This is a genomic window from Rhodothalassium salexigens DSM 2132 (assembly GCF_004341375.1).
GTDB lineage: Bacteria > Pseudomonadota > Alphaproteobacteria > Sphingomonadales > Rhodothalassiaceae > Rhodothalassium > Rhodothalassium salexigens.
Genome location: NZ_SLXO01000006.1, coordinates 1 through 57,671, shown reverse-complemented (window position 1 = coordinate 57,671; position 57,671 = coordinate 1). Strand labels below are relative to the sequence as shown.

Below are 57,671 nucleotides of genomic sequence, written 5' to 3'. Positions count from 1 at the left end.
CGGCCTGGCGCGCGCGGTCGTCGCGGGTTTCGCGGCCCAGGCGGGCGCGCCAGCGCGCGGCCCAGGCGTCGAAGGCCTCGGGATCGTCGAACAGGGCACGCACCGGCGCGTCGCCGGCGGGGCCGGGGTCGGCGCCGTCCAGGTCCGACAGCCGGCGGAAGGTCAGGGTGAAGTCGGCGCGGTTGTCGGCCATGGTCGCCAACAGGTCGAGCGCCAGGGTGTGGTCGTCGTCTTCGGCGGTCGCCAGGCCGAGCTTGGCGCGCAGGCTGCCTATGTGGGCGGCGTCGAACCGGGCGGCGAAGCGCGACAGCGCCGCCTCGGCGTCGGGGATCGCGTCCTGCGGGTCGTCGGCGATCAACGGCAACAGGCATTCGGCGAAGCGGGCCAGGTTCCACTGGGCGATCTGGGGCTGGCGGTTGAAGGCGTAGCGCCCGCCCAGGTCGATCGAACTGTAGACGGTCTCGGGGTGGTAGCGGTCCATGAACGCGCACGGGCCATAGTCGATGGTCTCGCCGGCGATGCCGCAATTGTCGGTGTTCATCACCCCGTGGATGAAGCCGACCGCGAGCCACGCCGCCACCAGGTCCGCCTGGGCCGCGACCACGGCGTCGAGCAGGGCGAGATAGGGGCGCTCGGCGCTGGTCACGTCGGGATAGTGCCGGTCGATCACATAGTCGGCCAGCCGGCGGAGGGCGTCCAGGTCGCCCTGGTTGCGGAAAAACTCGAACGTGCCGATGCGCACATGGCCGCGCGCCACCCGGGTCATGACGCCGCCCGGTTCGGGGCCGTCCTGGCGCAGCACCCGGTCGCCGGTGGCCACCATGGCGAGCGCGCGGGTGGTGGGCACGCCCAGCGCCGCCATGGCCTCCGAGACGATGTATTCGCGGATCACCGGGCCGAGCGCCGAGCGGCCATCGCCCATGCGCGAGAACGGGGTGCGGCCCGAGCCCTTCAGTTGGATGTCGTAGCGCACGCCGTCGGTGCCGACCACCTCGCCCAGCAGCAGCGCGCGGCCGTCGCCCAGTTGCGGGTTGTACTGGCCGAACTGGTGGCCGGCATAGGCCATGGCCAGCGGCTCGGCGCCCGACGGTACCCGGTTGCCCGCCAGCATCGCCACGCCGGCGGCGGTGGAAAGGGCGGCCGCGTTGGTGCCCAGCCGTTCGGCCAGCCCATGGTTGACCCGCAACAGCCGCGGCTCGCTGACCGGCGTCGGGGCGAGCCGGGCGAAGAACCGGTCGGGCAGGCGCGCATAGCTGTTGTCGAAGGCGAGCGGGCTGGCGCCTGGGCGGTCGGGCGCCGCGGCCCGGGCGGCGGCATGGTCTTCCATCGGGGGCCTCCGTGGCTGGGCTGGACACGGGTTGACCCTAACACGGACCGCCGAGGTCCGCCCAGGACAAAAGAAGACCTTTTTGCTCTCTTTTTTGTGGGCGGCAGCGGGCGGTCGACAGGGGTTGGTCGGCGACGTCTTGTCGGCGACGCGGGGTCGGTGGGGCCGGCCCTGCGGCCCGGTCAGCGGGCCGGCTTGTCGAACACGAACACCTTGGACAGGAAGGCGGGCTCGACGGCCACCGTGTCGAGGCCCGCCGCTTCGAACAGGGCCGGCATGTCGGTGGTCGAGTAGCTGGCGAAATAGGGCTCGTGGAAGCGGATCGGGAACATCTCCAGCATGCCGTCGAAGTCGTCGCGGTCGCCGTGCTGGAGCGCGTCGACCACCACCAGCCGGCCGCCCGGGCGCACCACCCGCGCCATCTCGGCGGCCACCCGGCCGCGCACCTTGGGCGGCAGTTCGTGGAACAGATAGACCGAGGTCACGGCGTCATAGACGCCGTCGGCCAGCGGCATCGCTTCGGCCGGCGCCTGGACGGTGCGCAGCGACGCCACGGTCGCCCGGGCGCGCGCCAGATAGGGCGCCGACAGGTCGAGCGCGGTCAGCCGGGCGCGTGGGATCGCGCGCTTGACCCAATGCAGGAAGCGCCCGGTGCCGCTGGCCACGTCAAGCAGGCGCGGCCGCGGCGCGTGGTGCGACAGGTCGAGCGCGTCTTTCAGATAGGGCAGGGCCATGCGCCGCATGGCGTCGGCGGTGCCGGTGAACAGCACCTCCACCTGATGGTCGTAAAGCACCGCGCTGTCGTCCGACAGCCAGCCGCCCGACTGATAGTGAAAGTTTTGCAGGTAATAGCGCGGATAGTCGCCGTCCTGGGCTTCCGGCTGGTCGCGGACCTCGCTGTGGCCGTGGCGCAGGCGCCGCTCGGTCACCGCGTCCACGTCGGCGAAGTAGCGACGGGCCAGCGCCAGGGCGTCGCGCGGGCCGTGGGTCAGCTCGGGCAGCGGATAGACGCCGGCGGCCACATTGGCCAGGTCGCGTTCGAACAACTCGGTCATGGCGCCGGCAATGCCGGCCACATCGGGAAACCGACCTTGCGGGCGGTAGCTTTTTTCCGCCTCGGTGATGGTCCGGAGCGCCTGGCGCCGGGTGACCACATATTGCCCGCCGTACCACGCCAGCCGCACCGCCTGCCGCGCGGCATACCGGCTCGTTTCGATCATGCTCGCCATGGCATCAAGATGCCCGCGCCGTTGGCGCGATGCAACGGCGCCTGCTTTGCCTGCGGCGATTTTTCAGGTACCGAAGAAAGCCAATCAACAAAACGCCCAGCGATCAACAGGGAGAAACCGATGCGTGCGATCCGTCCCGTGCTTATGGCCCTGGCGGCCTTGGCGGTTGTCTGGACCGGCCCAGCCGGCCGCGCCGTCGACGCCGACTTCTACTTCCCCGGCGCCGACTATGACCCCGCGGTGCCGACGCTCGAACGGGTGATCGGCCACGCGGTCGGAGAAGACATCACCAAGCCCGGCGAGGTGTTGACCTATCTGCGCGCGCTGGCCGAGGCGCGCCCCGATAGCATGCGGATCGTCCGGTACGCCGAAAGCTGGGAGGGCCGGCCGCTGGTCTACGCCATCATCGCCAAGCCCGAGACCATGGCGCGCCTCGACGCCATCCGCGCCGATATCCAAAAAGTCGCCGACCCGCGCAAGACCGACGGGCGGGCGGCCGCCAAACTGATCGAGACGCTGCCGGCAACCACCTGGCTGAGCTACGCGGTGCACGGCAACGAAATCAGTTCGACCGACGCCGCTGTGCTGACCGCCTATCACCTGCTGGCGTCGCGCGGCGACGAGCGGGTGACCCAAATCCTCGACAATTCCATCGTGTTCATCGATCCGATGCAGAACCCGGACGGGCGCGCGCGGTTCATCCACACGTTCGAGCAGGCGCTGGGCCTTGAGCCCATGGCCGACCGGCGCATTGCCGAGCATGACGAACCTTGGCCCGGCGGGCGCGGCAACCACTATCTGTTCGACCTCAACCGCGACTGGATCGCGCTGACCCAGCCCGAGACCCGCGGCAAGGTGGCGGCGTTGCTCGACTGGCTGCCGCTGTCTTATGTGGACGCGCACGAGATGGGCGGCGACAGCACCTATTATTTCGCGCCGTCGGCCGAGCCCATCAACCTGCACCAGCCCCGCAGCCTGCGCGAGAACAAAACGCTCATCTCCAAGAACACGGCGGCGTGGTTCGACCGGTTCGGTATCGACTATTTCACCCGCGAGGTGTTCGACAGTTTCTACCCGGGCTATGGCGACACCTGGCCCAGCTACTACGGCTCGCTGTCGCAAACCTACGAGCAGGCGTCGGCGCGCGGGCTGGTGTTCCGCCAGGACGACGGCGACCTGCTGACCTATGCCGAGGGCGTGCGCAACCATTTCCTGGCCTCCCTGTCGGCGGCCGAGGTCACGTCACGCAACCGCGCACGGTTTTGGGACGCGTTCTACGATTTCCGGCTGAGCGCGGTCGAGGAAGGCCGGTCGGAAGACGTGCGCAGCTTCGTGCTGCCCGCCGGGCCGCAGGCCGACGTGCTGGCCGCGCTGATCGCCGAACAGGGCATTGAGGTGGGGCGCGCGACCGCCGATTTCCGCGCCTGTCGGGTGTCTTACCCGGCCGGCAGCTATGTGGTCGATCTGGCCCAGCCGCAAAAGCGCCTGGCGCGCGTGCTGCTTGATCGCGACATCCCCGTCGACGACGAGTTCATGGTCGAACAGCAGCGCCGGCGCGCCAAGGGGCTGGAGGTGGAGATGTACGACGTCACCGCCTGGTCGCTGCCGCTGTTGCTGGGCGCCGAGGCGGTGGCCTGTGGGCAGTCGGTCGACGCCGACACGGTGGCCGTCGACGGCGCCACGGTGCCGCCCGGCACGGTGGCCAATCTCGACGCCCGGGTTGCTTTTCTGGTGCCGTGGGGCGGCGAGGGTGCGTCGAAACTGCTGGGCCGGGCGCTCGCCGACGGTTTGAGCGTCATGAGCACCGACCTGGCCTTTACCCATGACGAGCGCGGCTATCCGCGCGGCACGCTGATCTTCAAGACCGAGGACAATGCCGCCGATCTGCCCCAGCGGCTGGCGCGGCTGGCGGCCGAGACCGGGGCCAACGTCATCGGCGTCGACAGCAGTTGGGTCACCGAAGGGCCCAATTTCGGCTCGCGCAACGTTCGAACGATGAAGGCGCCGCGCGTGGCGATCGCTTGGGACGACGGCACCTCGTCCTATTCGGCCGGCAATACCCGCTATGTGCTCGAACGGCGTTACGGCTATCCGGTGGCGCCGCTGCGCGTGTCGACGATCGCGCGCGCCGGACTAGAAGGCTATGATGTGCTGATCCTGCCGTCCCAAGGCTGGGTGTCCTACGGTCAGGTCGGCGGCGAGCGGCTGGCCGGGGTGTTGCGCGATTTCGTCGGCCGCGGCGGTGTGGTGATCGGTCTGGGGGCGGCCAACCGCTTTCTCGGTGACCCGGAGATGCAGTTGATGGGCCTGCGCCGGGAGATCGCCGCTAAGGACGAGGAGGCCGCCAAGGCCACGGACAATGCCGACGATGCGGCGCGCGCGCCGGGCACCGAGATCGCCGACGCGGCGGGCTATGATCGGGCGGTGACGCCCGACGAGCCGGCGCCCGAGCGGCTGCCCGGCGCGATCCTGCGTGCCGAGGCCGACCCCGACCATTGGATGGCGGCGGGCCTCGGCGACACCGTGCACGCGCTGGTCGAGGGTCGCGACATCTATGCGCCGCTGACCCGCGACCAGGGCACCAATGTGGTGCGCTTTGTCGGCGCCGACGCGATCGTCGCCAGCGGCGTGGTCTGGGACGAAAGCGCCAAGCAACTGGCCTATAAACCGTTGATGGCGGTCGAGCCCGCGGGCCGCGGCTATATGGTGGCGATCACTCAGGACATCGCGGTGCGCGGCTATCAGCGTGGGCTCGACCTGTTGCTGGTCAACGCGGTGTTCCGCGGTGCGGCCCACGCCCGCCCGCTGCCCTGACCCGGGCGGGCGCCGCCGCGCTGCCGGGCCAGCAAGGCCGGACGGGTCATCTGATCCGTCCGGTGGCTGCGTACTCTGGTCGCGTCCGGCTGGCGCTCAGGGCCAGGCCGGCGCACACGTCACGTCTGAAGGAGCCCTCATGACCAAGGCCGAGACCGGCCCGAAAGACACCGGCACGGCGGCGGACGGCCTGCCCAGCGATCCGCGTCTGGCCGCCCTGCGCGGCTCATGGGCCTTTTATGCCATCATGCTGATCGCCGTGGGGCTCGGGCCCTTGGCCATGTCGTCGTTCATGCCGGCGCTGCCGGCGGTGCAAGACGCCTTCGGCGTGACCGCCGACCGCGCGCAACTGGCGATTTCGCTGTCGATGCTGGCGATCGGGGTGTTCACGCTGATCTACGGGCCGTTGTCGGACCGCTTCGGGCGCCGGCCGATCCTGGTGTTCGCCATCGGGCTTGGCCTGTTCGGCAGCATCGTCGGCGCCCTGGCCGGGTCGATCGAGGTGGTCATCTTTGGCCGCATCCTGCAGGCCGCCGGCACCGCCGCCGGCGTGGTCTTGGCGCGGGCGATCGTCAAGGACGTCTATGGGCCGGAGCGGATGACCGGCGTGATCGGCACGCTGACCGCCGCCTTGATGCTGGCACCCATGGCCGGGCCGTTTCTGGGCGGTTTCGCGGTCGCGCGGTTCGACTGGTGGGGGCCGTTCGCGGTCATCGCGGCGATCACCGCGCTGGTGTGGGCGTTGGTGTTGCTGCGCCTGCCCGAGACCCACCATTTCGCCGACCGGGGCACCTCGACGGCGCAGATGGCGCGCGACTTCGGCGGCCTGTTCGTCAACCGCGCCTATATGGGCTATGCGCTCCACGGCGTGGTGGTGCAGGGGGCGTTCTTCGCCTTTCTGGGCGGCGCGCCCTATCTGGTCTCGGACGTCTACGGCCAGCCGCCGAGCGCCTATGGCGCCTATTTCATCACCCTGCCGCTGGGCTTCATGGCCGGCAATCTGGTCGCCGGGATCTGGGGCAGCCGGATCGGCAATGACCGGTTGATCGCGCTCGGCACCCTGGTGTCCATCGCCGCCACCGCCGCGGCCCTGTGGGTCGCCCAGTCGGACCTGGCCAACCCCTATTGGCTGTTCGCCCCGGTGGGGCTGGCGATGATCGGCAACGGTCTGGCGCTGCCCGGCAGCCAGTCGGGCTCGGTCGCGGCGGCCCCGCTGATCGCCGGCTCGGCGTCGGGGCTGTTCAGCGCCATGCAGGCGCTGTTCGCCGCGGCGGTGCTGCAATGGGTCGGCGCGTGGCAGGGCGCCGACGCCGGGTCCGCCCTGCCGACGCTGATCCCGATGACCGGGCTGATGGTCGCCGCGCCGCTGGTCTATGCCGCCCTGGTGCGCCCCTGGGGGCGGCCGGCGCGCGCCGTCACCGCCCCGGCGGAATAAATAGCCCGCCGGGGCGCCGGTCGGCTGCCGGTCATCCGCCGGTCAACCTTGGCCGCGCGCCTTGGCTTCGGCGGCGCGCACCTGGTCGAGCGACCGGGCCATATTGTCGAAGCCGGTGCGCGCCAGGTCGCTATCGGCGATCAGCGCGCGATAGGCGCCGAGCTTGGGGGCGTCGGCCAGGATGTCCATGCCGCCGCTTTTCTGGATCAGGCCGGCGAAGAACAGGAACGGGATCAGCGCGCAGTCGGCCAGCGTCGGCTCGTCGCCCACCGCCCAGTCTTGGGCGGCGAAGAAATGTTCCAGGTAGCCGATACCGCTTTGGATGCTGCGCAGCTTGTCGCCCAAGGCCGCCCGGTCCGGGTCGGGCTGGCTGGCCAGCCGGGCAACCAGGATCATGTCGGGCAGCACATAGAGGTCGAGCACCCGGCAGATCAGGTCGACGCGGGCGGCGTGCGGCGGGTCGGCCGGGCGCAGTGCCGGCTCGGGGAACAGGCGCTCGAAATGCTCGACGATCACCTGGGCTTCGGGCAGGAACTCGCCCTCGGCCAGCTCCAGATAGGGAATCCGGCCGATCGGGTTGTGGGCCAGATGCTCGGGCGAGCGCAGCGCATTGCCCGGCACACCGGGATAGTCGACCGCATCGGTCTGGCCCTTGAGGTGCAGTTGCAGCCAGACGCGCTCGAAATAGGGCGACAGATGGGCACCGAACAGCTTCATGGCGTCTTCCTCCGGTTTGGCGGCGCGGCGCGTTACGCGGGCGCGCCCATGGCGGCGTTCAGGGCTGCCTGCTGGCGCGCGTGCGACGCGCGGGCGGGCCCGGTGGCGCCGGTGCGCTCATACCAGCCGGCCAGCCGCGGGCGCCCGTCGAGCCCGCCATAGTGATACAGGGCGTCCATGGCGCCGACAAAGAACATCAACGGCACCAGCACGCAATCGGCGACCGTCCAGGCGTCGCCGACCGCGAACTGGTCGTCGGCGAAGAAATGTTCCAGATCGTCGAGCGCCTGGGTCAGGTCGGCCTTGGCCCGGTCCACCTCGTCGCCGGTGAACACCTGGCGTTGGGCCAGCGCGAAGAAGCTGGACAGCTTGGGCATGACGTGGCTGTCGGCCAGTTGCGCCAGCATCTCGGCGCGCCCGGCGGCCAGCGGCTCGGCGGGCACCAGCGCCGGCTCGGGGAAGCGCCGGTCGAGATAGGTCAGGATGGCGCGCGATTCCACCAGCACCGCGTCGTCGACCAGCAGGGCGGGGATCTTGGCCACCGGGGTCAGGGTGCGATACGCCATCGACTGCGGCGAGCCGCCGGGAATGCCGCGCTGTGCCACCTGCTCGGTCGCCCCCTTGACGTCGAGGGCCAGCAACACGCGTTCGTAATAGGGCGACAGCGAACCGCCATAAAGGGTCAGGTCGGTGGTGGTCATGGCAAGCGTCTCCGAAAGGCCAGGCGGGGGTGAGGGCTAGAGGATGAACGAGGCGAACACCGCCAGCACGCCCACCGGCGCCACATAGCGCACGGCAAAGCGCCAGGCCAGATAGACCCGCCGCCGGCCGCCGAACTCGGCGGCGCGCACCGGCTCGGGCAGCAGCCAGCCGGCCGCCAGCGCGAACGCCACGCCGCCAAGCGGCAGCAACAGGTTCAAGATGGTGTCGCGGATCAACTCGAACAGCCGCATGTCGGCGAAGCCGAGGGCTGCCAGCGGGCGGAAGTCGGACAACAGGTTGAACGACAACAGGGTGGCGAAGCCGGCGAGCCAGATGGCCAGGCCCACGACCCCTGTGGCGGCGGAGCGCGACAGACCGCGTTCTTCAAGCCGGGCCACCGTGGGCGACATCAGCGCCAGCGCGCTGGTCAGGGCGGCCAGCGCCATGAACACGAAGAACAACACCCCCACCCAGCGCCCGGCGACCATGTCGGCGAAGGCGTTGGGCAGGGTGACGAACAACAGCCCCGGCCCGGCGGCGGGGTCGAGCCCCTGCTGGAACACCACCGGAAACACCGCGAAGCCGGCGAGCAGGGCGACCGCGGTGTCGGCGCCCACCACCATGGCCGAGGCGCGCGGCAGCGACACCTCGCGGCCCAGATAGGCGCCATAGATCATCACCGCGCCGACGCCGACGCCGAGCGAGAAGAACGCCGTGCCGATCGCCGACAACACGATCCCCGGCGTCAGGGCCGACCAGTCGGGCCGGAACATCCACGCGACGGTGCGGGTGAATTCGCCGAACAGGGCGCCATAGACGACCAGGATCACCAACAGCGCGATCAGCGCCGGCATCATCCAACTGGCCGCCCATTCGATCCCGCCGCGCACGCCCCGGCGCACGATCGCCACGGTCAGGCCCATGAACAAGGTGTGCCACAACGCCATTTCCAGCGGGTCGGCGCGCAGGGCGTCGAACAGCGCGACGATGCCGGCGGTGTCCTGGCCCACGAACGCGCCGCCGGCCGCCTTGAGCGCATAGGCCAGCGTCCAGCCCGCGATCACCGAATAGAAGCTGAGCACCAGGATCGAGGCGATGAGCCCGGCCCAGCCGACGATGCCGGCGCCGCGGGCGCTGACGCCCGCCTCGCGCGCCACCCGGCGCAACGCTTCGGGCGGGCTGGCGGCGCCGTGGCGGCCGAGCATGGTCTCGGCGACGAAGATCGGCGCTGCCACCAGCGCCAGGGCTGCCAGATAGACGAGCACGAAGGCGGCACCGCCGTTTTCGCCGACTATGTAAGGGAACTGCCAGACATTGCCGAGGCCCACGGCGGCGCCCATGGCGGCGAACACGAAGGCGAGCCGGTTGGAGAAGGTTTCCACGGGCTTCGGGGCGGCGGCGCCTTGGGGCATGGGGGATCGGTCCTGGCTGGAAGACGGTCAGGGCGGAAAAAACAAGTGCACGACATGCGCCTGCCTTCTAAACACGACAGGCAGGATTTGGCGAGGGGCTGTGATCGGGGCTGATAAAATTACCCGAAACGGGGTCGGCTCTTGCGTCTTGTCGCGCAGTCCTTAATCTGACCGATCATATTAGAACAGATGGATAGTAGGGATGGCAGGTGCACGCATCGCAACGGCCCTGACGGCGTCGGCGGCGGCTTGGGGATTGACGGCGTTTCCCGCCGCCGCGCAGGACGGGGTCGGCGGCGCGGTCGGGCGCGCCATCGATGCGTTCAACGGTGCGGTCTTCTACCAGGTGCCGTTTCTCGGCAGCCAGATCGAATGGATCATCATCTGGATGTTCCTGCCGATGCTGTTCCTGACCGTCTGGTTCGGGTTCATCAATGTGCGCGCCTTTCCGCTCGCCTTGAACATTCTGCGTGGGCGCTATCGCGACGACACCGCACCGGGCGAGGTGACCCAGTTCCAGGCCCTGTCGACGGCGCTGTCGGGCACCGTGGGGCTTGGCAACATTGCCGGCGTGGCGATCGCCATCGGCCTTGGCGGGCCGGGGGCGGCGTTCTGGATGATCGTCATCGGCTTCCTGGCGATGAGCCTGAAGTTCGCCGAGTGCACGCTGGGCGTGAAGTATCGCAAGGAAAACCCCGACGGCACCGTGTCGGGCGGGCCGATGTATTATCTGACCCGCGGCCTGGCGGCGCGCGGCTGGGTGCGGGCGGGCGCGATCTTGGGCTGGCTCTATGCCCTGCTGGCGCTGCCGTCGCTGTTGCAGATCGCCCAGGTCAACCAGGCCTATAGCCAGATCAGCCTGGTCACCGGCATCGAGGGGCGGGCGTCGCAATGGCTGTTCGGCATCGTCGCCGGCGTGCTGGTGGGCATCGTGATCCTCGGCGGCATCCGCACCATCGCGCGCGTCACCGTGCGGCTGGTGCCGTTGATGGCGGCGATCTATGTGGCCGCCGCCCTGTTCATCATCGGCGCCAATGTGAGTGCCGTGCCCGATGCGGTGGGCCTGATCCTGCGCGAGGCGCTGGCGCCCGAGGCCGGCATTGGCGGGGTGATCGGCGCGCTGGTCTGGGGCATGCGCCGGGCGGTCTATTCCACCGAGGCGGGGCTCGGCTCGGCGACCATCGCGCACGCCGCGGCGCGGACCCGCGAGCCGGTGTCGGAAGGGCTGGTGGCGCTGTTGGAGCCGTTCATCGACACGGTGGTGATCTGCACCATGACCGCGCTGGTGATCATCATCACCGGGGCCTATCAGATGCAGGGCCCGGACGGGCAGATGCTCAACGACATTCAGATGACCTCGGCGGCGTTCAACAGCGTGATCGGCGGCTTCGACGTGGTGCTGGCGGTGGCGGTGCTGTTGTTCGCTTTCTCGACGATCATCTCGTGGGGCTATTATTCGGGCAAGGTCTGGGGGTTCATCTTCGGCGAAAGCCGGCGTTCCATGGCCATCTACAAGCTGGTCTATTGCGTGGCCCTGATGCCCGGGGCGGTGTTGTCGGTGGGCCAGGTGCTGTCGATCATGGACAGCATCTTCTTTTTGATGGCGATCCCCAACGTGATCGCGGTCTATCTGTTCGCCGGCGAACTCAAACGCGACTTGAAGGACTATCGCGCCCGCATCCGCTCGGGCGCCATCCGCCGCGCCGAACAGCCGCTGCCCTCGGCCGCCGAATAGCGCTGCTGCGCCCGTATCCAGGCCATGGCCCACCCCCCCCATGCACCCCCCCATGCCGTCGTGGCGTGCCGCCCTTGGGCGGCGCGGCCATCTCCGGACGCCGGCGGCTGGGGGGGCGCTGGGCTTGGTTCGACGCCCAGGGCCGGCAGCGATTGGAGGGTGCGGCTGCGCTCGCCATGACCGGTGGGCAAGTGTGTTCGCGGCAGGGGCCGTTTAGCGCGGGGTCCAGGCGCCCGGCCGCGGTGCCGGCCTGGGCTCAGAACGGCGCGATCAGGTGGAAGCGGGTCTGGCGACCGTCGATGTAGCGCACCGTCTCGCCGTCGAAGAAGGCGTCTTCCTCCAGCCGGAATTCGACCCGCTGGCCGCCCCATTCGGGCACGGCGAGGGTGGCGTTCAACTCGATCGACCAGGCGGTGTCGGCGCGCAGCCGATACTCGCCTTTGGGCGCCGGGCCTTGATTGTCCCAGAAGCCGATCGACGCGCCGGCGCCATGGCCGTGAAAGCCGATCGGGTGGCTGTAGATGCTCGGTTCCAGGCCGGCGTCGATGGCGCGGGCACGGGCGCGCGCCAGGATCTCGTTGCCGGTGTCGCCAAGCCGGAACGACGCGGTCAGCGCGTCCTGCACCCGGTTGGCGGCGGCGAGCCCGGCGCGCAGCCCGGCCGGCGCCTCGGTTTCGCCGGGGCGCAGCACATAGCCCAGATGCTGGGTGTCGGTGTTGAGCCCCAGATAGACGATGCCGAAATCGGTCCACAGCATGTCGCCGGGCCGGATCACTACGTCGCCGCGCAGCATCTCCGGCTCGCCGCGCCGGATCACCGCCACCGAGGGGTGGAACCAGGCGTCGAGGCCCAGGCGCGCGATGCGCTGGCGGTACCACCACTGCACGTCGGCGGCGCTGGTCTCGTCGGGGGTGATGACGGCGCGGGACAGCCCCTCGCCGATGATCGCATGGGCAGTGCGCACCACATGGGGGTAGTAGGCCATTTCGTCGGTGGTGCGGGTTTCCAGCCAGCCGATGGCGAGCGGAAAGCCGGGGACGATGCGCTTGGCGAGGCGCTCGGGCAGGGCGGCCAGCAGGTCCTGGTGTTGGCTGTGGGTCAGCCCGTCGGCGAACGCGGTCAGCGGCGAGACGTTGAGGGCGATTGTGTCCGGGTCGCGCGCGGCGATCAGGGCGGCCAGGCGCTGCCACTGGTCGGGCTGGCTGTCGGGGTCCCAGGCGGCCTTGAAATAGTCGCCGAGATCGTAGCGGCTGACCGTCAGGCGCTCCACCGGCTGGCCGTCGCCGGGGTCGTGGAACAGCAGGATGGTACGCCGGCGCGCGCGCAGGCTGGTGGCGTTGAGCATGGTCGAGACCACCGGGTCTTCCATATATTCGCGCGCCACCAGCACCCACATGTCGATGCCGTGTTCGCGCATCAGCGCCGGCACCAGGGTATCGAGCCGCCGGGCCAGCCAGCGATCCTCGATCGCCGCCTGCTGGCGCGGGCTGAGCGTCGGCGGCAGCGCCGGCGTCATCGACGCCTCGCCCTGGTCGGGGCGGTAACCGGGCGTCTGCGCCCGGGCGGCGGGACCAGGGGTCGGCGTCAGCGCCGGCGCCAGGGCGAGCAGGGCTGCGGCGGCGGTCAGGGTCTTCCAGGTCAGAACGGGCATGGCGGTCATGGCGGTCATGGGGGGGGCTTTCTGCGGGCTCGGCCGAAGGAGCCGGGGCGTCGGCGGGGTGGGCGCTGCGTGGCCATGATCGGCGCATCGTCCCGCTTGCCCAACCCGATGCCGTTGCTAACGGTAACACGGACCCGAGGCGCCGTGTTACCATCGGTCTGCCGGCGCGTGCGCTACCCGGCCGGTGGCTCAGTAGCGGAACGACACCTCGAAGCCCAGCCGGCGCAGCGCACCGGGGCTGGCGAACGAGCCGCCGAATTCGGGCGCTGGGATGACCTCTTCGAGAATGTCGGTGTTGGTCAGATTGCTGCCGAACACGGTGGCGCTCCAGCCCTCGCCGCGCACGCCCACGCGCGCGTCGAGCGTGGCGAAGGCGTCGCGCCGGGTGCGGCTGTAGTCGGCCGGGCCGAACAGGCTCGGGCGTTCCTGTCCCTGCACGGTGTGGAACCAGGTCGGGCCGGTGATCGTGCCGTCGAGACGGGTGAACAGCTCCAGCCCGCCGCCCACCGGCTGATTGTATTCGGCCGCCAGATTGACCGTGTAGTCGGCGGTGTAGGGCGATTTGTTGCCCACCGTATCGGGGCGCGAGCGGTTGGCCTTGATCTCGCTTTCGATCACCGCGCCGCCGGCGACGAAGGTCAGCGCGTCGATCGGCCGCCAGGTCACCTGGCCCTCGGCGCCCCAGATGCGCACATCGTCGATGTTGGAGACCACCCGCAACAGACCATAGGGGCCGACGAAGAACTCGAAGAACTGCATGTCGTCCACATTGGTGTAGAAGCCGGCGGTCTCGAAGCGCACGCGGCCGCCGAAGGCGTCGCCCTTGAGCCCGGCTTCGAACGCCGACGAGGTTTCTTTCTCGAAGGTGTCGAAGATGGTCACGCCGGCGTTCAGGGGTTGGTTGAAGAACAGGTCCACGGTGGCGCCCGCTCCTTGGTTGTTGAACCCGCCGGACTTGAAGCCGATGCCCCAGCTGGCGAACGCGGTCAGCTCGGGCAGGATGTCGTAACGCAGCGAAATCTTGGGCTGCACTTGCTCGAACGTGCGCTCCTTGTCGGGGATCTCACCGGTGGGGTTGATGATCGGGCTGAGGCCGGGGTTGAGCGGCGCGCCGCCGTCGAACGGCGGGCCGTTGAAGTCGACGAAGCGGGTGCGCGCGCCCGCCGGCACCAGATTGGTCACCTCGCGCTTTTCGCGGTCGTAGCGCAGCGCCACCGAGGCTTCGAAATCGGCCGTCGGCGCATAGGCCACCTGGCCGAACACCGCCAGCACGGTGGTGTTGAAACGGTCATGGACCAACTGTTCGGTGGCGTTCAACTGGTCCTGCGGCACGAACAGGCGCCGGGTGATGCCGACGCCGTCGTCGATGCCCAGATTGACCCCGACCTCGCGTTCGAGATCGAGGAAATAGCCGCCGCCGAGCCAGCGCACCTGGCCGTCGAACAGGTCGCCTTCAAGCCGCGCCTCGACGCTCACATCCTGCTGGTTGCGCACCTGATACTGGGTGCCGTCGCAGGTGGTCGGCGTATAGGGGCCGAAGAAGCTGGTCGGAAACTCGGGCGTCGGGCCGATGAACTGGGGCGCGGGCAGGGCGACGCCGGCCTCGAACAGCGCCTGGGTGGACGCGCGGCAGGTGGCGTCTTGGTTGAAGAAACCGAACGCGCCCGAGGTACCGTCGGCGGTCAGGTCGTTGTCGATGTCGGAATAGAGCGCCCAGACGGTCAGGGTGGCGAAGTCGAACTCGGCGTCGGTCTTGACCGACACCTCAAGCGCCTGCTGCTCGTTCAGCGGGTCGATATTGCCCTGGAACACGAACTCATGGTCGTTGACGTCCTCGAACAACAGCGGGCTCGACAGCGCCTGGGCCAGGCCAGGCAGGGCGAACACGCCGTTGAAGCTGAGCGCGGCGCCGCTCACCTGGCCATAGCGCAGCTTGGTGTCGACGCTGAGCCGGGCGTCGGGTTCCCACACCAGCCGGCCGCGCACATTCCAGTTCTTGAAATCGTCGACGATCGGGCGGTTGTCCTGGAAATCGTTGCGGTAATAGCCGTCGGTGCGCCGGAAGTCGCCCGACAGACGCGCGAAAAGCTGGTCTTCCACCAGCGCGCCCGAGATCGAGCTGGCCAGCGTCACCGTGTTGTCTTCGGCGTAACTCGCTTCGCCGAACACTTCGAACTGGTTACCCGGCATTTCGGTGGTGACGATGATCGCGCCGGCCGCGGCGTTGCGGCCGTAAAGCGCGCCCTGCGGCCCTTTCAGGATTTCGATCTGCTGGAGATTGGTGAATTCGCGGTTGAAAGCGGCGGGATTGGTATACAAGATCCCGTCGATGATGAAGGCGAAGCTGGCCTCGGCGTCGCGCGCGCCGTTGATGCCGCGGATATTGACCTGGGTGTCGCCCACTTCCGAGGCGTCCACCAATGTCACCCCCGGGGTCAGGGCGATGAAATCCTCGATCCGCTCCACGTCGGCGCTTTCCAATGTCGCCGAACTGAGCACCGACACGGTCGCTGGCACGCTCTGCGCGGTTTCGGCGAAACGCCGCGCGGTGACGACGATCTCTTCGAAGGTCTTTGCCTGGTCCGCGACGACTGGTTCGTCCGCCGCTTGCGCTTGGCCTTGGGCCCACCCGGGCGAGCTCAGCGCCAGGACGCTGGCGGTGGCGCAAAGGGCGGATGCGACCTGCCTTTTTTCCATGGTTTTTTCCTCCCAGACTGGGGCCCGTACAAGCCCGCGATGACCGATCGGGTCGTCACCATCGTGCGCGCCCCTCCAGCGGCCCGACAGCGATGCGGTCAATTGTGTGTGAAAAGAGCGTTACGATTTCGCTACCATCGGTCGTGTCGGCCCCGATGCTACCGACCCCGGGCGCCCATGGGCGCGGCGCAGGGTCGGTAGCGGGGGGCCAAGGTGGGATGGCCTTGGCAATCGACACGGCGTCTGCTCCTTCGGTACGGCGGTTGTTTTTGCCGTTTTTGTAATGACAGACTATTGTATACAAGGCCGGTTCGTCAAGCGGACTTTTTGCAGGAATTTGCGCAAAGGATTGGGGATGTCAAAAGCGAGTGAGCGGGCGTATCGGACGATTCGGGAGGGCATTCTGCGCGGCCGGTTCGCGCCCGGCGACCGGCTGGTGGAGGAGGAACTGGCGGAGTATTGCGGGGTCAGCCGCACGCCGATCCGCGACGCCATCCGCCGGCTCGACGGTGACATGTTGGTGCGGTGGGAGCCCAATCGGGGGGCGGTGGTGGCGTCCTTGTCGGACGAGGATGTGGGCGACCTGTTCGAGATCCGCGCGCTGATCGAGGGCCACGCCGCGCGCCGGGCGGCCGAGCGCGCCGACCCCGCCACCCTCGACCGCCTGGACGCCGAGGTGGCGGCGGTGTTCGAGGCGCTCGACAGCGGCTCGCCCTATTACATGGAGACGTTTCTGGACGCCAATGCCCGCTTTCACGACGCGGTCTACGACATGGCGGGCAGTGAGCGCCTGCGCGAGATTCGCCAGCGGCTGGTGGACCAGTCGGTGGTGTTGCGCACCGTGCGCCAGTTCGCGCTCGAAGACCTGCGCCGGTCGAACATGCACCATGCCGATCTGATCGCCGCCCTGCGCGCCGGCGACGGCCAGTGGGCGCAATCGGTGATGGTCGCCCATATCCTGGCCGCCCACCGCCGCCTCGCCGGCGCCGAATAGGTCGCGCCGGCCCGCGCCAGCGCCCCGGTCTGCGGCCGGCCCCGGCGGTCACGGACCCGGCGTCGCGACGCCATGACCGCCGGGATGGGGGCGGGATGGGGGGCGTGTGCCTGGCCCATGACGGCGGTGTGGGGCGGGGCGGCGAGGCGCGGCCGTGTGGCCCGGTTCAGGGTGGACCGGTTCGGGGTGGGCCGGTTCAGGGGCGGTCGCGCAGGTGGGCCAGGACCTCGGCCATGGCCACCACGTCGGCGTATTTCTGGCCCAGGTCGAACAGATTGGCGGCCTGGACGCGGGCGTCGCGGTCGCCGCAGGCTTCCGGTATCACCACGGGGATGAAGCCGTGCTGGAGCGCGTCGAGGGCGGTGGCGCGCACGCAGCCCGAGGTGGTCAGGCCGCCGATCAGGCAGGTGTCGACGGCCATGGCGGTCAGCGTGGCGGCCAGCGAGGTGCCGAAAAACGCGCTGGCATATTGCTTGGTCACCACCACCTCGTCAGCGCGCGGGGCCAGCGGCTCGGCAAAGCCGCCCAAGGGGGCGTCGTCGCCGGCGAAACAGGCCAGGGCTCCAACCTTCTGGAAGAACCGCCCGCCGTCCGCCCCGTCGGCCATGTAGCGCACCCGGGTGAAGATCACCGGCACGCCGGCCGCCCGCGCCGCCTCGGCCAACGCGGCGCAGGCGGCGACCGCGGCCTCGACCCCGGCGTAAAGCGGCGCGCCGGGCGTCACATAGGCCTTGACCGGGTCCACCAGGATCAGCGCCGGGCGCTGGCCGAAGCCCAGCCGGTTGCCGAAGCCGGCGGCGGCATAGTCGGCGCTCAGATCGTCGGGTGGGGTGTCGCGGCGGTCGGTGGGGGCCATGGGCGAAGCTCCCTCGGCTGGCTTGGGGGCGGCGGCGGGTCGGTCAGACGATGCCAGCGCTTTTGAGCGCCGCCAAGTCTTGCGCCGACTTGCCGAGCAGGCCGCCATAGACCTCGTCATTGTGCTGGCCGAGTTCGGGTCCGGCCCAATTGACCTGGCCCGGGGTCGCCGAGAGCTTGGGAAACACGTTCTGCATCCACAGCTTGTCGAAGCGCGGATGGTCCACCTTCACGAGCGCCTCGCGCGCCTGGTAGTGCGGGTCGTCGACCATGTCGGGGGCCTTGAAGATCTTGCCCGCCGGCACGCCGTGCTCGGCCATCAGGTCGAGCAGGTCTTGGGCTGCGAAGGTCCGGGTCCAGTCGGCGATCAGGGCGTCGAGTTCCGCCTGGCGCGCGCCGCGGGCGTCGTGGCTGGCGTAGCGCGGGTCGTCGGCCAGCTCCGGCCGGCCCATGGCGGCGGCGAAACGACGGAACACCGTGTCCTGGTTGGCGCCGATCAGCACGTCGCCGTCGCGGGTGGGGTAGGCGTTGGACGGCGCCACATTGGGCAGCACCGAGCCGGTGCGCTCGCGCACGAAGCCGGCTTGGGTGAACTCGGGCACGGTGGATTCCATCATCGCCAGCACCGCCTCGTAGATGGCGCTGTCGACCATCTGGCCCTCGCCGGTGCGCTCGCGATGGTGCAGGGCCATCAGCGCGCCGAGCGTCGCATAGGTGGCGGCCAGCGAATCGCCGATCGACAGGCCGATGCGGCTCGGCGGGGTCGACGGGTCGCCGGCCAGGTTGCGCATGCCGCCCATGGCCTCGCCGATCGACCCATAGCCCGCCTGGGTCGCATAAGGGCCGGTCTGGCCGAAGCCCGAGACGCGAATCATGATCAGGCGCGGGTTGATCGCCTTCAGCGTCGCATAGTCCAGGCCCCATTTTTCCATGGTGCCGGGGCGAAAATTCTCCAGCACGAAATCGGCCTGCGCCACCATCTCCTTGACCAGCGCCTGGCCTTGGGCCTCGCGCAGATTGAGCGTCACCGACTTCTTGTTGCGCGCCACCACCGGCCACCACAGCTTGTCGGCCCGGCCCCATTGGCGCATCGGGTCGCCGGTGCCCGGCTGCTCGATCTTGATCACCTCGCAGCCATGGTCGGCCATCAACTGGCCGCAGAACGGCCCGGCCAGCAACTGGCCCATTTCCAACAGTCGCAAGCCCTGAAGCGCCCCAAAGGGCGAGGACGATGCCGTCATTGTGATACCCTCCCATCGGCCGCCGCGCGCAATGGCGGCCCCCTCGTCGGACGATGCTTGACAGTCTGTATACAAATCGCAAAGCTGATTGTATACAAATTTCCGGGCAGGACAGATCAGAGGGAGGATGTGCCATGCCCAAGCGACGAATTGCGCTGGTCGAGGTGGGGCCGCGCGACGGCTTGCAGAACCAGCCGCGCGTGTTGCCGACCGAGATCAAACGGGCGATGATCGACCGCCTGATGGCGGCAGGTATCGAACGACTCGAAGTGGCCAGTTTCGTCCATCCCGAGCGGGTGCCGCAGATGGCCGATGCCGAGGCGCTGGTCGCCGGGCTGCCCGACCGGCCGGGCGTGCAGTATATCGGCCTGGTGCTCAACCGGCGCGGCCTTGACCGGGCGCTGGCGACCCGCGCCGGCGGCGCGCGCGGGGTCGACCAGGTGGGCGCGGTGGCGATCGCGTCCGACAGCTTCGCGACCAAGAACCAGGGCCAGACCGCCGACGAGAGCGTCGCCGTGGCGGTCGATATCGTCCGGGCGGCGCGGGCTCGCGGGCTGTCGGCCCAGGTGACCCTGTCGGCGGTCTGCGGCTGTCCGTTCGAGGGCCGGGTGGATGTGGCCCGGGTGGTCGACATGGCCCGGCGCGTGGCCGAGGCCGAGCCCGCCGAGATCGCGCTTGCCGACACCATCGGCGTCGGCGTGCCGGCGCAGGTGGCCGAGCTTGTCGGCCGGGTGCGCGCGGCGGTCGGGCCGGTGCCGTTGCGCGGTCATTTCCACGACACCCGCAACACCGGCATCGCCAATGTCTGGGCGGCGGTCGAGGCCGGCGTCGACGCCATCGACGCGTCGCTCGGCGGTTTGGGCGGCTGTCCGTTCGCGCCGCGCGCCACCGGCAATGTGGCGACCGAGGACGTGGTCTATCTGCTCGACCGCTCGGGCGTCGCCACCGGCGTCGACCTCGACGCCCTGATCGCCGCCAACGCCTGGATGCGCGACCATCTGGACGCCCCCTTGCCCTCGCGGGTGGCGCGCGCGGGCGGCTTTCCCAGGCCGAAGAACGACGCCGACGCGGCATGACACCATAAAAACAAATCATAGGGAGGCGGCTTCGATGGCCTATCGGCTTGGTGTGGATGTGGGCGGTACTTTCACCGACCTGTTGGTGATCGACGACGCCAGCGGGCGAACCTGGCGGGCCAAGGTGCCGTCGACGCCCGACGACCCGTCGCGCGCGGTGGTCGAAGGCGCACGCAAGGTCTGCGCCGAGGCCGGCGTGGCGGCCGGCGACGTGGCGGTGTTCCTGCACGGCACCACGGTGGCCACCAACGCGGTGCTGGAAGGCAAGGGCGCGCGGGTCGGCCTGCTGGTCACCGAGGGCTATCGCCAGATCCTCCAGATCGCCCGCTCTTACGTGCCCGGCGGTCTGGCCGGTTGGATCGTCTGGCCCAAGCCCGAGCCGCTCGCCCCGCTCGACTGCACGGTCGAGGTGCCCGAACGCATCGACGCCGAGGGCCGGGTGGTCGCCGCCCTTGACGAGGCCGAATTACGCCGCCGCCTGGGCGCGCTCGCCGATCGGGGCGACAAGCCCGGCGTCGAGGCGCTGACCGTGTGCCTGATCAACGCCTATGTGAACGACGCCCATGAGCGCCGGGTGGCCGAGATCTGTGCCGAGATGCTGCCCGATCTGCCGGTGACCGTGTCGTCGGCGATCCTGCCCGAGATGCAGGAATATGAGCGCGCCCTGACCACCGTCGCCAATTCCATGGTTCGCCCGCCGGTGGCGCGCTATGTGCGCAACCTGGCCGATAGCCTGGCCGCGTGGGGCATGACCGCGCCGGTCCACCTGTTGCGCTCCGACGGCGGGTTGATGAGTGCCGCCAAGGCGCAGACAGCGCCGGTGAACCTGTTGATGTCGGGGCCGGCGGGCGGCGTCGCCGGCGCGCTGTGGGTGGCGCGCCACGCCGGGCTCGACAATATCCTCACCCTCGACATGGGCGGCACGTCCACCGACGTGGCGTTGATCGAGGGCGGCCAGCCGCGCCTGCGCCGCGAGACCTCGGTGGGCGACCTGACCGTGCGGGCGAGCGCGCTCGACATCCGCACGGTGGGGGCCGGCGGCGGCTCGATCGCCCATGTGCCCGAGCTGACCAGGGCGCTGCGGGTCGGGCCGGAAAGTGCCGGCGCGCAGCCCGGGCCGGTGGCCTATGGCCGCGGCGGCACCCGGCCCACGGTGACCGACGCCAATGTGGTGCTCGGCTATCTGCCCGAAAGCCTGCTCGGCGGCGCCATGACCCTCGACCGCGCCGGCGCCGAGCGCGCCGTGCAGGGGGTGGCCGACGCGCTCGGCATTTCGCTCATCGAGGCGGCCACCGGCATCGTCGACATCGCCAACGAGACCATGTTCGGCGCGCTGCGCCTGGTGTCGGTGCAGCAGGGCTACGACCCGCGCGACTTCGCGCTGATGGGCTTCGGCGGTGCGGGGCCGTTGCACGCCAATGCGCTCGGCCGGCTGATGGGCGCCTGGCCGGTGGTGATCCCGCCGAGCCCGGGCGTGCTGTGCGCCTATGGCGACGCCACCACCCGGTCGCGGGTCGAGGCGCAGCGCAGCTTCAACACCCTGGCGCCCGAGACCGACGACGCCACGCTCGCCCGGCTGCTGGCCGAGTTGGGCGGCCAGGTGGCCGACGACCTGGCCGGCGAAGGCATCGCGCGCGCCGACATCTCGGTCGGCTTCGAGATCGACGTGCGCTATCGCGGCCAGGCGTTCGAACTGCCGCTGGCCGCCGATCTCGCCGCGTTCGAGCGCGGCACCGGGCTCGCGGCCCTGGCCCGCGCGTTCGACGACGAGCACGAGCGGCTGTTCACCTTCAACCTCGACGTGGCCCATGAACTGGTCAATCTGCGCGCCATGGCCCTGGGGGCCGCCGCCGACGTGGCGCCGCCCCGGCTGGCGCGCGGCACCGGCGACGCGGGCGCCGCCCGGCTGCGCGACCACCGCCTTTACATCGACGGCGCCGAGCGCGCCGCCGGGCTCTACGACCGCGCCCGGCTGCGCGCCGGCGACCGGGTGCCCGGCCCGGCGGTGATCGTCGAGATGGACGCGACCACCCTGGTGCTCGACGGCTGCGAGGCCCGGGTCGACGATTTCGGCACCATCCTGATCCATCCGGTCTGAGGGGAGGCCAAGACCCATGCCCGCGACGATTGTGCAGACCAACGACACGCCGTTCGCCCCGGTCACCGTCGACCCGGTGACGCTGGACATCATCGAAAACGCGCTCAAAAACGCCCGCACCGAGATGGACGCCACGGTCATGCGCACCGCCATGAGCCCCGGCATCCGCGAACAGGGCGACGCCTTCCCGCTGATCGCCGACGCACAAGGGCGCATGGTGGTCGGCCAGTTCGGCAGCTTCATCCAGGGTTTTCTGGACAATTTCGACGGCACCATCGAAGACGGCGACGTGATCTGGCTGTCCGACCCCTATAGCTGCGAAGGTGCGATCAGCCACAACAATGACTGGCTGGTGCTGGTGCCGGTGTTCCGCCACGGCCGGCTGGTCGCCTGGGCGTCGCACTTCGGCCACCAGACCGATGTGGGCGGCCGGGTGCCGGGCTCCTTGCCCACCGACGGGCGCACCATCTTCGAAGAGGGCGTGCGCATCCCGCCGGTCAAGCTCTACCGCCGGGGCGAGATGCAGCGCGACCTGGTCGACCTGGTGCTGCACCAGGTGCGCATGCCCGAATGGTGCCGCTCCGACCTCAACGCGCTGCTGGCGTCGTGCCGCACCGCCGAGCGGCGCATCCACGAGATGTGCGAACGCTTCGGCGACGATGTCTATGTCGCCGCCGGCGCGGCGCTGCTGGCGCGCAACCGCCGCGCCATGAAGGCGTTGATCCGCACCACGGTGTCGGAAGAGCGGCTGACCTTCACCGACTATCTGTGCGACGACGGCTTGGGGTACGGGCCCTACAAGATCCACTGCGCCATGTGGCGCGAGGGCGACAGGGTGATCCTCGACTTCGAGGGCACGTCGCCCCAATCGGCCAGTTCGATCAACTTCTATCTCAACGAAAACATGCTCAAGATGTTCTTCGGCATCTACATGATCATGGTTTTCGACCCGCAGATCCTGTTCAACGACGGCTTTTACGATCTGGTCGAGGTGCGCATCCCCGAGGGCAGCTTGTTCAAGCCGGCCTTTCCCGCAGCGCTCAGCTGCCGCACCCACGCGCTCGGCCGGCTGTTCGATATCCTCGGCGGCCTGCTCGGCCAGCGCCAGCCCGAGTTCCTCAACGCCGCCGGCTTTTCGTCGAGCCCGCACCTGATGTTCTCGGGCTATGGCGCGGACGGACGCTGGTTCCAATTGTTCCAGATCGGCTTCGGCGGTATTCCCGGGCGGCCGCTGGGCGACGGCCCCGACGGGCATTCGCTGTGGCCCGGCTTCACCAACGTGCCCAACGAGTTTCTGGAGCGTTACTACCCCTTGCGCATCGAGCGCTATGAGACCGTCGCCGACAGCGGCGGGCCGGGGCTGCACCGGGGCGGCAACGGCATTCACATGACCTATCGCTTCACCGGCGCGGGCACCATCGCCATCCACGACGACCGCTGGTTCACCCATCCCTGGGGCGTCAATGGCGGCAAGCCCGGCGCGCGGGCGCGCAAGATCCTCGAACGCGCCGACGGCAGCCGGGCGGTGCTGGCCAACAAGGCCGACGATATCCGCGTCGGCCCGGGCGACGCGCTGCACTTCATCACCTGGGGCGGCGGCGGCTGGGGCGACCCGCTGGCCCGCGACCCGGATCTGGTGGCGCTCGACGTGCGCCGCGGTCTGGTCACGCGCGCCGGCGCCGAGGCCGGCTATGGCGTGGTGCTCGGCGCCGACGGCGCGGTCGATCCCGCCGCCACCCAAGCGCGCCGGGACGCGATGCGCGCCGAGCGCGGGGAGATCCCGGTGTTCGACTTCGGCCCCGATATCGACACCCTGCGCGCGGCCTGCGAGCGCGAAACCGGTCTGCCCGCCCCCCGTCCGCCCGAAGCCGCCTGACCCGGAGCTCAGGTCCCGGGGTGGCCGGGGCAGCGAGGCAGGCCCGGGAAGCGCCAACGGGCGGCGAAGGACGACGCGGGGCGGTCAGGCAAGGGCCGGGGCGACCGGGCGGAGGTGTCGGGCAGGGTATAGGGCAGGGCTGTCTGGCGAAGCCGGGCCGGGCGCCCGCCCCCCGCCGTCTTGGCGAGCGCCAGCGACGCCATTCAAGCGACGGCAGCGACAACGCCCGCCGGTCGACGGTAGAGGACGGCCCGCACCCGCCGCCGCCCCGACGGGCACCCCCAGCGCAGGCGGCAAGCGGCAATTGGATCGCGTCGCTGGCGCTCGCGACGACGGCGTGCGATGGGCTGGCTGGGTTTGCTGGGCCGGGCAGGGCGGGCCGTCGGGGGCCGTGTGGCGCCATGGCCGGGCGCCCGACCCCCGCCGCCGGGGGGCTCAGTCGGCCATCATCTGGCGGTTGATGACCAGCTTCTGGATGTCCGACGTGCCCTCGTAGATCTGGCACACCTTGACGTCGCGATAGATCCGCTCGATGCCATAGTCGGCCAGATAGCCATAGCCGCCGAGGGTCTGGATGGCGTCGGAACACACCGCCTCGGCCGCCTCGGAGGCGAACAGCTTGGCCATGCACGCCTCGCGCAGGCATGCCTCGCCCGCGTCCTTGAGCCGGGCGGCGTTGAGCACCATCTGCTCGGCCGCCGCCACCCGCGTCGCCATCTCGGCGAGCCGGAAGCCCACCGCCTGGTGGGCGATGATCGGCCGGCCGAAGCTGGTCCGCTCGCGCGCATAGGCGGTGGCGGCGTCGAGGGCGGCGCGCGCCATGCCCACCGCTTGCGCCGCGATGCCGATGCGCCCGCTTTCCAGATTGGCCAGCGCCAGGCGATAGCCGGCGCCTTCGCTGCCCAACCGGCAGTCGGCGGGCACCACCATGGCGTCGAAGACGATCTGCGCGGTGTCGGACGATTTCTGGCCCAGCTTGTCCTCGACCCGCGCGACGGTGAAGCCCGGCGTGTCGGTGGGCACCACGAACGCCGAGATGCCCTTCTTGCCCGCGTCCGGGTCGGTGACCGCGAACACGATGGCGGCCCCGGCGATGGCGCCGGACGTGATGAACTGCTTGGTGCCGTCGATCACATAGCCCTCGGCGGTTGGCCGCGCGCGGGTGGTCAGGGCGGCGGCGTCGGAGCCCGCGCCGGGTTCGGTCAGGCAGAACGCGCCGATCATCTCGCCCCGGGCCAGCGGGCGCAGGAAGCGCGCCTTCTGCGCCTCGGTCCCGGCGGCTTCGATGGCCGCACAGACCGGCGAGTTGTTGACGCTCATCAGCGTCGACAGGCCGCCGTCGCCGGCGGCGATCTCGATCAGCGCCAGCGCATAGGCGGTATAGTCGGTGCCCGCGCCGCCCCAATCGGGCGACACGCACATGCCCAGCAGCCCAAGCTCGCCCATGCGCGCCAGCACCTCGCCCGGCACCCGGCCGGCCTTCTCCCAGGCCGCGGCGTGGGGCGCGACCTGCTCGGCGGCGAAACTGCGCGCCATCGCGCGGATCAGGCGCTGTTCCTCGCTCAACAACGCGTCATGGACCATGGCAACCCTCCTCGTCCTTGTGGTTGAGGATCGGCATGCGGCAGCGAGAGGCTCTGGTCAAGAAGCCTTGTTCTCTTGAAGCTATTCCGTATATAATCAGTTGGGAAAGTGAAAGAGGTAGAGATGAGCAAAGATAAATCGGAACACAAAAGAAGCGAGCGTTCAATGAGCGGCGATCATTATAGAAAGCCAATTCGTCCTCAAGAAAAACCAGAAAACAATGAGGGCTCCGGAGGGAAAAAGCCTGAAAAAAAATAAAATGCACGATTTTATTACAATAATTATTGCGTTTTTTTCTCTTGTTTTTAGCGTGGTTTCTTTGTTTGTTTCCATTCAAGTTATTCAGCTCAATATTGTTATAACCTTAAAAAATGAACTAGCTGAATCTTTTCGGCGATACTTAGCAGTGGTTAGTGTCAACAATGACAACGAAGGCGCAACAAATGAGTGCGGCAATTCAGGATTTGAGGAATTTGAGGAATCTGAGTTTTTAAATTCCTTGGAAGCTATTTGTTTTTTCTGTAACAAGAAAACTATTTTGTGTTCGGCGAAAGGTTTTCTGGAGCCGCAAGTTAAAGAAATTGTGACGATCTGCTTGAGGGATGAGGACTGGCGTAAGCGCTTGAAACCGCAGCAGGGCTCCAATGAGAAGTACAAAGAGATTAGGTGTTTTGCAAAAAACATAGCCTCAAATAGGGGGTATAACGAAAAACGGCGCCGCTAAGCCGCCAGTTCCACCGCCATCGCAGTGGCTTCGCCGCCGCCGATGCACAGGCTGGCGACGCCGCGCCGGGCGCCGGCCTGGCGCAGCGCGTGGATCAGGGTCACCAGGATGCGCGCGCCCGAGGCGCCGATCGGGTGGCCGAGCGCGCAGGCGCCACCGTGCACATTGACCACGTCATGGGGCAGCGACAACTCGCGCATGGCCGCCATGGGCACCACCGCGAACGCCTCGTTGATCTCATAGAGGTCCACGTCCGACGGCCGCCAGCCGGTGCGCTCGAACAGCTTGCGCAGCGCGCCCACCGGCGCGGTGGTGAACCATTCGGGCGCCTGGGCGTGGGTGGCGTGGCCGTAGAGGGTGGCGATCGGGGCGAGCCCGCGGCGCTCGGCCTCGGATCGGGTCATCAGCAGCAGCGCCGCCGCGCCGTCGGAGATCGACGACGACGAGGCCGCGGTCACCGTGCCGTCCTTGGCGAACGCCGGGCGCAGGGTGGGGATCTTCTCGGGCCGCGCCTTGGCCGGCTGTTCGTCGCGCTCGACCCTGTGGTCGCCCTTGCGGGTGGTGACGGTCACCGGCGTGATCTGGGCGTCGAACCAGCCCTCATCGACGGCGCGGCGCGCGCGTTCCACCGAGGCGATGGCGTAGGCGTCCTGGGCCTCGCGGGTGAACTGATAGTGGCTGGCGGTGGCCTCGGCGAAGGTGCCCATGGCGCGCCCGGGCTCATAGGCGTCTTCGAGGCCGTCGAGCGCCATATGGTCATAGACCCGGGTGTGGCCGTATTTGTGGCCGCTGCGGTGGTCGAGCATCAGGAACGGGGCGTTGGTCATGCTCTCCATGCCGCCGGCGAGCACCACGGCGGCCGAGCCCGCGGCGATCGCGTCGGCGCCCTGCATCACCGCCTTCATGCCCGAGCCGCACATCTTGTTGATGGTGACCGCACCGGTGCTGTCGGGCACGCCGGCGGCCTTGGCGGCCTGGCGGGCCGGCGCCTGGCCCTGGCCCGCGGGCAGCACGCAGCCCATGATGGTCTCGTCGATCTCGGCCGGGTCGAGGGCGATCTGGCCGAGCGCGCCACGGATCGCGGTGGCGCCGAGTTCGGTGGCCTTGACGGCGCCCAACTCGCCCATCAGGCCGCCCATGGGCGTGCGCGACAGGGCGACGATGACGACCGGGTCGGAGGCGCTATGGTGCGGGGCGGCGGCGGCTGACATGGGGCTTGGGGCTCCCTTGGGGCGTGGCACGGGGTGAACTGACGTCGTCAGAGTGATAAGAACTCCAGTCGGGCGGTGCAAGGGGCTCGCAACGGACCCTGCGTCCGCCCGCCGGCAAGCCCGGAAAAGCAACCCCTGACGATCAAGGAGCGTGTGCGATGGTGTCCCTGCAAACCCCGCCCGGCGACCTCGGCTGGACCGCCGCTGAGTTTTCCCTGCCCGACCTGGACGGCACGCCCCGGCGCTTTGCCGATGTGGCGGGCGAGGCGGGCACGGTGATCGCCTTCATCTGCAACCATTGCCCCTATGTGAAGGCGATGATCCCGCGCTTCATCGCCGACGCGGCCGCGTTGAAGGCCGCCGGGGTCGGTGTGGCGGCGATCATGCCCAACGATTTTCACGCCTATCCCGACGACGCGCCCGACGCCATGCGCGCCTTTGCGGCCGGGACCGGGCTCGATTGCCCGTATCTGCTGGACGAGAGCCAGGCGGTGGCGCGGGCCTATGGCGCGGTGTGCACGCCCGATTTCTTCGGCTTCGACGCCGCGGGTCGGCTGGTCTATCGCGGCCGTCTCGACGCCGGGCGCAAGGACCCGCCGCCCGCCGACGCGCCCCATGAGTTGCGCGACGCCATGCTCGCCGTGGCCGCGGGCCGGGGCGCGCCCGAGACGCAGCTTCCGTCCATGGGCTGTTCGATCAAATGGCGCCAGGGGTGACGGACGGCTGACGGCACCTACCTCTAAGGCAGCGGTTGCGGTCCACCGTCGGCCGGCGGGCGTAGGGCGCGGCCGTCCGATGGATGGCGTCGCTGGCGGTTGCCATGCCGGTGGCGTGGCGCGGGGGCGCGCCTTAAGGGCGGTTGGGGCGCGCGGGTCCGGGGTGTGGTCCCCGCGCGTCGGGTCTGGCTCAGCCGGCCTGGGCGGCCCAGTCGCGGTAGCGCAGGCGGGTGCCCGATTGGGTGAACTCGGGGCGCACCATGGCCAGGTAGAGCCGCGCCACATCGGCCGGGCTGGGCAGGGTCGCCGGGTCTTCGCCCGGGAACGCGGCGCGGCGCATGTGGGTGGCCGTGGCACCGGGGTCGATCAGATTGACCGCCATGGGCTTTTCGGCCACTTCCTCGGCATAGGTCAGCACCAGCTTTTCCAGCGCCGCCTTGGTCGCCGCATAGCCGGCCCAATAGGCGCGGTTCTTTTGCGTGGCGCCCGAGGTGACGAACAGCGCCCGGCCGGCGTCGGACAGGCGCAACAGCGGGTCCATGGACCGGATCAGCCGGTAATTGGCGGTGAAGTTGACCGCCACCACATCGTCCCATTCCTTGGGCGTGTAGTGGCCCACCGGGCTCAGCGGCCCCAAGAGCCCGGCATTGGACACCAGGATATCGAGCTTGCCGAAGCGCTCGTAAAGCCCCGCCCCCAGATTGTCGATGCCGCCATAGTCCTTGATGTCGAGCGGCACCAGCGTGGCGCCTTCACCGGTCGCCTCGGTGATCTCGTCGTCCAGTTCTTCAAGGGCTGCCTTCGACTGCGGCCGCGACACCGCGACCACATGGGCGCCGGCGCGGGCGAGCAAGGGCGCCACGGCCCGGCCGATGCCGTGTCCGGCGCCGGTGACCAGCGCGATCCGCCCGGCGAGCGGCTTACCCTCGGGCGACCCCGCAGACAGCGGCGGCAGCGGATGGTCGGGCGGCAGAATCTCAGCATCGGACATGGCTCATACTCGCATGGGAGGGCAGGAACGCGGGCCGGGCTCAGGACTGAGCCGCGGCCAGCAGGTCGAGCGGTCCGGCCACGTCTTCCTGGTCGGTCAGGCGGGTCGGATAGTCGCCGGTGAAACAGGCGTCGCAGAATTGCGGCTGGGCGTCGTTGCGGCCGGCGTCCACATAGCAGGCCCGATAGAGGCCGGCGATGGACAGAAACGCCAGGGTGTCGGCGCCGATCACGTCGCGCATGCTGTCCAGGTCCATGCGCGCGGCCAGCAGCTTGGAGCGTTCGGGCGTGTCGACGCCATAGAAACAGCTATGACGGGTCGGCGGGCTGGCGATGCGCATGTGCACCTCGCGCGCGCCGGCCTGGCGGACCATGTCGACGATCTTCATCGAGGTGGTGCCGCGGACGATGGAATCGTCCACCAGGATCACCCGCTTGCCCTTGATCGACCAGTGGTTGGCGTTGTGCTTCAGCTTGACGCCCAGATGGCGGATCTTGTCGGACGGTTCGATGAACGTGCGGCCCACATAATGGTTGCGCACGATGCCCAGTTCGAACGGCAGATCGGCCTCGCGCGCATAGCCGATGGCCGCCGGCGTGCCGCTGTCGGGCACCGGGATCACCAGGTCGGCCTCGACGCCGCTTTCGCGCGCCAGTTCCGCGCCGATGCGCTTGCGCACATCATAGACCGACATGCCGTCGAGCATGCTGTCGGGGCGCGAGAAATAGACATGCTCGAAGATGCACGGCCGCGCCGGTGCCGGGTCGAACGGGTGCAGCGAGGTCAGGCCGTTGCGGTCGATCACCACCATCTCGCCGGGTTCGATCTCGCGGATGAAGGTGGCGCCGAGGATGTCGAGCGCGCAGGTTTCAGAGCACAGGATCTGCACCCCGTCTTCCATCTCGCCGAGCACCAGCGGGCGCACGCCCAAGGGGTCGCGCACGCCGATCAGCGCCTCTTGGGTCAGCGCGACCAGCGAATAGGCGCCTTCCACCTGGCGCAGGGCATCAATGAAGCGATCGAGCGCGGTGCGGAAGGTGGAGGTGGCCAGCAGGTGCAGGATCACCTCGGTGTCGGAGGTGGACTGGAAGATCGCCCCGGCGCGCACCAGGCTGCGGCGCAGGGTCTGGGCGTTGGTCAGATTACCGTTGTGGGCGACCGCGAAGCCGCCATGGGCCAGTTCGGCGAACAGCGGCTGGACGTTGCGCATCGCCGTCTCGCCGGTGGTCGAATAGCGCACATGACCGATCGCCGCCGCGCCGGGCAGGCGGTCGAGCACCGCCTGGTCGGTGAAATAGTCGGCCACCTGGCCGCCATGCTTCTGGGTGTGGAACTGGCTGCCGTCGAAGCTGGTGATGCCGGCGGCTTCCTGACCCCGGTGCTGCAACGCGTGCAGGCCGAGCACCGTGTGGGCGGCGGCGTCGTCGGTGCCGAACAGGCCGAACACGCCGCACTCTTCGCGCAGATGGTCGTCGTCAAAGGGGTGGGTGGTCAACGCGCGCGCGGACCGGTCGGACGTGGCAATCTCGGACAAAGGGTCCCCCGATACCAAGGCTGGGCGTGGCCGGAACGCCGCCCTTCACATGTGGGGGTCATATAGAGCCGCGCCCCTGGGTCTGCCAAGGGCGCGATAGCCGAGACGGCGTTTCTCGCGTCATTTGGCCGTCACGCTTGTGTCATCGACGGCCAAGCCGGGCCGATGGCGGCGGGGCTTAGGGACCGATCTTGCGACTCAGCGTCTCGGCGGCGTGCCGGCGGGGCAGTTGCGGTCGACCTCGGGGTCGCACTGGTCGCTCTCTTTGAGTAACTCCTGGACGGTCCGGTCGAGCATCCGGCGCTGGCCTTCCTCATAGATCGGTTCGGCCGCCTTTTCGACCGACTGGCGCAGCCGCGGTGCGGTCTCGCGCTGTTTCTCCATGACCCGCTGGCCGGTGTCGGTCTCGACCGCGCGGCGGCCCAATTCGGGGCCGAGATCGGCGACCAGCCGGGCGCCATAGCTGAGCAGCGGGCGCGACTTGGCCTCGCGCACCCAGTCGGGCTGATCGGCCGGCTTGATCAGCGCCGACAGGCCGAGATAGGCGGTGGACACCAGCGCCAGGCCGAACAACAGCCCCAACAGGCCGCCGAGCGAGCGGTCGAGAAAGCCGACGCCGCTCGACGCGACACCGTCGCCGAGGGCCGAGGCGAGCAGCTTGAGCAGCACCAGCGCGGTGATGAACACCACCGGCACGGTCAGGATATCGGCGATCTCGGGCGGCGAGACCATTTCGCGGGCCAGCGCGCTGACCGGCGTGAACGCATAAAGCGTGATCACCGCCGCGCCGATCCACGCCGCGATGCCCAGCGTCAGCCGGGTAAACCCCTTGGCCAGGGCGACCAGGAAGCACAATCCCACGGTCAACCCCACCACGATATCGAAGGCGGTCCATCCTTCCATTGCCGATCCCTCCGCTTGATGCCGTTGCACTGGCGACGCCCAAGCCGCCGCCCCGGGTGCTGGTCAAGGTCTAGTCGGTTTCGCCGGCGCCGAACAGGGCGACCAGGTCGGCGACGCCGTCGAGACCGTGGGCGCGCACCGGGCCCGCGTCCTGGCCCGCCTTGGTGCGCGCGGGCAGATAGGCGCGGGTGAAACCGAGCTTGCCGGCCTCCTTGAGCCGCGCGTCGGCCTGGGCCACCGGGCGGATGTCGCCCGACAGGCTGATTTCGCCGAACAGCACGGTTTCGGGCGGCACCGGCCGGTCGGTCAATGACGACACCAGGGCTGCGGCGACCGCAAGGTCGGCGGCGGGTTCGGCGATTTTAAGGCCGCCGGCCACATTGAGATAGACGTCGGCGCCGGCCAGCCCCAAGCCGCAGCGCGCATCCAGCACCGCCAGCACCATGGCCAGCCGGCCGCTGTCCCAGCCGACCACGGTGCGGCGCGGGTTGGCGGCCTGGGTCGGCGCCACCAGGGCCTGGATCTCCACCAGCACCGGGCGCGTGCCCTCGACGCCGGCGAACACCGCCGAGCCCGACACGTCGCCCGAGCGGTCGGACAGGAACATCTCGGAGGGGTTGCCCACCTGGGCGAGCCCGAGCCCGGTCATCTCGAACACGCCGATCTCGTCGGTGCCGCCATAGCGGTTCTTGACGCTGCGCAGGATGCGGAACGGGTGGCCGCGCTCGCCCTCGAAATAGAGCACCGTGTCGACCATGTGTTCGAGCACCCGCGGCCCGGCGATCTGGCCGTCCTTGGTGACATGGCCGACCAGCAGCACCACGGTGCCGCGCCGTTTGGCGAAGCCGATCAGCGCCTGGGCGCAGGCGCGCACCTGGGCGACCGTGCCGGGCGCGCTGTCGAGCGTGTCGGCATAAAGCGTCTGGATCGAGTCGATGACCAAGATGTGCGGCGCCGGGCCGTCGTCGAGCGTGGTCAGGATGTCGCGCAGGCTGGTGGCGGTGGCCAGGTGCACCTCGGCGTCGGCCAGCCCGAGCCGCCCGGCGCGCCGTTGCACCTGGGCCTCGGCCTCTTCGCCCGAGATATAGACCGCGCGGCGGCCGGCCTGGGCCAGCCCGGCCAGCGCCTGGAGCAGCAGCGTCGACTTGCCGATGCCGGGGTCGCCGCCGATCAACACCGCCGAGCCGGGCACGAAGCCGCCGCCGACCGCCCGGTCCAGTTCGGGCAGCCCGGTTTCGAGGCGCGGGTCGATGCGGCCGTCGTCGGCGAGGCCAACGAGCTTGAGCGTGGTGCCGCGGCCGACGCCCAAGCCTTTGGGCTGGGCGGCCTCGGCCGGCGGCGCTTCCTCGACGATGCTGTTCCAGGCACCGCAATCGGTGCAACGGCCGGCCCAGCGCCGATAGACCGACCCACAGCTTTGACAGACATAGTGCGACTTCGCTTTGGCCATGCGTCCTGCGATCCCGTTTTGTTCCGCTTAGCAGCTGGCCGGCGGTCTGAAAAGGGGTGCATGAACCGGGCGCCGCTTCCGTCGGAGCGGCGGCCCGCCCCTGCCGATCCGCCCCGGACCGGTCCAAGGGGCGGCGATCCAGGGCGGGCTACTCCGGGGTGTGCCAAGAAAAACCGATAGGGGGCGGCGCGCGGCGGCTCAGGTGTTGCGCACCGCCGTGAGAAAGGTCTCGACCTTGTGGCGCAGGGTGTCGGCTTGTTGCGACAGGTCTTGCGAGGCGGCGAGCACCTGTTCGGCCGAGGCGCCGTTGGCGTCGGCCGATTGGGTCACGCCGACGATGGTCGCCGACACCTCGCTGGTGCCCGCCGATGCCTGTTGGATATTGCGCGCGATCTCCTGGGTCGCCGAGCCCTGTTCCTCGACCGCGCTGGCGATCTTGCTGGCGATTTCATTGATCTGGTCGATGGTCTGGCCGATGGTTTGGATCGCCACCACGGCGTCGTGGGTCGCGGTCTGCACGTCGGTGATCTGGCCGCCGATCTGTTCGGTGGCCTTGGCGGTCTGCATGGCCAGGTTCTTGACCTCGGACGCCACCACCGCGAAGCCCTTGCCGGCCTCGCCGGCGCGCGCCGCCTCGATCGTGGCGTTCAAGGCTAGCAAGTTGGTCTGCGCGGCGATGTCGTTGATCAGCCCGACCACGTCGCCGATCTCCTGGGCGGCCGAGGCCAGGCCCTGGATCTTGTCGTTGGTGCGGCCCGACTCCTCGGTCGCCTTGTTGGCGACGCTGGCGGCATCTGCCACCTGGCGGGAGATCTCGTTGATCGACGAGGACAGTTCCTCGGCCGCGCTTGCCACCGTTTGGACATTGCTGGCCGCCTGGTCGGAGGCCGCCGCCACGGTGGTGGCTTGCTGTTTGGTCTCTTCCACCTTGCCGGTCATGGCTTTGGCCGTGTTCTGCATGTCGCCGGCCGATTGGGTGACCGAGCGCAGCACCGTGGTCACGTCCTGGTCGAAGGTCTGGGTCAGGTCGGCCAGGGCCTGCGCGCGTTCGGCCTCGCGCGCGCGCTCTTCAGCCTCGCGATCATGCCGGGCGCGCTCGGCCTCGGCCTCCTGCTGGGCACGCCGCTGCGCTTCGGCGCGGGCCTCGGCTTCCTGGGCCTCCAGTCGCTCGGCCTCGATCATGTTCTGTTTGAACACCAGCACCGCCTGGGCCATGGAGCCGATCTCATCGGTCCGGTCGTGGCCGGGAATGTCGACGGTCTTGTCGCCGTCGGCCAGCGTCTTCATGGCGCCGGTCATCGACAGGATCGGCATCGAGATTTCCCGGATCATCAACCATCCCGCCCCGCCCGCGACCAGGGCACCGACCAGCACCATGACGATGATCAACAACCGCGACATGGCGTACATGGCGTCGCCGTCCCGGCTGGCCTGCTTGGCGCTGGCATCGTTCAAGGTAATCAACTCGACCAGCAACGCGCTGGCCTCCTCGAACACGGTGAGCGACTCGCCCCGGAACAAAGCGGCGGCTTCCTCGTTTCGGTTCTGCCGGGACAGCGAAAACAGCGTCTCGTTGATCCGCCGATAATCGGCCCACTTGTCGCGGAACAGCATGAACAGCGAGCGTTCCTCTTCCGACGAGATCAGCCGCTCATAGGCTTCGCTGCGTTCGCGGATGAGGTCGTCGACCTTGGTCAGAGCGGTCTCCGCGTCGCGGATTTCGGCAGCATCGGTGTTCATAACATGAGTCCCCTGGGCGATCCGATAGTCGCTGGTCAGGGTGTTGATACGGCCGATCAGGTCGACGCTTGGCAGCCAGTTCTCGGTGATCACCGTGGAGGCATGGTTAACCGCGGCCAAGCGGTTGATGGAAAACAAGCCTTGCAAGCAGGTCAGCGCGAAAATGACGACAAAGACAGCAATCAGTTTCTTACGGATTGTCATCTGTTTCATGGACGGTCTCCGAGGCGCCGACGGTCGGCAGTGGAAAAAACATGAAAATACACGCAACGGGCGATTTTGTGCCGCACGGAGCGAGGCTGAAAACAGCTTGTCGCCGGATAGTTTAAGATCCGCCTAATGGATAAGGGTAATTTTGGTCTTTGTTCAGAAATGACTGGGGCCAGCGCCGAGATGTCGGGCGCTGCTTTTTTAAGTAAATAAAGTCAAGTCTATAGGGCTAAAGTTATGAAAAATAAGCCGCTAAGCGAAAGCGGGTGCGGCGCGGCCGAGCGGCCCCGGCGAGGGCGGACTTGGGCTGCGCGGCGCTTTGGGTGACCGCCTTGTTTAACCATCTTTGGGTTGAAGAACGCCAAGGACCGAGCCGGCCGACGGGGTGCTATGTGGTTTGCTGCCAATGGCGGTAAAGGCCCGCCACATCGCCCGCGCACAATAGTGCCATGGCGGCCTGGATGCGGTCGAGCGGCCAATCCCACCATGCCATCTGGCGCAGCCGCGCGATCTCGTCGTCGGTGAAGCGCTGACGGATCACCCGCGCGGGGTTGCCGGCGACGACGGTATAGGGGGCCACGTCGGCGGTGACCACGGCGCGGCTGGCGACGATGGCGCCGTCGCCGATGCGCCGGCCGGGCAGGATCATGGCTTCGGTGCCGATCCAGACATCGTTGCCGACCACCGTGTCGCCGGCGCGCTCGAAGCCGTCGCGGGCGTGGGCGAAATCGCCGCCGCCGGCATAGAAGAACGGGAAGGTGCTGACCCAATCGGCGCGGTGGCCCTGATTGCCGGCCATGATGAAGGCGGCGCCGCTGCCGATGGAACAGAAGCTGCCGATGATCAGCCGGTCCACATCGTCGCGGTCGGGCGCCAGATAGCGCGCGCAGTCATCGAAGCCGTGGCCGTGATAATAGCCCGAATAATAGCTGTAGCGGCCGACCGAGATGTTCGGGTTGGTGACCTGTTGCGACAGCGGCACGCCGGCGAACGGGCTGTCGAAAACCTGGGGCATGATGGTGTCCTCGGGCGGTGGGCATGGGGGGCGGGGTGCCCGCATCGGCACAAGGCCGTGCGGCCCGTCATGGACGCTGGCCGCCGGAGCGCGGCCCGGGCCCGGGGGCGGCGTCCACGGGTCGGCGTCCACGGCTCGGCGGCGGTTGCCCGGTGTCGCGGCGCGCGCCGTGACGGCCGGCCCGCAAAGGGCGCCGCCTCAGCCCTTGAGCACTTCCATACGGATCGGCCCTTCGGCGCGGCCGTGGATGAACTGGTCCACATAGTCGTTGCCGCTCTGGTCGATCTGGGCTGCCGGTCCCGACCAGATGATGCGGCCGTGATAGATCATCGCCATGGTATGGGCGATCTTGCGCGCCGACGCCATGTCGTGGGTGATCGAAATGGTGGTGGCGCCCAGGTCGCGCACGCACTCGACGATCAGGTCGTTGATCACGTCGGCCATGATCGGGTCAAGCCCGGTGGTCGGCTCGTCGAAGAAGATGATCTCGGGCTCGGTGGCGATGGCGCGGGCCAGCCCGACGCGCTTCTGCATGCCGCCCGACAATTCGGCGGGAAAGAGCGCCCCCACATCGGCGGCGAGGCCGACGCGCGCCAGCTTGTCGATGGCGATGTCGCGCGCGTCGCGGCGCTTGACCCCGCGGCCCTGGATCAGCCCGAAGGCGACATTCTCCCACACCGGCAGGCTGTCGAACAGGGCCGCGCCCTGGAACAGCATGCCAAAGCGCTTGAGCATCGTTTTGCGCTCGCGCTCCGACATGGTGGTGACGTCCTGGCCGTCGACCCAGATATGGCCGGCGTCGGCGCGCAACAGCCCCAGGATGCATTTCAAGGTCACCGACTTGCCCGAGCCCGAGCCGCCGATGATCACCAGGCTCTGGCCCTCGCCGACCGCGACGCTCAGGCCGTCGAGCACGGTCTTGGCCCCGAAGCGCTTGGTCACGCCGTCGAGGCGGATCTTGGCCGCGGGGCCGGTGTCGGTGTCGGGGCGGGCTTTCGGTTGGGGCATGGTCATGTGCCGAACACCATCACGGTAATGATCAGGTTGGCGAGCAGGATCAGGATAAACGCCGAGACCACGGCATTGGTGGTCGCCCGGCCGACGCCCTGCGCGCCGCCGCGGCTGTGATAGCCGTGATAGCTGCCCATCATGGCGATGATCAGCCCGAACACCGCCGCCTTGACCAGCGACGAGATCACGTCCGAGGCTTCCAGATAGTCGACGGTGACCTGCAGATAGCTCGCCGCGTTGAAGCCGAGCCGCTGGGTTGCCACCACAAAGCCGCCGAACACGCCGATGGTGTTGGCGACGATGACCAGAAGCGGCAGGGTGACCACTGCGGCGATCAGGCGCGGGACGACCAGATACTTCATCGGGTCGGTGGACAGGGTGGTCAGCGCGTCGATCTGTTCGGTGACCCGCATGGTGCCCAATTCGGCGGCCATCGCCGACGACACCCGGCCGGCGACCATCAAGCCGCCGAGCACCGGGCCCAACTCGCGCACGATGGCGATCACATTGACGCTGGCGACCGCGCTTTCGGCGTTGAACCGGGTCGAGGCGATATAGACCTGCTGGGCCAGCGCCGAGCCGGTGAACAGCGCGGTCAGACCCACCACGGGCAGCGAGAAATAGCCGATCGACAGCATCTGCCGGCCGGTCAGGCCCAGATAGAGCGGCGGACGGACGATGTGGCTCAGCGCGCTGCCGGCAAAGCCGCTCAGCCGCCCGATGGCGGCGAAGGCGCTGATCGCATAGCGTCCGACGATGACCAGAAAGTCGTGCAAAAGGTGGATCAAGGCGGCGTCCTCGTCTGCTGCGACCGGCGCGCACCTTGGCCGCCGGGCGGCGTCCTTGCAAGCCAAAACACAGCCGGGCGATATCGCCGCAGGGGCGCGCAGGCCGGTGCACGGCGGGCGAAAGCGGTGGTCCGACGCGGCCGGCTCTGTTACACGCTGGTGGCAGCGAAAGGAGCGACCATGCTGCTGTATCCGTTGCTGTTGTTTTGGGCGCTGGGCATCGCGTTCACGATCTGGGCGACCCGCCGCGGCGGCGAGATGAGCGCCCTTGGGGTGTTCATCTTCACCGGCCTGATCGGCGGCGCGCTGATCGGCAATCTGGCCGGCGTGGCTGGCGTGGGCGCAGGTTTCGGGGGCGGCTTGGGCCTGTGGCTCGGCGCCGGCTTCGATTGGTGGCGCGCCCGCCAACGCCGCATCGATGCGCCAGGGTCTTCAGAGCCCAGCCCGGAGGCAAGCATAGGAGCGGGCGACCAGTCGTCTGCCCGTCAGGGGGGCGGAGGGCGCGCCCGCTGACCCAGGCGCTTGGCGCCGGAATGTTTGGTGCCAGAATGCCGGGTTCGGGAACGCTTGTGCAACGCCATGTCCGGGTCGCGGTTCGTGGTCAGCGGTCTCCGTCGGCCCCGTCTGAGCCCGGTTCTGTCTCCGGGCGGCGCTCTCAGGCCCGCTCGATGAACGCTTCGGCCTCGATCTCCACCAGCCAATCGGGCCGGGCGAGCGCCGCCACCCCGACCAACGTGGCGGCGGGTCGAATTCGGCCGAACACCTCGCCATGGGCGCGGGCGATCTCTTCCCATCGGCTCATGTCGGTGACCAGCAGGCGGGTGCGCACCACATCCTCCGCCCGCGCGTCGAGGGCGTGTAACGCCTCCACCAGGATCGTCAGACAACGCCGCGCCTGGCCGTAGCCGTCGCCCGGGCAGGCGGTGTTGCCTTGGGGGTCCAACGGGCCGGTGCCGGCGAGCCAGATATGCGGGCCGCGGCGGATGGCGCGTGAAAAGCCGATGATCGTTTCATAGGGCGAGCCCGAACTGGCCGTTCGCGGTATCTGCTGGTCGGGGGCGGTGGTGGTCATTCTGCGGCCTCCGGTTGGCGGGAGGTGGGCGATGCGGTGCCGTCGGCGACGGGCGCCTTGCGCGGCCCGCTCAGGGCCCGGCGATGCTGTGCCCATCGGGCCTTGAGCGTGTCGGTGGTCAGCCGCGACCCGTCGGGCGACCAGCCGGGCGGCCCGAAGGCATAGCCGCGCCGGTCGCGCCAGGAGCGCGCCGACACCAGGTCGCGGATCAACCCGATCCACTCGTGAAAGGCGACGATGAGGGGGTTAAAACTGGCCAGGTTGTGTACAATGCCGTACCGACACGGCTCCTCCCGGCGCTCGGGCACAAAGGTGCCGAACATGCGGTCCCAGACGATCAGCGTGCCGGCATAGTTGGCGTCCAGATAGTCGGGGTTGGTGGCGTGATGGACCCGGTGATGGCTCGGCGTGTTGAAGAACGCCTCGACCCAGCGCGGCAGGCGGTCGATCGCCTCGGTGTGGATCCAGAACTGATAGATCAGGTTGAGCCCGCCGACGAAGGCGATCAACACCGGGTCGAAGCCGATCAGGAACAGCGGCAGCTTGAACACCCAGGTGGCCGAGAAGAAGCCGGTCCAGGTCTGGCGCAGCGCGGTGGTCAGATTGTAGTGCTGCGAGCTGTGGTGGATCACATGGCTGGCCCAGAACCAGCGCACCCGGTGCGACAGCCGGTGGAACCAATAGTAGCGCAGGTCGTCGAGCACGAAGGCGATGACCAGCGCCCACCAGGTGCGCGGGATGTCGAGCAGGCGGAAATGCTGCCAGACGAAGGCGCCGACGGTGAAGATGGCGGCGGCGAACAGCGCGCCGGCGACGGTCGAGCCGAGCCCCATGGTCAGGCTGGTCAAACTGTCGCGGGGTTCGTGGCTGACCCGCCCGGTCAGCCGGCCATAGAGCATTTCCGCCAGGATCGACAGCACGAACACCGGGATCGCATAGTCGACCGGATTGGGCCATGGCGCCAATGTCATGCCTGTCTCCCTCCCCAGACTGTTCGGCCCGGCCGACTGTGTGGCCCGACGTCGCCGGCCACCCGCCGGTACCCTCCCGCGACCGCCCCAATGGTCCCCGCGCCGCGCGGCTCAGCGGGCCGGTCCGGCACCCGGGGGCGCGCCGCTGGCGCCCTTGTGCGGTCGGTCGGCTGCGGCCGCCGCCATTCTATCGAGGCGGTCGGCCCAACGGACCGCTTCGGCCCGGTCGTCGAGGACCAGCCTGTAGCGGGACCGCGACAGGTCGGCGATACGCAGATGGAGTGTAGGCGCACCCGAGCGCTCGCTCAAGGCGGTTGCCGGAGGGGCGGGCAGGGGGGCGGCGGTTGCAGAGCGGTCGGGCGAACGCAGGGCGTCGGCGGTGAGGCGCCGGGTGACCATCCGGTCGCCCAGCGTCTGTACCAGACCGAGCGCCGCCCCGCCATTGAGCCACAGAAGCGCCAGCCGGCCGGATCGGTCGACCACCACATCGTCGATCCGGTCGTCCCAATGGTCGCGGGCGTAGCGCGCGGCGGCCGCCTGGCCATCGTCAATCCGGGCGCCCTGCCAATGGCCGAGCGCCCAGTTCATCGCTACCAGTAAGGCGATGCCGAGCACGGAGCCGGCCAGCAACCAGGGGTCCATCGCCCTCTCGATCCCGTTTGGTCGACGAGATCAGAACACAGCATGAAGCGTGGCTTGAGACAAGTTCGGCGTGTCGTAGGCCAGGGTTTGCGTCGCCCCGTCATCGGACATGCCTGCCGACGGGCTGTCGTATACGGCGGCCACGAACATGCCCACATTGCGCCCGCTGTCGGTGCTGCGGCACGGCAGGATCAACACATCCTTGGCGCGGTCGGTGTTGGCGAAGGTGCCGGCGCTGCTTTGCGCGCATACCGGCCGACCTGAGAACAGCGACAGATAGAACGGGCGCAGGGCCTCGTCGCGCGCTTTCCCGGGGACCAGGTCTTCCCAGAACCGGCCGGCCGCCGCCGTGCCATGGGCGGCATCGACCCGCAGACCCGAGCGCTGCACCAGCAGCCGCTTGGCACGCGTCGGTCGTAGCGTGATGAACGCCAGATGCGGCAGCCAGCGTTGCAATTGCGGAAGACCGAAATCCTGTTGCGCAGGAAATCGAAAAAACGAGCACTGTTCGTGCCACAGGCACAGCAGGGCATCCTGCTCTGAGCAAAGGTTTTGAAGCATTTTTGTACACCACTCGGATAAGGAGGTCGCCTGACTGCGGCCCCCTAACAACAAGATTTTGATATAAACGCTGGGCAGCCGCAGGGCAAGCCTTTTTTGTGTTCATTGTGTACAATCTACGCGCGCCTTTCTCGGTTGGATTACCCGGTGATGCTGTCAACAAAAATTCATCGTTTCGACATGCGGGTGGGCGACCCGCGTGCGTAATCGGCACCGAACCAATCGGCGTGTACCGCGCCGCCCGACCCTCAACGATACCCATCTGTTCGGAGGACCGCCCGATGCGTTTGTCTGCTTGTCTTGTTCGCCATGCCGTTCTGTCGTCCACTGCGCTGTCGGCGCTGGCCCTTGTCGCGGCCCCGGTCGCCGCGCAGACGGCGCGCGACGATGCCCGGGTGATCGAAGAATTGGTGATCACCGCGCAGAAGCGGACGCAGTCGGCGCTCGACGTGCCGATCACCGTGTCGGCGTTCGACCAGGACGCGCTCGACACCCTGCGGATCTCCGAATTCGACCAGTTGTCCGACTTCACGCCGGGCTTGGTGGTGCAGGAGCAAAGCCCCAACAACCCGGCGTTCGTGATCCGCGGCATCACCTCGGACAGCGGCGACAGCCAGATCGCCCCGCGGGTGACCATTTACGAAAACGGCTTCGACGTCAGCCGCTCGCGCGGCTCGCAGTTCGAGCTCTATGACCTGGAGCGCATCGAGGTGGTCAAGGGACCGCAGGCGACCCTGTTCGGCACCGCCTCGCTGGTCGGCGCGGTCAGCGTGATCACCGCCAAGCCCGAACAGGAACTGGGCGCCAGCGCCGAACTCAGCTACGGCAACTATGATTTCGTCAAGGCGCGCGGCCACATCACCGGCGGCAATGACTGGGTGCAGGGGCGCCTGGCGGTGTCCTACCGGCGCCGCGACGGCTTCGTGGACAACATCGCCGGCACGTCCGACAGCCAGACGCCCGACGGCCCGGCGGTGCGCGACCTCAACGGGCTCGACATCTTCGCGATCCGCCCGTCGGTGCGGTTCACGCCCACCGACGACCTGACCGTCGACCTGGTGGCCAATTATCAGAAGGAAACGCCGCCGGCGACCGCGTTCAAGTCCGGCGTGCTGCGCCCGACCGGCGGCGACACCAGCCCGTTCAGCTTCGCCGAACTGGGCGGTAGCCCGTTCAGCCGCGAGGTGCTGGGCGACGAGCTGGGCCTCGACCGCGAGCGCTACACGCTCAACCTGACCGCCGACTGGCAAGTGTCGGACGCGATCTCGGTGTCGTCGGTCACCGGCTATCTGAACTTCGACAGCCTGGAGGTGTTCGACGCCGACGGTTCGCCGGCCTTCCTGCTGGAGTTCGGCGAGGACGCAACCGGCGAATCGGTCAGCCAGGAATTCCGCCTCAACTATGACGGCACGCTCGGCGGCAACCCCTTCGCCGGCTTCGTGGGCGTCAACTATTTCCACGAAAACGGCGAACAAGGCGTGCCGTTCAGCACCGACGAAAGCATCCTGGCGGCCTGCGTGACGCCGAACCCGAACAACAATCCAGCCCTCCTCGCCGACCCCGCGACCGCGAGCCAGTACGAGATCAACGCACTGCGCATCCAGCCCTTCTGTCAAAACGCCGACGCCTCGATCAACCGCATCGACTTCGTGCCGGGCAGCCCCAGCTTCGGCCTGCCGGTGCCGGTCAACAGCGGCGCCGGCGTCGCCGTGCCCTATGCCGCCTCGTTCACCAACACCGCCAATCTCGACACCTTCTCGGTGTTCCTCGACGGCTCCTACACCCTGTTCGACCGGTTGGAACTGACCGGCGGCATCCGCTATATCCACGAAAGCCGGCAGGGCGGCGCCTTCACCAACGTGCCCGATGCCAGCGTGGCGGCGCTGCAACCGCTTATCGGGGCCTTGTTCCCGATCGACACCGGCGGCGTCGAGGTCACCGACAAGCGTTCGTTCGACGCCGTGGTCGGCCGCTTCAACGCCCTCTATCGGTTCACCGACGACGTCAACGCCTATGTCACCATCGGCCGCGGCCGGCGCAGCCCGGTGGTCCAGGTGGACCCCACCCGCGACGCCCAGGGCCGGTTGATCGCCGCCACCCAGATTATCGACGACGAAATTCTGTGGAACTATGAAGGCGGCGTGAAGGCCGACCTGGCCGACGGTCGCGCGGTGATCGAAGCGGCGGTCTTCTATCAGGCCTATCAGGACTTCCAGACCACCATCAACACGCCCGACGGCTTCGAGACCGTGACCGCCGGCGACGCCAACAATATCGGCGTCGAAGGCGCGCTGTCGGGCCGGCTGACCGACTGGCTGAGCTATTTCTCCACCGTCGCCTATACCGAGGGCCAGATCGACGACGACGACGAGAACGGCATCTTCGCGGGCACCCGCTTCCGCCTGCAACCGCGCTGGACCGCCTCGGCCGGGGCGACCGTCGACCGGGTGGTGCTGGATCGCTGGCGGGTGTTCGGCACGCTGAGCTGGACGCACCGGTCGAGCGTGTTCTTCGAACAGGAAAACCGGCCGATCGCGGGCTTGCCCCTGTCGGAAGGGCCGGTCAATCTGGTCAACCTTCAGGCCGGTGTGGGCACCGCTGACGGCCGCTGGGAGGTGACCGGCTTTGCGTCGAACTTGAACAATGCCGAGTACATCATCGACGCGGGCAACACCGGCGGCACCTTCGGCACGCCCACCTTCATCCAGGGCGCGCCGCGCTTCTTCGGCATCGAACTGCGGGCCAATTACTGACCGCCGGACGGCGGATCGCTTCCGACCAAGGAGAACAATGATGAGCACAACCAAGGGCAAGGGCTGGACCCGGCGCGGGTTCGTGGGTGGCGTCGGCCTCGGCGCGGGCACGGTGGCGTTGACTGGCTGCATGGGGGCGGCGCCGGCGCGCTTCGACCATGGCGTCGCTTCGGGCGACCCGCTGGCCGACCGGGTGATCCTGTGGACCCGGGTGACCCCGCAAGACCCGCGTCCCGACCGGGTGCCGGTGCGCTGGCAGGTGGCGCTGGACCGCGATTTCGGCGCCCTGGTGGCCTCGGGCGAGATGACCACCGGGCCCGAACGCGACTTCACCGTCAAGGTGGACGCTCAGGGCCTCAAGCCCGGCACCACCTATTACTACCGGTTCCAGACCGGCGGCGTGGTCAGCCCCACCGGCACCACCAAGACGCTGCCCGGCGGCGGCGTCGAGGAAGTGGTGCTGGCGTTCGTGTCGTGCTCCAACTATCCGCAAGGCTATTTCCACGTCTATCGCGAACTGGCGCGGCGCGGCGACCTGGACGCGGTGTTGCACCTGGGCGATTATTTCTATGAGTATCCGGCCGGCGGCTATGCCGACCCCGCCATCGTCGCGGCCGGGCGCCAGGTGGTGCCGGCCCACGAGCTGGTGCAATTGGACGACTATCGCCAGCGCCACGCGCTGTACAAAAGCGACCCCGACGCCCAGGCGGTGCACGCGCGCTATCCGTTCATCGCCGTGTGGGACGACCACGAACTGGCCAACAACGCCCACTGGACCGGCGCGCAGAACCACCAGCCCGACAGCGAAGGCGGCTGGGCCGAGCGCCGGGCGGCAGCAGTGCAGGCCTATCGCGAATGGATGCCGATCCGCGACCCCGCCGACGGCGCCGACCCGGCGCGCACCTATCGCAGCTTCGACTTCGGCGGCCTGGCGACGCTGATCATGCTCGACACCCGGCTGATCGGCCGCGACCCGCAGCTCAGCCTGCGCACCGACATGGTCTATCAGAGCATGGTGTTCGATTTCTCGAACCCCGACGCGCCGCGCGCGGTGCCCGACCCGGACGAGGCCCGGCGCCTGTCCGACGCGGTCAAGCGCACGATCCCGGTGCCGTTCGAGACGACCGAGGACGGCCTGACGCCGATCACCGACTTCGCGCGCATCCAGGCGCTCGACCCGCAAAACCTGCCCCAAGGGGTGCAGTTCCTGCCCGACGCCGAGCGCTTCCGCACCGAGGTGCTGGGGCGGGCCGATCGCCACATGCTCGGCGCCGAGCAAGAGGCGTGGCTGCGCGAAGAACTGGCGCGGTCGCGGGGCGCCGGCCGGCCGTGGCAGGTGTTGGGCCAGCAGGTGCTGATGGGCCGCGTGGTGCCGCCCCCGATCGACCCCGACAGCGTCGACCTGCCCGCCGACAGCCCGGTGACCCGCGCCGACCTGGCGGTGATGAACCAATTGTCCGAGGCCGATCTGCCGCGCAACATGGACGCCTGGGACGGCTACCCCGCGGCGCGCGAGCGGGTCTATGACGCGATCCGGCAGACCGGCGCCAACGCCCTGGTGCTCGCCGGCGACACCCACAATGCCTGGGCGTTCAACCTGGCCGACGCCGAGGGCCAAGCGGTGGCGGTGGAGTTCGGCACCGCGTCGGTGTCGTCGCCGGGCATGGAAGCCTATCTGGGCCTGCCCCACGCCATGCTCGAACAGGCGCTGGTGTCGCGCAACGAGCAATTGGTCTATCTGGACGCCCACCGGCGCGGTTATGCGGTCTTGACCCTGCGCCCCGACATGGCCGAGACCCAGTTTCATTATGTCTCCACGGTCAAGGCGCAACGCTATGAAGCGATCGCCGGCCCGCGCTACCGCGTGCGGCCGGGCCAGCCGGTGCTGGCTGAAGCCTGAGGCGTGCCGCCTCCCGCCGCTCCCGCGCGGCGGGAGAGGGCAGCAAAGCCCCCCGCCCGGGCGGGCGAGGGGCCGGGCGGACGGGGCGGCGTCGGCGCGTGAGCAAGCGGGGGCAGCGGTCGTCGCGGCGACGGCGCGCCCCGGCTCCATGCCATGACCGCCCGGCCGCCCCATATCAGCGTCATCATCCCCGCGCGTGACGGCGAGGATCGCTTGGAGCGGCTGCTCGACGCGCTCGAACCCCATCGCGCCGCCGACATGGAGGTGATCGTGTCGGCCGGCCGCAACCGGGCCGACGCGCTCAACCGCGGGGCCGCCGACGCCCACGGCCGCCATCTGTGGTTTCTGCACGCCGACACCCGGCTCGGCTATGAGGCGCCCGACGCGCTGCGCCGCTCGATCCGCCGGTACCCGCTGGCGCTGCGCTATTTCGACCTGGCGTTCGACGACGACGGCCCGGCGCTGACCCGGCTCAACGCCTGGGGGGCCAATGCGCGGTCGCGGCTGCTGGGGCTGCCCTATGGCGACCAGGGGCTGAGCCTGCACCGGGCGCTGTTCGAGGTGGTCGGCGGTTTCCCCGAGGACGTGGCCTGCGGCGAGGATCACCTGTTCGTCTGGCGCGCGCGCGGCTTGGGCGTGCGGGTGCGGCCGGTCGGCGTGCGGCTGGTGACCAGCGCCCGGCGCTATGCCGACGAGGGATGGCTTGCCACCACCGCGCGCTTTCAATATCGCATGGTCGGTCAGGCGCTGCCCGCCTGGTGGCGCAACCGGCGCCGGCGCTGACCAAACCGCGCCGGGCCACGCCGGGCCTCGCTGGGTCTTGTCGGGTCTCGTCAGGTTTGGCCGGGTCTCGCCTGACTGGGCGCGCCGCCGTTCCGGGTGCGCCCTTCATCGCCGTCGTTCGGAGCTGCCATGGCCGGGGCCATCGCGATACTCGTCAAGACGCCCGGTCTGTCGCCGGTCAAGACCCGGCTTGCCGCCGATTTGGGCACCGACCGTGCCGAGGCGTTCTTTCGCCTGTCGGTCAAGGCGGTGCAGTCGGTGGTCGCTGAGTTTCTGGAGGTGCGCACCGACTGGCGCGCCTATTGGTATGTGGTCGAACGCAAGGGGCTCAAAGACCCCTTGTGGCAGGACTTCGAGACCCGGCCGTGCGGGCGCGGCGAGTTGGGTCTGCGCATGGCGCGCATCTACCATCATCTGTGCGCCGAGCACGGCCGGGCGGTGCTGTTGGGCGCCGACACGCCGCAACTCACCTCGGCCATGCTGCACGCCGTCTGGTTCGTCATGGAGGCGCGCGCGCGCCCGGTGATCGGCCCGGCCGAGGATGGCGGTTTCTATCTGTTCGGCGGCCGGATGGAGATGCCGGCCCCGGTGTGGACCGAAACCCGCTATTCGGTGCCGGAGACGCTGGCCGACCTGACCCGGCGTATGGGCGAGGCCGGCGTCGGCGCGCCGTTTCTGCTCAACCCCTTGTCGGACGTGGACACGCTGCGCGACCTGGTTTGGGCGGTGCGCCAGATGCCGCCCGACCCGACGCCCGAACAACAGGCGCTGATCGACTGGGTGCGGGCGCTCAAATAGCCTCGGGTCGCCCGGCCGCCGATGGCCCCCCGATAAACGTACGAAGCCGGACGCAGGAGGCGCCCGGCTTCGCAAGGTCTGAAAGGCGTCCGGTGACGCGCCCGGTCAGGCGGCGTCGGCCGCCGGCTCGTTGGGCGTCCGGCGCAGATAGTCCTTGGCCCGACCGAGCGCGGTCATCGGGAAATAGTGGCGATACATGTGATAGTTTATCATGAAGCCGCGGCTGAGCTCGGTGGACTGGTTGAGGTCGTCTTCGAGCTTGTCCTTCTTGAGGTCGATCAGCTTGCCGACGCCATAGCCCGGAAAGCCGGTGCCGGTGTACTGGTCTTCATGCCACGAGCCGTCCTGCTGGCTGTCGAGCAGATAGCCGACGCCGCGTTCGACCGCCTTGCGGTCCTGGCCGCGGCCGACGGCGAGCAGGCCCATCAGCCCCCAGGCGGTCTGCGACGCCGTCGCCTCGCCCTTGCCCGACAGCGACGGGTCCATATAGCTCGCGCAGGTCTCGCCCCAGCCGCCGTCGGCGTCTTGGGTGGCGGCCAGATAGTCGGCCGCCTTCAACACCCGCTCGTCGCGCATGTCGACGCCGATGCGCGCCAGGGCCGGCAACACCGCGCCGGTGCCATAGACATAGTTGACGCCCCAGCGGCCCCACCAGGAACCGTCGCTTTCCTGCTGGTCCCACAGGAATTTCAGCGCCCGCTGCACGGTCGGGTCGTCGGTGCCGTAGCCCGCCACCGCGAACGCTTCGAGGATATGGGCGGTGACGTCGACGCTCGGCGGGTCGAGCACCTCGCCGAAGTCGCAGAACGGGATCTTGGTCAGGAACGGGTCGTCATTGTCCTTGTCGAACGCGCCCCAGCCGCCGTTCGAGCACTGCATGGCGCGCAGCCAGGCGATCGCCCGGTCCACCGCCGCGCCGATGCCCCTGTCCTTGAACCGCGGGTGGTCGCGATAGGGCGCCAGCACCATGATCGCCACGGCGGTGTCGTCGGTGTCGGGATAGTGGGCGTTCTCCAACTCGAACGCCCAGCCGCCGGGCTCGACGCCCTTGATCTTGACGCTCCAGTCGCCGGCGGTGCGCACCTCCCGGGACATCAGCCAGTCGACCGCCTTTTCGACCCGGTCGATCTGGGCCTCGTCCTGGCCGGTCTCCTGGAAGGCCTGCAGGGTCAGCAGCGTGTCCCACACCGGCGACACGGTGGCCTGGACGATGACCCCGCCGTCGCGCTCGAATGCCCAGCGCGGGTCATCGAGCGCGTCGAGGCCCTTGCGCATCACCGGGTGGTCGGGGCCATAGCCCTCGGCGTGCAGGGCGATCAGGCCGTAAATCCACGGCGGCTGGATGCCGCCCCAGACGCCGTCGGCGTCCTGGTGGTCGATGATCCAGTCGATGACCCGGCGGATCGCGGTCTCCCGGCGTAAGCCCAGCCCCATGTCCTGCAACTTGTGCAGCATGCGGTCGGTGCCCAGGAAGAACCGCTCCCACGAGACCACCGGCGGATTGCGCTTGTAGCCGAAGTCGTACTTTTCGCGGCCCTCGGGGAACAACTCGTCCAGCCGCCGGTCGGCGGGCAACGGCCGTGCAAAGCGCCGGGCACTCAGCACGGTCAAGGGCATCATGGTCGCGCGTGCCCAGGAGGCGAAGTTATAAATCGAAAAGCGCGACAGGAACGGGATGCCCTCATGGGGGATAAAGACCACCTCGGGCGTCAGGTTGGGCGTGTTGCGCCACGGCCATTCGCCGATCAGCGCCAGCCAGTAGCGGGTGAACACGCGGATATCGCGCAGGCCACCGCGCGCCTCGATCCAGTGGCGGGCGCGTACCAGGCGCGCGTCGTCGGCGGCCAGCCCGGCGGTGCGCAGCGCGGCATAGCATTCCACCGTGGTGTTGATGTCGCCGGCCGGCGCCTGGTGGTAAATCTCCCAACTGCCGTCGTCGCGCTGGCGGTCCAGCAGCCCCTTGACCAGCCCGGGCATGATCGGGTGGTCGTCCTGGTTCAAAACCCACAGCGCCAGCACCCATTGCGCTTCCATGCATGCATTGGTGTCGACCCGCGCCATCCAATAGCCCTCAGGCGTCTGGCGTGCCGCCGACCAGTCGACGGCCCGATCGATGGCGCTGTCGATCCGTGCGTGGAGACCGGAAACGGGGACCGTGCCTTCAGGCATTGCACACACTCCAATCAAGGGGGAAAAAGGCGTCTGGCGCGACGTCGGACGGATCGTTTCAACAGACGGTCATAATCCGACGGGCCATGACTTGAACCGCTCCCCTAACCGAAGATTGCCGCCTTGTATAGCGGTCTCGGAGTTTAGAGCCCTTGTTTTCAGCCGTTTTCGCACTGTCACAGGGTCTTCGCTTGCGGCTCGCAGGGCAGCGCGGCACCCTAGCAGAAGGAAAAAAAGTCGCAACTCCAGGCTGTTTGTCTTGGTCTGCGGCGGATTGGAGGCGACGACGATGGGCAAGCTTGGATACTGGCTCGGGGGGCTCGGGCTGTGGGCTGCGGGTATGATGGTGATGGCACAGGATTATGAAGGTTCGGGCGGGTCTTGGCCGTATCCGACCCTGACCGGGGCGGCGCCGCTGGTGATCGCCCATCGCGGCGCCAGCGGCTATCTGCCCGAACACACGCTGGAGGCGTATGCGCTGGCCATCGAGCTCGGCGCCGACTTTATCGAGCCCGACCTGGTGATGACCCGCGACGGCCATCTGGTGGTCCGCCACGACAGCTATCTCTCGACCACCACCGACGTGGCCGACCGGCCCGAGTTCGCCGACCGGCGCACCACGCGCGGCGACCGCACCGACTGGTTCGTCGACGATTTCAGCCTCGCCGAGATCAAGACGCTCAGGGCGCGCCAGGCGTTTCCCGGCCGTGCGCGCGACCATGACGACCGCTACGAGATCCCCAGCTTCGCCGAGGTGCTGCGCCTGGCCGCCGGCGAGAGCGCGCGGCGCGGCCGCCCGGTGGGCGTCTACCCCGAGACCAAGCATCCCGGCCACTTCGCCGCGCGCGGGCTCGACATGGCGCAGCCGCTGCTCGACGCCTTGGCGACCCTGGAGGCGCTGCCCGGTCGGGTGCCGGTGTTCATCCAGTCGTTCGAACCCGAGATCCTCGACCGGCTCAAGGCGGCGAGCGACTGGCCGTTGATCGTGCTGGTCTATCCGGTGACCGGCGCCGACGGCACGGTCCGGCCCAGTGTGTCGCTTGAGCGGGCGGCGGCGGTGGCTGACGGCGTCGGCCCGGCCGAGGCGCTGCTGGTCGACGCCACTGGTGCCGACACGGGCTTCGTGGCGCGCGCCCACGCGGCGGGGCTGGCGGTGCACCCGTGGACCCATCGCCTGGACCAGGTGCCGCCATGGGCCGCCGACGGCCGCGTCGCATTGCGCCGGCTCTATGCCCTGGGCATCGACGGCATTTTCTCCGACTTCACCGATGCCGCGGTCACCTTGCGCGCGCTCGACGCCGGCGCGTGGGCGCCGCCGGCCGCCGCCGCCCGCGCCGCCCAGCCCTGACGCCAGGCCTCGCCCCGACGCCCGGCAACGTCAGGCGCCTGCGCGGATCACCGCCAGGAAGGTCGCGCCGAACTCGGCCTGCTTCTTCGGTCCGACGCCGCTGACCAGCGCCAGGTCGTCGAGGGTCTGGGGCTTGCGCCGGCACATGTCGGCGAGCGTGGCGTCGGGGAAGATCACGAATGCCGGCACCGACCGCTCGGCGGCCAACTCCTTGCGCTTGGCCTTGAGCGCCTTGAGAAGCTCGGCCTCGGCGGGGTCGAGCGCGGCCTCGTCGGCGGCCGGGCGGGGCGCGTCGCGCCGGCGCTTGGGCGGCGTCAGTTGCCGCGACGAAAAGGTCTCCTGGCCGCGCAGCACCGCCCAGCCCGCCGGGGTGACGCTCAGGCCGCCGAAGCGCGCCACGTCCTGGTGCGCCAGCCCGCCCGAGATCAGTTGCCGCGCGAACGCCGTCCACGCCGATTTGGGCAGGTGGCTGCCGACGCCATAGGTGGGCAATTGGTCGTGGCCGCTGTCGCGCATCTTCTGGGTCTCGGCGCCGGTGACGATGTCGATCAGATGGCTGGCGCCATAGCGTTCGCCGGTGCGCACCATGGCCGACAGCAGCATCTGCGCCTCGCGCGTGGCATCCACCAGACGCGGCGGGTCCAGGCACAGGTCGCAATGGCCGCAGCGCGCCGGCGCGGTGGCGGCCTCGGGGTCGTCGCCGTCGAGGCTCTGGCCGAAATAGGCCAACAGGGTCGAGCGCCGGCAGCGCGTCGCCTCGGCATAGGCGACCAGGGCGTCGAGGCGCTGGTGTTCGCGGCGGATATGGTCGTCGTCGCCGCCGCCCTCTTCGATGAACCGGCGGCGCTGGGCGATGTCGCCGGGCGAGAACAGCATCATCGCCTCGGCCGGCGCCCCGTCGCGCCCGGCCCGGCCGATCTCCTGATAATAGGCTTCCATGCTGCTCGGCAGGTTGAGGTGGAACACATAGCGGATGTCCGCCTTGTCGATGCCCATGCCGAAGGCGATGGTCGCGGCCATGATCAGGCCCGGCTCGGCCATGAAACGTTCCTGGGCCGCCCGGCGTTCGTCGGCCGCCATGCCGGCGTGATAGGCGAGGGCTGGGATGCCGGCGCGGTTGAGTGCTTCGGCCACCGCCTCGGTCTGCTTGCGCGACAGGCAGTAGACGATACCCGACCGGCCGGGCCGGGCGCGCACATAGTCGAACAACTGGTCGAAGCCGGGGCGCTTGGGTTCGGCGGCGAGGAAGATGTTCGGCCGGTCGAAGCCGTGGACGATCACCTCGCCCTGGCCGGCGAACAGCTTGGCGGCGATGTCGTCGCGGGTGGCGGCGTCGGCGGTGGCGGTGAAGGCGGCCAGGGTGGCGCGTGGGAACAGCTCCTTGAGCCGCGAGAGCTGTTCATAGTCGGGGCGGAACTGCGCGCCCCATTTGGAGATGCAGTGCGCCTCGTCGACCACGAACATGGCCGGGTCGAGCGGCCGCAGCGCGTCGAGCATGCGCGCGCTCATCAGCTTTTCCGGCGACAGATAGATCAGCTTGATGCGCCCGGCGCGCACGTCGCGCCAGGCGTCGGCATTGTCCTGCCAGGCGCGCCCGGAATGGATCGCCGCCACCGGCACCCCGGCGGCTTCGAGCCCGGCCGACTGGTCGTCCATCAAGGCGGTCAGCGGCGACACCACCACGGTCGGGCGGTCCGCCATCAGCGCCGGGATCTGATAACAGAGCGACTTGCCCGCGCCGGTGGGCATGACACACAGGCAATGGGTGCCGGCGATGAGCCGCGCGATGATCTCATCCTGGCCGGGCCTGAAGGCGGGATAGCCGAACACCGACTTGAGCACGTCGAGCGCGGCAGGCGGAGCGACGGGCACGCGACACCTCGTTCGTAGAAGGGGAGTGGATGGCCGGAGCGCGCGCCATCGGGTCGGCCGGCCATGGTGGTCGACCCGGTGGCACGGACGCTCTCGGGACCGGGGCCCCAAGAGCCCTTTTCGGCCGATCCGGGCGCCGTGCGCGGACCCCGGTCGGTCGATGAGAGCTCTAGGAAATTGGTCGCATCCTGCCCCCGTGCGACCGCGGAATCAATTGCTTCGCGGCCGCTGGAGCGATACATAGCTTGCTGTCACCGATCACTGACGCGACACGAGGATATTAAGAATGAAACGTAATAACGTGACCACCTACGATCTGGTTTCCCGGGTCAACCACTGGATCACCGCCGTGGCGATCATCGCGCTGCTGGGCGTCGGCATGGTGCTCGGCAATGTGGAGCTGGACAATTCGGTCAAGTTTCCGCTGATCGGCATGCACAAGGCGATCGGCACGCTGGTGCTGTTGTTCGTGCTGTGGCGGGTGTTCTGGCGCATTCGCCAGGGCTTTCCCGCCCCGGTGCCCGGCACCACGCCGGCCCAGGCCAAGCTCGGCCATGCCATTCACTGGGTGCTGCTGGCCGGCATGGTGGTGATCCCGGCCTCGGGCATCTTGATGTCGGTGTCGGCGGGCTATCCGGTCGACGTGTTCGGCCTGTTCACCATCCCCGCCATGGCCGAAAAGGCGCCGGCGCTGCACGAAGCGACCGAGACCGCGCACTTCGCCGTCAGCCTGCTGGTGATCGCGGCGCTGGTGCTGCACGTGGGCGCGGCGCTCAAGCACCACTTCGTCGAGCGCGACGCGACCCTGACCCGCATGGTCTCGGGCAAGGCCGACTGACGCCCGCCGGGCCTCTCGCTCACGCCGGGCCGCCTTGGCCCGGCCCGGCCGGTCACCGGCTCAACCGCCCCCGCGCGTCCGGCGCGCGGGGTGCACGACCAGGAAATAGAGCCCCACGACGACCAATCCCGCGCCGGGCACGAAGGTGGCCGGCAGCGCCTCGCCCAACACCAGGAACGCCACCAGGGCGGCGACCAGGGGGACCGGCAGGTTGGTCAGTGGCAGGCTCACCGGCGACACCCGCTGCGACAACAGCGCCAGCGCCACCGTCGGCACCAGCGTCGCCACCACCGACAATCCCAACAGCCACACCAGCGTGGTCGGCCGCTCGGCGCTGATCGCGGCCAGTTCGCCCGGCGCCAGGGCCACCAGGCCGAGCAGGCTCGCCCCAAACAGCGAATAGATCACCAAGGTCACGTCGCCGGCGGCGCCGCCGGGCAGGGTCAGGCGCCGGCTGAGAAAGCCGTAGCCGGCCAGGCCCGCAGCGGAGGCGAGCGCGGCGGCGAGCCCGGCGGGCGTGGTCGCCGGGCCGGTGGCGGGCGGCGCTGCCAGGTCGGGGCTGACGGTGACGGCGAGGCCGGCGAGGCACAGGGCCATGCCCAGATAGTGCCAGCGCCCGGGCGCGTGGCCCAACATGGCGCCGTAGAGCGTGCCGAACACCGGCGCGGTGGCCAGGATCAGCGACACCACGGCCACCGGCGCCTGTTGGAACGCCACGGCGGCGAAATAGTAATAACAGGCCAGCAGCACGCCGGGCCCGGCATAGGTCCAACTGCGCCGGTCGACGCGCACCAGCCGCCGCGCCGGCGACAGGCCGATCACCAGGGCGAACAGCGCGAAGCTGATCAGCGACCGGGTGGCGAACAGGTTGGCGGGCGACACCGGCGCGGCGAGCTTGATGAACACGCCCGTGAAGCCCAGGCCGAGGATGATCGTCAGGACCAGAAGCGGTCGCATGCGGTCGGTCATGGCAGGATCCGGCGGGAAGGAGACGGGAAGGAGCAACTGGCCGGCAGACCTAAGCGCCCCGCTGCCGCCTCACAAGGGCCATGGCACAGGCCGCGCATGGTCCGCTTGTTCCGGCCGCCGATGCCGGCCCGGTGGCCACCGCCATGCCGGCGCTTCAAGCCCCGTTCGCCGCCCACGCGGTCGTGGCGAGCGCCAGCGAAACGCCTGGCGGCCGACAGCCGACCGCCCCCGCCGCCGCCCACACGGGCACCCGCAGGGACGACCGCCAGCGGCGATCAGGTCGCGTCGCTGGCGGTCGCGATGACGGCGGCGGTGAACCCTCCGGCACGGCGCGACGGGTATGGTGAGCCGCGCCCGGGGTTGCGCCTTTAGAACCCCAACTGGTTGGCGGCCAGGTCGCGCATGATCTCTTCGGCGCCGCCGCCGATCGCCATCACGCGGACCTCGCGATAGATGCGCTCCACCTTGGCGCCGCGCAGATAGCCCGCGCCGCCGAAGATCTGCACCGCCTCGCGTGCGCAATGCTCCAGCGTTTCGGTGGCCTGGTTTTTCAATAACGCGATGTCGGCGGCCGGCTGGCGGCCCTCGCCCATGGCCCAGGCGGTACGCTCGATATAGGCCTGGGTGGCGCGGATGCGCTGGGCCATGGTCGCCAGCTTGTGGCGGATCGCCTGGCGGGTGATCAGCGCCCGGCCGAAGGTGTGGCGTTGGCGGGCATAGTTGACCGCTTCTTCCAGGCACACCAGCGCGAAGCCGTTGCACAACGCCGCCAGCGACAGACGTTCGCCGTTGAAATTGACCATGGCGGCATGGAAGCCCTGGTTCTCCTTGCCCACCAGCCGCTCGACCGGCACCCGGACATCGTCGAAATAGAGCGTCGCGGTGTCCGAACACCACCAGCCCATCTTTTTCAACGCCGTGCGGGCGAGCCCCGGTGCGTCGCCGTCGACCAGCAACAGCGAGATGCCGCCGGCGCCCTCGCCGCCGGTGCGCACCGCCACGGTCAGATAATCGGCGCGCATGCCCGACGAGATGAACGTCTTCTCGCCGTTGATCACATAGTCGTCGCCGTCGCGCCGCGCGGTGGTGCGCAGATTGGCCACGTCGGAGCCGCCGCCGGGCTCGGTGACCGCGAGGGCGGCGATCTTGTCGCCGGCGAGCACCTGCGGCACCACCGTCCGGCGCACCGCATCGCGGGCGAAATGGGCCACCGGCGGCATCGAAATGCCGCTGGAGAACAGGCTCGCCGGCACACCGCCCGAGCCGGCACGTGCCACCTCTTGTTGCAGGATCAGGGCGAAGAACGGATCGGCCTCGACGCCGCCGAGTTCCTCGGGGTAGCCGAGCGCGAGCAGGCCCATCTGCCCGGCCTTCTTGTACAATTCACGCGGGAACGCGCCGGCTTCGTCCCAGGCGTCCACATGGGGGCTGATCTCGGCCTCGACGAAGCGCCGGACCGACTCCCGAAAGGCGCGATGCTCGTCGGTGTACCAGGGCCCATCGAGCAGAGGGGCGAAGGCGTCATAGTCGGGCTGGGCGCTCTGGCGGCGGGGATCGTCCATGGGGCTTCTGGCTCCGGTCACGAGGGATAGGACGCTAAGTGACTTGCACACAGGGCGTTCCGGCCTCATGTCTGCGGGGATTGCCGTGCCCGGCGATGCCAAGCATCCCCGGCGCATGGAAACCCGCCAAGAAAGGGACCAGAAGCGGATGAAGTTGTCCAATCAAAGCTTATTCCAGCAAAAAGCATACATCAACGGGCAGTGGACCGATGCCGACGACGGCGCCACCTTCGACGTGGTCAACCCGGCCACCGGCGCCGTGTTGGGCCGGGTGCCGCGCATGGGGGCGGCGGAGACCGACCGCGCCATCCAGGCGGCCAAGGGCGCGCAGGCCGGCTGGGCCGCCAAGACCGCCAAGGAGCGCGCCGACATCTTGATGCGCTGGCACGACCTGATGGTCGAGGCGACCGAAGACCTGGCGCAGATGATGACCGCCGAACAGGGCAAGCCGCTGCGCGAGGCGCGCGGCGAGGTGGCTTATGCCGCCAGTTTCCTGCGCTGGTTCGCCGAAGAGGCGCGGCGCGTCTACGGCCAGACGATCCCGGGCCACCAGGCCGATAAGCGGCTGATGGTGATCAAGCAGCCGGTGGGCGTGGTCGCGGCGATCACGCCGTGGAACTTCCCCGCCGCCATGCTGACCCGCAAGGCCGGCCCGGCGCTCGCCGCCGGCTGTGCCATGGTCGCCAAGCCGGCCGAGGACACGCCGTTCACCGCGCTGGCGCTGGCCCAGTTGGCCGAGGCCGCGGGCGTGCCGGCGGGGGTGTTCAACGTGGTCACCGGCGAGCCCGAGACGATCGGCGCCACGCTCACCCACAGCGGCGACGTGCGCAAGCTGACCTTCACCGGCTCGACCCAGGTGGGCCGCTTGCTGATGCGCCAGTCGGCCGACACGGTGAAAAAGATCAGCCTGGAGTTGGGCGGCAACGCGCCGTTCCTGGTCTTCGACGACGCCGATGTGGACGCCGCGGTCGACGGCGCCATCGCCAGCAAGTTCCGCAATGCCGGCCAGACCTGCGTGTGCGCCAACCGGGTCCTGGTGCAGGATCGCATCTACGACCAGTTCGTCGAGAAGTTGGCCGCCAAGGCGGGCGCGCTGCGCGTCGGCCCCGGCACCGAGGACGCCACCGACATCGGCCCGCTGATCAACCAGGCGGCCCTGGAAAAGGTCCAGAGCCACCTGCACGACGCCACCGCCAAGGGCGCCGAGATGGTGGCCGGTCGCGGCCATGACGGCCTGGAGGGCACCTATTTCGCCCCCACCGTGCTGGCCGGGGCCACCCGGGAGATGCAGTTCTTCCGCGAGGAGACCTTCGGGCCCCTGGCGCCGGTGGTGCGCTTCAGCGACGATATGGAAGGCGTCGCCCTGGCCAATGACACCGAGTTCGGTCTGGCGAGCTATGCCTTTGTGCGCGATCTGGGCCGAGTCTATCGCATCGCCGAGGCATTGGAGAGCGGTATCGTCGGTATCAATACCGGCCTGTTCTCCACCGAGGTGGCGCCGTTTGGCGGCATCAAACAGTCCGGTCTGGGCCGCGAAGGCGCCCATCAGGGCATCGAGGAGTATCTGGAGGAGAAGTATATCTGCTTGCAGATCTAGGCCATAAACTCATAAACGGGATTCCTTTGTCGTCAGTTTTGTGATTCACGTTTTTCCTCATTGCAGAGGAGGAACGATGAGCCGGCGCCGC

Annotated in this window: 45 protein-coding genes (1 of these 45 running past the window's edge); 18 read left to right on the top strand and 27 right to left on the bottom strand. The window is 69.0% G+C overall.

Features of this window, described 5'->3' with window-relative positions; genetic code table 11:
* A protein-coding gene (locus EV659_RS09030; protein WP_132708552.1) for a protein adenylyltransferase SelO crosses the window boundary here: on the bottom strand, nt 1-1,327 show its 5' portion. Its footprint begins 206 nt before the window's first position; 1,327 of the gene's 1,533 nt are visible here — the first part of the coding sequence; the start codon lies at nt 1,325-1,327; the stop codon falls past the left edge of the window.
* 182 nt (nt 1,328-1,509) lie between these two features.
* Nucleotides 1,510-2,547 (bottom strand): class I SAM-dependent methyltransferase, encoded by a 1,038-nt coding sequence (locus EV659_RS09025; RefSeq protein ID WP_132708551.1) that lies wholly within the window; start codon nt 2,545-2,547, stop codon nt 1,510-1,512.
* Between the two features lie 129 nt (nt 2,548-2,676).
* Here EV659_RS09025 and EV659_RS09020 point away from each other — a divergent pair, with 129 nt between their 5' ends.
* On the top strand, nt 2,677-5,370 hold the full coding sequence (locus EV659_RS09020; protein WP_132708550.1) for a M14 family zinc carboxypeptidase: 2,694 nt from the start codon (nt 2,677-2,679) through the stop codon (nt 5,368-5,370).
* 139 nt (nt 5,371-5,509) lie between these two features.
* A complete protein-coding gene (locus tag EV659_RS09015) occupies nt 5,510-6,805 on the top strand; it encodes a multidrug effflux MFS transporter (RefSeq protein ID WP_132708549.1) in 1,296 nt (431 codons plus the stop codon).
* A 42-nt stretch (nt 6,806-6,847) separates the two neighbouring features.
* Here EV659_RS09015 and EV659_RS09010 read toward each other — a convergent pair whose 3' ends face one another.
* The 3 genes from EV659_RS09010 to EV659_RS09000 are packed head-to-tail and all read right to left on the bottom strand — an operon-like array spanning nt 6,848 to nt 9,636.
* Nucleotides 6,848-7,522, bottom strand: coding sequence for a glutathione S-transferase family protein (locus EV659_RS09010; RefSeq protein ID WP_132708548.1), 675 nt, complete (start codon nt 7,520-7,522; stop codon nt 6,848-6,850).
* 32 nt (nt 7,523-7,554) lie between these two features.
* Nucleotides 7,555-8,223 carry a glutathione S-transferase family protein gene (locus tag EV659_RS09005; protein WP_132708547.1) on the bottom strand — a complete coding sequence of 223 codons (669 nt, stop codon included), beginning with the start codon at nt 8,221-8,223 and terminating at the stop codon, nt 7,555-7,557.
* Between the two features lie 36 nt (nt 8,224-8,259).
* Entirely contained in the window at nt 8,260-9,636 is a 1,377-nt protein-coding gene (locus tag EV659_RS09000) for a sodium-dependent transporter (RefSeq protein WP_132708546.1), read from the bottom strand.
* Between the two features lie 202 nt (nt 9,637-9,838).
* Here EV659_RS09000 and EV659_RS08995 point away from each other — a divergent pair, with 202 nt between their 5' ends.
* Entirely contained in the window at nt 9,839-11,371 is a 1,533-nt protein-coding gene (locus tag EV659_RS08995; RefSeq protein ID WP_132708545.1) for an alanine/glycine:cation symporter family protein, read from the top strand.
* Nucleotides 11,372-11,627: 256 nt separating this feature from the next.
* On the opposite strand, the gene EV659_RS08990 is transcribed toward EV659_RS08995, so the two are convergent.
* Both EV659_RS08990 and EV659_RS08985 read right to left on the bottom strand, forming a co-directional pair.
* Entirely contained in the window at nt 11,628-13,040 is a 1,413-nt protein-coding gene (locus EV659_RS08990; RefSeq protein WP_200288149.1) for a M24 family metallopeptidase, read from the bottom strand.
* 180 nt (nt 13,041-13,220) lie between these two features.
* Nucleotides 13,221-15,728 carry a TonB-dependent receptor gene (locus tag EV659_RS08985; RefSeq protein WP_132708544.1) on the bottom strand — a complete coding sequence of 836 codons (2,508 nt, stop codon included), beginning with the start codon at nt 15,726-15,728 and terminating at the stop codon, nt 13,221-13,223.
* A gap of 355 nt (nt 15,729-16,083) precedes the next feature.
* On the opposite strand from EV659_RS08985, the gene EV659_RS08980 reads away from it, so the two are divergent.
* Complete coding sequence (locus EV659_RS08980; RefSeq protein WP_165878806.1) at nt 16,084-16,722, top strand: GntR family transcriptional regulator; 639 nt, start codon at nt 16,084-16,086, stop codon at nt 16,720-16,722.
* Nucleotides 16,723-16,918: 196 nt separating this feature from the next.
* Here EV659_RS08980 and EV659_RS08975 read toward each other — a convergent pair whose 3' ends face one another.
* Entirely contained in the window at nt 16,919-17,578 is a 660-nt protein-coding gene (locus EV659_RS08975; protein WP_132708542.1) for an isochorismatase family protein, read from the bottom strand.
* A 43-nt stretch (nt 17,579-17,621) separates the two neighbouring features.
* Entirely contained in the window at nt 17,622-18,818 is a 1,197-nt protein-coding gene (locus EV659_RS08970) for a CaiB/BaiF CoA transferase family protein (RefSeq protein WP_132708541.1), read from the bottom strand.
* 134 nt (nt 18,819-18,952) lie between these two features.
* Here EV659_RS08970 and EV659_RS08965 point away from each other — a divergent pair, with 134 nt between their 5' ends.
* The 3 genes from EV659_RS08965 to EV659_RS08955 are packed head-to-tail and all read left to right on the top strand — an operon-like array spanning nt 18,953 to nt 23,868.
* Nucleotides 18,953-19,894, top strand: coding sequence for a hydroxymethylglutaryl-CoA lyase (locus tag EV659_RS08965; RefSeq protein ID WP_132708540.1), 942 nt, complete (start codon nt 18,953-18,955; stop codon nt 19,892-19,894).
* Between the two features lie 34 nt (nt 19,895-19,928).
* On the top strand, nt 19,929-21,992 hold the full coding sequence (locus EV659_RS08960) for a hydantoinase/oxoprolinase family protein (RefSeq protein WP_132708539.1): 2,064 nt from the start codon (nt 19,929-19,931) through the stop codon (nt 21,990-21,992).
* Between the two features lie 16 nt (nt 21,993-22,008).
* Nucleotides 22,009-23,868 carry a hydantoinase B/oxoprolinase family protein gene (locus EV659_RS08955; protein WP_132708538.1) on the top strand — a complete coding sequence of 620 codons (1,860 nt, stop codon included), beginning with the start codon at nt 22,009-22,011 and terminating at the stop codon, nt 23,866-23,868.
* A 435-nt stretch (nt 23,869-24,303) separates the two neighbouring features.
* Here EV659_RS08955 and EV659_RS08950 read toward each other — a convergent pair whose 3' ends face one another.
* A complete protein-coding gene (locus tag EV659_RS08950) occupies nt 24,304-25,452 on the bottom strand; it encodes an acyl-CoA dehydrogenase family protein (RefSeq protein ID WP_184409805.1) in 1,149 nt (382 codons plus the stop codon).
* Between the two features lie 123 nt (nt 25,453-25,575).
* Here EV659_RS08950 and EV659_RS15135 point away from each other — a divergent pair, with 123 nt between their 5' ends.
* Together EV659_RS15135 and EV659_RS08945 are read left to right on the top strand one after the other, a co-directional pair.
* Entirely contained in the window at nt 25,576-25,710 is a 135-nt protein-coding gene (locus EV659_RS15135) for a hypothetical protein (protein WP_274600048.1), read from the top strand.
* A gap of 1 nt (nt 25,711) precedes the next feature.
* Nucleotides 25,712-26,176 carry a hypothetical protein gene (locus EV659_RS08945; RefSeq protein WP_132708537.1) on the top strand — a complete coding sequence of 155 codons (465 nt, stop codon included), beginning with the start codon at nt 25,712-25,714 and terminating at the stop codon, nt 26,174-26,176.
* Here the strand turns inward: EV659_RS08945 and EV659_RS08940 are convergent.
* Nucleotides 26,173-27,387 carry an acetyl-CoA C-acyltransferase gene (locus EV659_RS08940; RefSeq protein WP_132708536.1) on the bottom strand — a complete coding sequence of 405 codons (1,215 nt, stop codon included), beginning with the start codon at nt 27,385-27,387 and terminating at the stop codon, nt 26,173-26,175. The two genes, EV659_RS08945 and EV659_RS08940, sit on opposite strands and share 4 nt — an antisense overlap.
* Before the next feature lie 158 nt (nt 27,388-27,545).
* On the opposite strand from EV659_RS08940, the gene EV659_RS08935 reads away from it, so the two are divergent.
* A complete protein-coding gene (locus EV659_RS08935) occupies nt 27,546-28,103 on the top strand; it encodes a thioredoxin family protein (RefSeq protein WP_132708535.1) in 558 nt (185 codons plus the stop codon).
* A gap of 190 nt (nt 28,104-28,293) precedes the next feature.
* On the opposite strand, the gene EV659_RS08930 is transcribed toward EV659_RS08935, so the two are convergent.
* The 8 genes from EV659_RS08930 to EV659_RS08895 form a co-directional block, all read right to left on the bottom strand.
* A complete protein-coding gene (locus tag EV659_RS08930; protein WP_132708534.1) occupies nt 28,294-29,094 on the bottom strand; it encodes an SDR family NAD(P)-dependent oxidoreductase in 801 nt (266 codons plus the stop codon).
* 40 nt (nt 29,095-29,134) lie between these two features.
* Nucleotides 29,135-30,628, bottom strand: a complete 1,494-nt coding sequence (purF, locus tag EV659_RS08925; protein WP_200287702.1) for an amidophosphoribosyltransferase — start codon at nt 30,626-30,628, stop codon at nt 29,135-29,137.
* 198 nt (nt 30,629-30,826) lie between these two features.
* Nucleotides 30,827-31,531: a CvpA family protein gene (locus EV659_RS08920; protein ID WP_132708533.1), complete on the bottom strand. Its 705-nt coding sequence runs from the start codon at nt 31,529-31,531 to the stop codon at nt 30,827-30,829.
* A gap of 70 nt (nt 31,532-31,601) precedes the next feature.
* Nucleotides 31,602-32,981, bottom strand: a complete 1,380-nt coding sequence (gene radA, locus EV659_RS08915; RefSeq protein WP_132708532.1) for a DNA repair protein RadA — start codon at nt 32,979-32,981, stop codon at nt 31,602-31,604.
* A gap of 198 nt (nt 32,982-33,179) precedes the next feature.
* On the bottom strand, nt 33,180-34,934 hold the full coding sequence (locus EV659_RS08910) for a methyl-accepting chemotaxis protein (RefSeq protein WP_132708531.1): 1,755 nt from the start codon (nt 34,932-34,934) through the stop codon (nt 33,180-33,182).
* Nucleotides 34,935-35,319: 385 nt separating this feature from the next.
* Nucleotides 35,320-35,946 (bottom strand): type B chloramphenicol O-acetyltransferase, encoded by a 627-nt coding sequence (catB, locus tag EV659_RS08905; protein ID WP_132708530.1) that lies wholly within the window; start codon nt 35,944-35,946, stop codon nt 35,320-35,322.
* A gap of 198 nt (nt 35,947-36,144) precedes the next feature.
* The gene (locus EV659_RS08900) at nt 36,145-36,960 is read right to left on the bottom strand and encodes an ABC transporter ATP-binding protein (protein WP_200287699.1); all 816 of its coding nucleotides are present in this window, start codon (nt 36,958-36,960) and stop codon (nt 36,145-36,147) included.
* Entirely contained in the window at nt 36,957-37,745 is a 789-nt protein-coding gene (locus EV659_RS08895; protein WP_200287697.1) for an MlaE family ABC transporter permease, read from the bottom strand. Before EV659_RS08895 ends, EV659_RS08900 begins: the two co-directional genes overlap by 4 nt.
* Nucleotides 37,746-37,925: 180 nt before the next feature.
* Here EV659_RS08895 and EV659_RS08890 point away from each other — a divergent pair, with 180 nt between their 5' ends.
* A complete protein-coding gene (locus EV659_RS08890; RefSeq protein WP_132708529.1) occupies nt 37,926-38,258 on the top strand; it encodes a hypothetical protein in 333 nt (110 codons plus the stop codon).
* A gap of 142 nt (nt 38,259-38,400) precedes the next feature.
* On the opposite strand, the gene EV659_RS08885 is transcribed toward EV659_RS08890, so the two are convergent.
* From EV659_RS08885 to EV659_RS08870, 4 genes are all read right to left on the bottom strand, one after another.
* A complete protein-coding gene (locus EV659_RS08885; protein ID WP_132708528.1) occupies nt 38,401-38,817 on the bottom strand; it encodes a RidA family protein in 417 nt (138 codons plus the stop codon).
* Nucleotides 38,814-39,788 carry a sterol desaturase family protein gene (locus tag EV659_RS08880; RefSeq protein ID WP_132708527.1) on the bottom strand — a complete coding sequence of 325 codons (975 nt, stop codon included), beginning with the start codon at nt 39,786-39,788 and terminating at the stop codon, nt 38,814-38,816. Before EV659_RS08880 ends, EV659_RS08885 begins: the two co-directional genes overlap by 4 nt.
* Before the next feature lie 111 nt (nt 39,789-39,899).
* Nucleotides 39,900-40,430: a hypothetical protein gene (locus EV659_RS08875; RefSeq protein WP_132708526.1), complete on the bottom strand. Its 531-nt coding sequence runs from the start codon at nt 40,428-40,430 to the stop codon at nt 39,900-39,902.
* Between the two features lie 30 nt (nt 40,431-40,460).
* Complete coding sequence (locus tag EV659_RS08870; protein WP_132708525.1) at nt 40,461-40,991, bottom strand: hypothetical protein; 531 nt, start codon at nt 40,989-40,991, stop codon at nt 40,461-40,463.
* Nucleotides 40,992-41,272: 281 nt separating this feature from the next.
* Between EV659_RS08870 and EV659_RS08865 the strand changes: the two genes are divergently transcribed.
* The 4 genes from EV659_RS08865 to EV659_RS08850 all read left to right on the top strand — a co-directional run bounded on the left by EV659_RS08865 (nt 41,273) and on the right by EV659_RS08850 (nt 47,225).
* Nucleotides 41,273-43,744, top strand: a complete 2,472-nt coding sequence (locus tag EV659_RS08865; protein WP_132708524.1) for a TonB-dependent receptor — start codon at nt 41,273-41,275, stop codon at nt 43,742-43,744.
* 40 nt (nt 43,745-43,784) lie between these two features.
* On the top strand, nt 43,785-45,644 hold the full coding sequence (locus tag EV659_RS08860) for an alkaline phosphatase D family protein (protein ID WP_165878805.1): 1,860 nt from the start codon (nt 43,785-43,787) through the stop codon (nt 45,642-45,644).
* A gap of 153 nt (nt 45,645-45,797) precedes the next feature.
* Entirely contained in the window at nt 45,798-46,427 is a 630-nt protein-coding gene (locus EV659_RS08855; RefSeq protein WP_132708522.1) for a glycosyl transferase family 2, read from the top strand.
* 129 nt (nt 46,428-46,556) lie between these two features.
* A complete protein-coding gene (locus EV659_RS08850; protein ID WP_132708521.1) occupies nt 46,557-47,225 on the top strand; it encodes a TIGR04282 family arsenosugar biosynthesis glycosyltransferase in 669 nt (222 codons plus the stop codon).
* A gap of 105 nt (nt 47,226-47,330) precedes the next feature.
* Here EV659_RS08850 and shc read toward each other — a convergent pair whose 3' ends face one another.
* On the bottom strand, nt 47,331-49,394 hold the full coding sequence (gene shc / locus EV659_RS08845; RefSeq protein WP_132708520.1) for a squalene--hopene cyclase: 2,064 nt from the start codon (nt 49,392-49,394) through the stop codon (nt 47,331-47,333).
* Nucleotides 49,395-49,683: 289 nt separating this feature from the next.
* Here shc and EV659_RS08840 point away from each other — a divergent pair, with 289 nt between their 5' ends.
* Complete coding sequence (locus tag EV659_RS08840) at nt 49,684-50,742, top strand: glycerophosphodiester phosphodiesterase family protein (RefSeq protein WP_165878804.1); 1,059 nt, start codon at nt 49,684-49,686, stop codon at nt 50,740-50,742.
* Nucleotides 50,743-50,772: 30 nt separating this feature from the next.
* On the opposite strand, the gene recQ is transcribed toward EV659_RS08840, so the two are convergent.
* On the bottom strand, nt 50,773-52,614 hold the full coding sequence (gene recQ, locus EV659_RS08835) for a DNA helicase RecQ (RefSeq protein WP_132708518.1): 1,842 nt from the start codon (nt 52,612-52,614) through the stop codon (nt 50,773-50,775).
* A gap of 286 nt (nt 52,615-52,900) precedes the next feature.
* On the opposite strand from recQ, the gene EV659_RS08830 reads away from it, so the two are divergent.
* Entirely contained in the window at nt 52,901-53,452 is a 552-nt protein-coding gene (locus EV659_RS08830; protein ID WP_132708517.1) for a cytochrome b, read from the top strand.
* Nucleotides 53,453-53,512: 60 nt separating this feature from the next.
* Here EV659_RS08830 and EV659_RS08825 read toward each other — a convergent pair whose 3' ends face one another.
* Both EV659_RS08825 and EV659_RS08820 read right to left on the bottom strand, forming a co-directional pair.
* Complete coding sequence (locus tag EV659_RS08825; RefSeq protein ID WP_132708516.1) at nt 53,513-54,421, bottom strand: DMT family transporter; 909 nt, start codon at nt 54,419-54,421, stop codon at nt 53,513-53,515.
* Between the two features lie 368 nt (nt 54,422-54,789).
* Nucleotides 54,790-55,983 carry an acyl-CoA dehydrogenase family protein gene (locus EV659_RS08820; RefSeq protein ID WP_132708515.1) on the bottom strand — a complete coding sequence of 398 codons (1,194 nt, stop codon included), beginning with the start codon at nt 55,981-55,983 and terminating at the stop codon, nt 54,790-54,792.
* Between the two features lie 148 nt (nt 55,984-56,131).
* Here EV659_RS08820 and EV659_RS08815 point away from each other — a divergent pair, with 148 nt between their 5' ends.
* On the top strand, nt 56,132-57,580 hold the full coding sequence (locus tag EV659_RS08815; RefSeq protein WP_132708514.1) for an NAD-dependent succinate-semialdehyde dehydrogenase: 1,449 nt from the start codon (nt 56,132-56,134) through the stop codon (nt 57,578-57,580).
* The last annotated feature ends 91 nt before the right edge of the window (nt 57,581-57,671 follow it).

Bases quoted from the DNA above. Each gene is read 5' to 3' on its own strand.
- EV659_RS09025 (WP_132708551.1), bottom strand. From the start codon at position 2,547: ATGATCGAAACGAGCCGGTATGCCGCGCGGCAGGCGGTGCGGCTGGCG.
- EV659_RS09020 (WP_132708550.1), top strand. From the start codon at position 2,677: ATGCGTGCGATCCGTCCCGTGCTTATGGCCCTGGCGGCCTTGGCGGTT.
- EV659_RS09015 (WP_132708549.1), top strand. From the start codon at position 5,510: ATGACCAAGGCCGAGACCGGCCCGAAAGACACCGGCACGGCGGCGGAC.
- EV659_RS09010 (WP_132708548.1), bottom strand. From the start codon at position 7,522: ATGAAGCTGTTCGGTGCCCATCTGTCGCCCTATTTCGAGCGCGTCTGG.
- EV659_RS09005 (WP_132708547.1), bottom strand. From the start codon at position 8,223: ATGACCACCACCGACCTGACCCTTTATGGCGGTTCGCTGTCGCCCTAT.
- EV659_RS09000 (WP_132708546.1), bottom strand. From the start codon at position 9,636: ATGCCCCAAGGCGCCGCCGCCCCGAAGCCCGTGGAAACCTTCTCCAAC.
- EV659_RS08995 (WP_132708545.1), top strand. From the start codon at position 9,839: ATGGCAGGTGCACGCATCGCAACGGCCCTGACGGCGTCGGCGGCGGCT.
- EV659_RS08990 (WP_200288149.1), bottom strand. From the start codon at position 13,040: ATGACCGCCATGACCGCCATGCCCGTTCTGACCTGGAAGACCCTGACC.
- EV659_RS08985 (WP_132708544.1), bottom strand. From the start codon at position 15,728: ATGGAAAAAAGGCAGGTCGCATCCGCCCTTTGCGCCACCGCCAGCGTC.
- EV659_RS08980 (WP_165878806.1), top strand. From the start codon at position 16,084: ATGTCAAAAGCGAGTGAGCGGGCGTATCGGACGATTCGGGAGGGCATT.
- EV659_RS08975 (WP_132708542.1), bottom strand. From the start codon at position 17,578: ATGGCCCCCACCGACCGCCGCGACACCCCACCCGACGATCTGAGCGCC.
- EV659_RS08970 (WP_132708541.1), bottom strand. From the start codon at position 18,818: ATGACGGCATCGTCCTCGCCCTTTGGGGCGCTTCAGGGCTTGCGACTG.
- EV659_RS08965 (WP_132708540.1), top strand. From the start codon at position 18,953: ATGCCCAAGCGACGAATTGCGCTGGTCGAGGTGGGGCCGCGCGACGGC.
- EV659_RS08960 (WP_132708539.1), top strand. From the start codon at position 19,929: ATGGCCTATCGGCTTGGTGTGGATGTGGGCGGTACTTTCACCGACCTG.
- EV659_RS08955 (WP_132708538.1), top strand. From the start codon at position 22,009: ATGCCCGCGACGATTGTGCAGACCAACGACACGCCGTTCGCCCCGGTC.
- EV659_RS08950 (WP_184409805.1), bottom strand. From the start codon at position 25,452: ATGGTCCATGACGCGTTGTTGAGCGAGGAACAGCGCCTGATCCGCGCG.
- EV659_RS15135 (WP_274600048.1), top strand. From the start codon at position 25,576: ATGAGCAAAGATAAATCGGAACACAAAAGAAGCGAGCGTTCAATGAGC.
- EV659_RS08945 (WP_132708537.1), top strand. From the start codon at position 25,712: ATGCACGATTTTATTACAATAATTATTGCGTTTTTTTCTCTTGTTTTT.
- EV659_RS08940 (WP_132708536.1), bottom strand. From the start codon at position 27,387: ATGTCAGCCGCCGCCGCCCCGCACCATAGCGCCTCCGACCCGGTCGTC.
- EV659_RS08935 (WP_132708535.1), top strand. From the start codon at position 27,546: ATGGTGTCCCTGCAAACCCCGCCCGGCGACCTCGGCTGGACCGCCGCT.
- EV659_RS08930 (WP_132708534.1), bottom strand. From the start codon at position 29,094: ATGTCCGATGCTGAGATTCTGCCGCCCGACCATCCGCTGCCGCCGCTG.
- EV659_RS08920 (WP_132708533.1), bottom strand. From the start codon at position 31,531: ATGGAAGGATGGACCGCCTTCGATATCGTGGTGGGGTTGACCGTGGGA.
- radA (WP_132708532.1), bottom strand. From the start codon at position 32,981: ATGGCCAAAGCGAAGTCGCACTATGTCTGTCAAAGCTGTGGGTCGGTC.
- EV659_RS08910 (WP_132708531.1), bottom strand. From the start codon at position 34,934: ATGAAACAGATGACAATCCGTAAGAAACTGATTGCTGTCTTTGTCGTC.
- catB (WP_132708530.1), bottom strand. From the start codon at position 35,946: ATGCCCCAGGTTTTCGACAGCCCGTTCGCCGGCGTGCCGCTGTCGCAA.
- EV659_RS08900 (WP_200287699.1), bottom strand. From the start codon at position 36,960: ATGACCATGCCCCAACCGAAAGCCCGCCCCGACACCGACACCGGCCCC.
- EV659_RS08890 (WP_132708529.1), top strand. From the start codon at position 37,926: ATGCTGCTGTATCCGTTGCTGTTGTTTTGGGCGCTGGGCATCGCGTTC.
- EV659_RS08885 (WP_132708528.1), bottom strand. From the start codon at position 38,817: ATGACCACCACCGCCCCCGACCAGCAGATACCGCGAACGGCCAGTTCG.
- EV659_RS08880 (WP_132708527.1), bottom strand. From the start codon at position 39,788: ATGACATTGGCGCCATGGCCCAATCCGGTCGACTATGCGATCCCGGTG.
- EV659_RS08875 (WP_132708526.1), bottom strand. From the start codon at position 40,430: ATGGACCCCTGGTTGCTGGCCGGCTCCGTGCTCGGCATCGCCTTACTG.
- EV659_RS08870 (WP_132708525.1), bottom strand. From the start codon at position 40,991: ATGCTTCAAAACCTTTGCTCAGAGCAGGATGCCCTGCTGTGCCTGTGG.
- EV659_RS08865 (WP_132708524.1), top strand. From the start codon at position 41,273: ATGCGTTTGTCTGCTTGTCTTGTTCGCCATGCCGTTCTGTCGTCCACT.
- EV659_RS08860 (WP_165878805.1), top strand. From the start codon at position 43,785: ATGAGCACAACCAAGGGCAAGGGCTGGACCCGGCGCGGGTTCGTGGGT.
- EV659_RS08855 (WP_132708522.1), top strand. From the start codon at position 45,798: ATGACCGCCCGGCCGCCCCATATCAGCGTCATCATCCCCGCGCGTGAC.
- EV659_RS08850 (WP_132708521.1), top strand. From the start codon at position 46,557: ATGGCCGGGGCCATCGCGATACTCGTCAAGACGCCCGGTCTGTCGCCG.
- shc (WP_132708520.1), bottom strand. From the start codon at position 49,394: ATGCCTGAAGGCACGGTCCCCGTTTCCGGTCTCCACGCACGGATCGAC.
- EV659_RS08840 (WP_165878804.1), top strand. From the start codon at position 49,684: ATGGGCAAGCTTGGATACTGGCTCGGGGGGCTCGGGCTGTGGGCTGCG.
- EV659_RS08830 (WP_132708517.1), top strand. From the start codon at position 52,901: ATGAAACGTAATAACGTGACCACCTACGATCTGGTTTCCCGGGTCAAC.
- EV659_RS08825 (WP_132708516.1), bottom strand. From the start codon at position 54,421: ATGACCGACCGCATGCGACCGCTTCTGGTCCTGACGATCATCCTCGGC.
- EV659_RS08820 (WP_132708515.1), bottom strand. From the start codon at position 55,983: ATGGACGATCCCCGCCGCCAGAGCGCCCAGCCCGACTATGACGCCTTC.
- EV659_RS08815 (WP_132708514.1), top strand. From the start codon at position 56,132: ATGAAGTTGTCCAATCAAAGCTTATTCCAGCAAAAAGCATACATCAAC.